The 57,671-nt window shown below is 53.1% G+C and carries 53 protein-coding genes (1 of these 53 running past the window's edge); 35 read left to right on the top strand and 18 right to left on the bottom strand.

Annotation, left to right across the window (positions count from 1 at the left end; all coding sequences use genetic code 11):
* The 10 genes from mraY to lpxC all read left to right on the top strand — a co-directional run.
* Nucleotides 1–54, top strand: partial view of a phospho-N-acetylmuramoyl-pentapeptide-transferase gene (gene mraY, locus EYY67_RS20535; RefSeq protein WP_095924647.1) — the end only. The gene continues 1,029 nt to the left of window position 1, outside the view; only the last 54 of its 1,083 coding nucleotides appear in the window; its start codon lies beyond the left edge, outside the window; the stop codon is at nt 52–54.
* 2 nt (nt 55–56) lie between these two features.
* Nucleotides 57–1,373: a UDP-N-acetylmuramoyl-L-alanine--D-glutamate ligase gene (gene murD / locus EYY67_RS20530; RefSeq protein ID WP_131694289.1), complete on the top strand. Its 1,317-nt coding sequence runs from the start codon at nt 57–59 to the stop codon at nt 1,371–1,373.
* A gap of 5 nt (nt 1,374–1,378) precedes the next feature.
* Nucleotides 1,379–2,581 carry a cell division protein FtsW gene (gene ftsW / locus EYY67_RS20525; protein ID WP_408637228.1) on the top strand — a complete coding sequence of 401 codons (1,203 nt, stop codon included), beginning with the start codon at nt 1,379–1,381 and terminating at the stop codon, nt 2,579–2,581.
* Complete coding sequence (murG, locus tag EYY67_RS20520) at nt 2,578–3,645, top strand: undecaprenyldiphospho-muramoylpentapeptide beta-N-acetylglucosaminyltransferase (protein ID WP_095924650.1); 1,068 nt, start codon at nt 2,578–2,580, stop codon at nt 3,643–3,645. The genes ftsW and murG overlap by 4 nt, the downstream gene beginning before the upstream one ends.
* Before the next feature lie 78 nt (nt 3,646–3,723).
* Nucleotides 3,724–5,199, top strand: coding sequence for a UDP-N-acetylmuramate--L-alanine ligase (gene murC / locus EYY67_RS20515; protein ID WP_095925276.1), 1,476 nt, complete (start codon nt 3,724–3,726; stop codon nt 5,197–5,199).
* A complete protein-coding gene (locus EYY67_RS20510; protein WP_119827082.1) occupies nt 5,192–6,112 on the top strand; it encodes a D-alanine--D-alanine ligase in 921 nt (306 codons plus the stop codon). The genes murC and EYY67_RS20510 overlap by 8 nt, the downstream gene beginning before the upstream one ends.
* 1 nt (nt 6,113) lies before the next feature.
* Complete coding sequence (gene ftsQ / locus EYY67_RS20505) at nt 6,114–6,950, top strand: cell division protein FtsQ (protein WP_131694288.1); 837 nt, start codon at nt 6,114–6,116, stop codon at nt 6,948–6,950.
* A complete protein-coding gene (ftsA, locus tag EYY67_RS20500; RefSeq protein WP_009634688.1) occupies nt 6,947–8,203 on the top strand; it encodes a cell division protein FtsA in 1,257 nt (418 codons plus the stop codon). Before ftsQ ends, ftsA begins: the two co-directional genes overlap by 4 nt.
* 71 nt (nt 8,204–8,274) lie before the next feature.
* On the top strand, nt 8,275–9,429 hold the full coding sequence (ftsZ, locus tag EYY67_RS20495; protein WP_013577005.1) for a cell division protein FtsZ: 1,155 nt from the start codon (nt 8,275–8,277) through the stop codon (nt 9,427–9,429).
* 98 nt (nt 9,430–9,527) lie between these two features.
* Complete coding sequence (gene lpxC, locus EYY67_RS20490; protein WP_131694287.1) at nt 9,528–10,445, top strand: UDP-3-O-acyl-N-acetylglucosamine deacetylase; 918 nt, start codon at nt 9,528–9,530, stop codon at nt 10,443–10,445.
* Nucleotides 10,446–10,457: 12 nt separating this feature from the next.
* Here the strand turns inward: lpxC and EYY67_RS20485 are convergent, their stop codons facing one another.
* Nucleotides 10,458–10,982: a DUF721 domain-containing protein gene (locus tag EYY67_RS20485; protein WP_095924654.1), complete on the bottom strand. Its 525-nt coding sequence runs from the start codon at nt 10,980–10,982 to the stop codon at nt 10,458–10,460.
* A gap of 26 nt (nt 10,983–11,008) precedes the next feature.
* On the opposite strand from EYY67_RS20485, the gene secM reads away from it, so the two are divergent.
* The 3 genes from secM to mutT all read left to right on the top strand — a co-directional run bounded on the left by secM (nt 11,009) and on the right by mutT (nt 14,849).
* Complete coding sequence (secM, locus tag EYY67_RS20480) at nt 11,009–11,536, top strand: secA translation cis-regulator SecM (RefSeq protein WP_131694286.1); 528 nt, start codon at nt 11,009–11,011, stop codon at nt 11,534–11,536.
* 80 nt (nt 11,537–11,616) lie between these two features.
* The gene (gene secA / locus EYY67_RS20475) at nt 11,617–14,334 is read left to right on the top strand and encodes a preprotein translocase subunit SecA (RefSeq protein ID WP_095924656.1); all 2,718 of its coding nucleotides are present in this window, start codon (nt 11,617–11,619) and stop codon (nt 14,332–14,334) included.
* Nucleotides 14,335–14,447: 113 nt separating this feature from the next.
* The gene (gene mutT / locus EYY67_RS20470; protein ID WP_131694285.1) at nt 14,448–14,849 is read left to right on the top strand and encodes an 8-oxo-dGTP diphosphatase MutT; all 402 of its coding nucleotides are present in this window, start codon (nt 14,448–14,450) and stop codon (nt 14,847–14,849) included.
* 67 nt (nt 14,850–14,916) lie between these two features.
* Here mutT and yacG read toward each other — a convergent pair whose 3' ends face one another.
* From yacG to coaE, 3 genes are read right to left on the bottom strand one after another with little or no spacing between them, the layout of a single operon-like run.
* Nucleotides 14,917–15,114: a DNA gyrase inhibitor YacG gene (gene yacG / locus EYY67_RS20465; protein ID WP_095924658.1), complete on the bottom strand. Its 198-nt coding sequence runs from the start codon at nt 15,112–15,114 to the stop codon at nt 14,917–14,919.
* 9 nt (nt 15,115–15,123) lie between these two features.
* Nucleotides 15,124–15,876, bottom strand: coding sequence for a cell division protein ZapD (zapD, locus tag EYY67_RS20460; protein ID WP_095924659.1), 753 nt, complete (start codon nt 15,874–15,876; stop codon nt 15,124–15,126).
* Nucleotides 15,877–15,901: 25 nt separating this feature from the next.
* The gene (gene coaE, locus EYY67_RS20455) at nt 15,902–16,498 is read right to left on the bottom strand and encodes a dephospho-CoA kinase (protein ID WP_131694284.1); all 597 of its coding nucleotides are present in this window, start codon (nt 16,496–16,498) and stop codon (nt 15,902–15,904) included.
* Between the two features lie 243 nt (nt 16,499–16,741).
* Between coaE and EYY67_RS20450 the strand changes: the two genes are divergently transcribed.
* Nucleotides 16,742–17,785: a GMP reductase gene (locus tag EYY67_RS20450; protein ID WP_131694283.1), complete on the top strand. Its 1,044-nt coding sequence runs from the start codon at nt 16,742–16,744 to the stop codon at nt 17,783–17,785.
* A gap of 66 nt (nt 17,786–17,851) precedes the next feature.
* Here the strand turns inward: EYY67_RS20450 and hofC are convergent, their stop codons facing one another.
* The 4 genes from hofC to nadC form a co-directional block, all read right to left on the bottom strand.
* Entirely contained in the window at nt 17,852–19,072 is a 1,221-nt protein-coding gene (gene hofC, locus EYY67_RS20445) for a protein transport protein HofC (RefSeq protein WP_131694282.1), read from the bottom strand.
* Nucleotides 19,069–20,565 carry a type II secretion system protein GspE gene (gene gspE / locus EYY67_RS20440; protein ID WP_131694281.1) on the bottom strand — a complete coding sequence of 499 codons (1,497 nt, stop codon included), beginning with the start codon at nt 20,563–20,565 and terminating at the stop codon, nt 19,069–19,071. The genes hofC and gspE overlap by 4 nt, the downstream gene beginning before the upstream one ends.
* Nucleotides 20,562–21,011, bottom strand: a complete 450-nt coding sequence (gene ppdD / locus EYY67_RS20435) for a prepilin peptidase-dependent pilin (protein ID WP_131694280.1) — start codon at nt 21,009–21,011, stop codon at nt 20,562–20,564. Before ppdD ends, gspE begins: the two co-directional genes overlap by 4 nt.
* 294 nt (nt 21,012–21,305) lie before the next feature.
* Nucleotides 21,306–22,199 carry a carboxylating nicotinate-nucleotide diphosphorylase gene (gene nadC / locus EYY67_RS20430; RefSeq protein WP_131694279.1) on the bottom strand — a complete coding sequence of 298 codons (894 nt, stop codon included), beginning with the start codon at nt 22,197–22,199 and terminating at the stop codon, nt 21,306–21,308.
* A 94-nt stretch (nt 22,200–22,293) separates the two neighbouring features.
* Between nadC and ampD the strand changes: the two genes are divergently transcribed.
* Nucleotides 22,294–22,866: a 1,6-anhydro-N-acetylmuramyl-L-alanine amidase AmpD gene (gene ampD, locus EYY67_RS20425; protein ID WP_131694278.1), complete on the top strand. Its 573-nt coding sequence runs from the start codon at nt 22,294–22,296 to the stop codon at nt 22,864–22,866.
* A 61-nt stretch (nt 22,867–22,927) separates the two neighbouring features.
* The gene (ampE, locus tag EYY67_RS20420; protein ID WP_095924667.1) at nt 22,928–23,782 is read left to right on the top strand and encodes a beta-lactamase regulator AmpE; all 855 of its coding nucleotides are present in this window, start codon (nt 22,928–22,930) and stop codon (nt 23,780–23,782) included.
* Between the two features lie 71 nt (nt 23,783–23,853).
* On the opposite strand, the gene EYY67_RS20415 is transcribed toward ampE, so the two are convergent.
* From EYY67_RS20415 to aroP, 3 genes are all read right to left on the bottom strand, one after another.
* The gene (locus EYY67_RS20415; RefSeq protein ID WP_131694277.1) at nt 23,854–24,828 is read right to left on the bottom strand and encodes a glycoside hydrolase family 43 protein; all 975 of its coding nucleotides are present in this window, start codon (nt 24,826–24,828) and stop codon (nt 23,854–23,856) included.
* Nucleotides 24,821–26,263: a glycoside-pentoside-hexuronide (GPH):cation symporter gene (locus tag EYY67_RS20410; protein ID WP_015698650.1), complete on the bottom strand. Its 1,443-nt coding sequence runs from the start codon at nt 26,261–26,263 to the stop codon at nt 24,821–24,823. Before EYY67_RS20410 ends, EYY67_RS20415 begins: the two co-directional genes overlap by 8 nt.
* 213 nt (nt 26,264–26,476) lie before the next feature.
* Nucleotides 26,477–27,847, bottom strand: a complete 1,371-nt coding sequence (gene aroP / locus EYY67_RS20405) for an aromatic amino acid transporter AroP (protein WP_095924669.1) — start codon at nt 27,845–27,847, stop codon at nt 26,477–26,479.
* A 428-nt stretch (nt 27,848–28,275) separates the two neighbouring features.
* Between aroP and pdhR the strand changes: the two genes are divergently transcribed.
* The 8 genes from pdhR to EYY67_RS20365 all read left to right on the top strand — a co-directional run bounded on the left by pdhR (nt 28,276) and on the right by EYY67_RS20365 (nt 40,549).
* On the top strand, nt 28,276–29,046 hold the full coding sequence (pdhR, locus tag EYY67_RS20400; protein ID WP_013576986.1) for a pyruvate dehydrogenase complex transcriptional repressor PdhR: 771 nt from the start codon (nt 28,276–28,278) through the stop codon (nt 29,044–29,046).
* 162 nt (nt 29,047–29,208) lie between these two features.
* Nucleotides 29,209–31,872: a pyruvate dehydrogenase (acetyl-transferring), homodimeric type gene (gene aceE, locus EYY67_RS20395; protein WP_095924670.1), complete on the top strand. Its 2,664-nt coding sequence runs from the start codon at nt 29,209–29,211 to the stop codon at nt 31,870–31,872.
* Nucleotides 31,873–31,885: 13 nt separating this feature from the next.
* Nucleotides 31,886–33,793, top strand: a complete 1,908-nt coding sequence (gene aceF, locus EYY67_RS20390) for a pyruvate dehydrogenase complex dihydrolipoyllysine-residue acetyltransferase (RefSeq protein ID WP_131694276.1) — start codon at nt 31,886–31,888, stop codon at nt 33,791–33,793.
* A gap of 212 nt (nt 33,794–34,005) precedes the next feature.
* On the top strand, nt 34,006–35,430 hold the full coding sequence (lpdA, locus tag EYY67_RS20385; protein ID WP_162928680.1) for a dihydrolipoyl dehydrogenase: 1,425 nt from the start codon (nt 34,006–34,008) through the stop codon (nt 35,428–35,430).
* A gap of 259 nt (nt 35,431–35,689) precedes the next feature.
* Complete coding sequence (locus EYY67_RS20380) at nt 35,690–36,214, top strand: fimbrial protein (RefSeq protein ID WP_131694275.1); 525 nt, start codon at nt 35,690–35,692, stop codon at nt 36,212–36,214.
* Between the two features lie 107 nt (nt 36,215–36,321).
* On the top strand, nt 36,322–37,035 hold the full coding sequence (locus tag EYY67_RS20375; RefSeq protein WP_131694274.1) for a fimbrial biogenesis chaperone: 714 nt from the start codon (nt 36,322–36,324) through the stop codon (nt 37,033–37,035).
* An 8-nt stretch (nt 37,036–37,043) separates the two neighbouring features.
* Nucleotides 37,044–39,557: a fimbria/pilus outer membrane usher protein gene (locus EYY67_RS20370; protein WP_131694273.1), complete on the top strand. Its 2,514-nt coding sequence runs from the start codon at nt 37,044–37,046 to the stop codon at nt 39,555–39,557.
* Nucleotides 39,558–39,565: 8 nt separating this feature from the next.
* Nucleotides 39,566–40,549, top strand: coding sequence for a fimbrial protein (locus EYY67_RS20365; protein ID WP_229920922.1), 984 nt, complete (start codon nt 39,566–39,568; stop codon nt 40,547–40,549).
* Between the two features lie 75 nt (nt 40,550–40,624).
* Here EYY67_RS20365 and EYY67_RS20360 read toward each other — a convergent pair whose 3' ends face one another.
* Both EYY67_RS20360 and EYY67_RS20355 read right to left on the bottom strand, forming a co-directional pair.
* On the bottom strand, nt 40,625–41,140 hold the full coding sequence (locus EYY67_RS20360; protein ID WP_131694272.1) for a hypothetical protein: 516 nt from the start codon (nt 41,138–41,140) through the stop codon (nt 40,625–40,627).
* Nucleotides 41,141–41,159: 19 nt separating this feature from the next.
* Nucleotides 41,160–41,483, bottom strand: coding sequence for a hypothetical protein (locus EYY67_RS20355; RefSeq protein WP_131694271.1), 324 nt, complete (start codon nt 41,481–41,483; stop codon nt 41,160–41,162).
* 695 nt (nt 41,484–42,178) lie between these two features.
* Between EYY67_RS20355 and acnB the strand changes: the two genes are divergently transcribed.
* Both acnB and yacL read left to right on the top strand, forming a co-directional pair.
* Nucleotides 42,179–44,776 (top strand): bifunctional aconitate hydratase 2/2-methylisocitrate dehydratase, encoded by a 2,598-nt coding sequence (gene acnB / locus EYY67_RS20350; RefSeq protein ID WP_119827069.1) that lies wholly within the window; start codon nt 42,179–42,181, stop codon nt 44,774–44,776.
* A 77-nt stretch (nt 44,777–44,853) separates the two neighbouring features.
* The gene (gene yacL / locus EYY67_RS20345; protein WP_095924677.1) at nt 44,854–45,219 is read left to right on the top strand and encodes a protein YacL; all 366 of its coding nucleotides are present in this window, start codon (nt 44,854–44,856) and stop codon (nt 45,217–45,219) included.
* A gap of 3 nt (nt 45,220–45,222) precedes the next feature.
* Here yacL and yddG read toward each other — a convergent pair whose 3' ends face one another.
* The 5 genes from yddG to EYY67_RS20320 form a co-directional block, all read right to left on the bottom strand.
* Nucleotides 45,223–46,101, bottom strand: coding sequence for an aromatic amino acid DMT transporter YddG (gene yddG, locus EYY67_RS20340; RefSeq protein WP_095924678.1), 879 nt, complete (start codon nt 46,099–46,101; stop codon nt 45,223–45,225).
* Between the two features lie 103 nt (nt 46,102–46,204).
* Entirely contained in the window at nt 46,205–47,074 is an 870-nt protein-coding gene (locus EYY67_RS20335; RefSeq protein WP_242675618.1) for a hypothetical protein, read from the bottom strand.
* 437 nt (nt 47,075–47,511) lie between these two features.
* Nucleotides 47,512–48,306: an adenosylmethionine decarboxylase gene (gene speD, locus EYY67_RS20330; protein WP_095924680.1), complete on the bottom strand. Its 795-nt coding sequence runs from the start codon at nt 48,304–48,306 to the stop codon at nt 47,512–47,514.
* 28 nt (nt 48,307–48,334) lie between these two features.
* Entirely contained in the window at nt 48,335–49,210 is an 876-nt protein-coding gene (gene speE / locus EYY67_RS20325) for a polyamine aminopropyltransferase (protein WP_095924681.1), read from the bottom strand.
* Between the two features lie 205 nt (nt 49,211–49,415).
* Nucleotides 49,416–49,763 (bottom strand): YacC family pilotin-like protein, encoded by a 348-nt coding sequence (locus EYY67_RS20320; RefSeq protein ID WP_095924682.1) that lies wholly within the window; start codon nt 49,761–49,763, stop codon nt 49,416–49,418.
* Nucleotides 49,764–49,976: 213 nt separating this feature from the next.
* Here EYY67_RS20320 and cueO point away from each other — a divergent pair, with 213 nt between their 5' ends.
* From cueO to hpt, 9 genes are all read left to right on the top strand, one after another.
* Nucleotides 49,977–51,581 carry a multicopper oxidase CueO gene (gene cueO, locus EYY67_RS20315; RefSeq protein ID WP_131694269.1) on the top strand — a complete coding sequence of 535 codons (1,605 nt, stop codon included), beginning with the start codon at nt 49,977–49,979 and terminating at the stop codon, nt 51,579–51,581.
* Nucleotides 51,582–51,834: 253 nt separating this feature from the next.
* The gene (srlA, locus tag EYY67_RS20310) at nt 51,835–52,383 is read left to right on the top strand and encodes a PTS glucitol/sorbitol transporter subunit IIC (RefSeq protein ID WP_095924684.1); all 549 of its coding nucleotides are present in this window, start codon (nt 51,835–51,837) and stop codon (nt 52,381–52,383) included.
* A gap of 31 nt (nt 52,384–52,414) precedes the next feature.
* The gene (gene srlE, locus EYY67_RS20305) at nt 52,415–53,398 is read left to right on the top strand and encodes a PTS glucitol/sorbitol transporter subunit IIB (RefSeq protein WP_095924685.1); all 984 of its coding nucleotides are present in this window, start codon (nt 52,415–52,417) and stop codon (nt 53,396–53,398) included.
* A 9-nt stretch (nt 53,399–53,407) separates the two neighbouring features.
* Nucleotides 53,408–53,770: a PTS glucitol/sorbitol transporter subunit IIA gene (gene srlB / locus EYY67_RS20300; RefSeq protein ID WP_131694268.1), complete on the top strand. Its 363-nt coding sequence runs from the start codon at nt 53,408–53,410 to the stop codon at nt 53,768–53,770.
* Between the two features lie 22 nt (nt 53,771–53,792).
* On the top strand, nt 53,793–54,572 hold the full coding sequence (gene srlD, locus EYY67_RS20295; protein ID WP_095924687.1) for a sorbitol-6-phosphate dehydrogenase: 780 nt from the start codon (nt 53,793–53,795) through the stop codon (nt 54,570–54,572).
* A gap of 69 nt (nt 54,573–54,641) precedes the next feature.
* A complete protein-coding gene (gutM, locus tag EYY67_RS20290) occupies nt 54,642–55,004 on the top strand; it encodes a transcriptional regulator GutM (RefSeq protein WP_095924688.1) in 363 nt (120 codons plus the stop codon).
* Between the two features lie 78 nt (nt 55,005–55,082).
* Nucleotides 55,083–55,856, top strand: coding sequence for a glucitol operon DNA-binding transcriptional repressor SrlR (gene srlR / locus EYY67_RS20285; protein ID WP_095924689.1), 774 nt, complete (start codon nt 55,083–55,085; stop codon nt 55,854–55,856).
* Nucleotides 55,849–56,814 carry an arabinose-5-phosphate isomerase GutQ gene (gene gutQ, locus EYY67_RS20280; RefSeq protein WP_131694267.1) on the top strand — a complete coding sequence of 322 codons (966 nt, stop codon included), beginning with the start codon at nt 55,849–55,851 and terminating at the stop codon, nt 56,812–56,814. Before srlR ends, gutQ begins: the two co-directional genes overlap by 8 nt.
* 111 nt (nt 56,815–56,925) lie before the next feature.
* Nucleotides 56,926–57,462, top strand: coding sequence for a hypoxanthine phosphoribosyltransferase (gene hpt, locus EYY67_RS20275; RefSeq protein WP_131694266.1), 537 nt, complete (start codon nt 56,926–56,928; stop codon nt 57,460–57,462).
* The last annotated feature ends 209 nt before the right edge of the window (nt 57,463–57,671 follow it).

Raw genomic sequence — 57,671 nt, 5'->3', positions numbered from 1 at the left:
ATTATTTCGCTGATGCTGGTGCTGATTGGCCTGGCGACGCTGAAGGTACGGTAATTATGGCTGACTATCAGGGTAAAAAAGTGGTCATCATCGGGTTGGGTCTCACCGGCCTGTCTTGTGTTGATTTCTTTGTTGCACGTGGCGTGACGCCGCGTGTCATTGATACCCGCGTCAGCCCGCCGGGACTGGATAAACTGGCGGAAAATATTGAGTGTCACCTCGGTTCGCTCAATGAAGACTGGCTGCTGGACGCTGATCTGATTATCGCCAGTCCGGGCGTTGCGCTGGCAACACCGGCACTGAGTGCGGCGGCTGATGCTGGCGTGGAAATTGTCGGCGATATCGAACTGTTTTGTCGTGAAACCCAGACGCCGGTGGTTGCGATCACCGGCTCGAACGGCAAAAGCACCGTGACCACGCTGGTCGGTGAAATGGCGAAAGCCGCTGGTTGGCGCGTGGGTGTCGGTGGCAATATTGGTTTGCCGGTGCTGACGATGCTGGATCACGAATACGATTTGTTTGTGCTGGAGCTTTCCAGCTTCCAGCTCGAAACCACGCTCAGTCTGCATGCGGCGGCGGCGACCATTCTCAACGTGACTGAAGATCATATGGATCGCTATCCGTTTGGTTTGCAGCAGTACCGTGCGGCAAAACTGAAAGTGTATGAAAACGCCGCGCTATGTGTCGTCAATGCCGATGACGCCCTTACCATGCCGGTGCGTGGCGCGGATAAACGCTGCGTAAGCTTTGGTGTCGATGTGGGGGATTATCATCTGACCCGCCAGCAGGACGATATCTGGCTGCGTGTTCGTGGCGAAAAAGTCCTGAATACCCGTGAGATGCCGCTGACCGGCCGTCACAACTACACCAATGCGCTGGCGGCACTGGCGCTGGCGGATGCTGTTGGTATTCCACATGCTTCCAGCCTGAAGGCTCTGACGACCTTTACCGGTCTGGCTCATCGTTTCCAGGTCGCCTGGCAGCATAACGGCGTGCGCTGGATAAACGATTCTAAAGCGACCAACGTCGGCAGCACCGAAGCGGCACTGAACGGGCTTCACGTCGATGGCACGCTGCATCTGTTACTAGGCGGCGACGGAAAATCTGCTGATTTCTCACCGCTGACGCGTTACCTGCAGGGCGATAACCTGCGTATTTACTGCTTCGGTCGTGACGGTGCAGAGCTGGCGGATTTGCGTCCTGAGGTGTCTTCTCTGTTTGAGACGATGGAACAGGCGATGCGGGATATCAGTACGCACGTGGCTTCCGGCGACATGGTTTTACTGTCGCCAGCCTGCGCGAGTCTGGATCAGTTCCGCAGTTTTGAACAACGTGGTGATGTCTTTACCGCACTGGCGAAGGAGCTGGGTTGATGCGGATCCGTATCCCGGGGCTGAGCCTGGTCGGCAAATTTAATGACTGGGTGATGGGTGCCAAAGAAAGCGACTCCGTCACGCTGGTGCTGTACGACCGAACATTGCTGTGGCTGACCTTTGGTCTGGCGATCGTCGGCTTTGTGATGGTGACCTCGGCGTCCATGCCGATTGGTCAGCGTCTGGCAGACGACCCGTTTTTGTTTGCGAAACGTGATGCTATCTATCTTGGACTGGCGTTTGGTTTATCGCTGGTGACACTGCGTGTGCCGATGGCTGTCTGGCAGAAATACAGCAACGTTTTGCTGCTGCTGTCAGTGATTATGTTGTTGGTGGTGCTGGTTGTGGGTAGCTCGGTAAACGGCGCATCGCGCTGGATTTCCCTCGGGCCACTGCGTATTCAGCCCGCCGAATTCTCGAAGTTGTCACTGTTCTGCTATCTCGCCAGTTATCTGGTGCGCAAAGTGGATGAAGTGCGCAGTAACTTCTGGGGCTTCTGTAAACCGATGGGCGTGATGGTCGTGCTGGCTGTGTTGCTGCTGGCTCAGCCTGACCTCGGTACCGTGGTTGTGCTGTTCATCACCACGCTGGCGATGCTGTTTCTGGCAGGGGCGAAAATGTGGCAGTTCCTGGCCATTATCGGCTCGGGCGTGTTCGCTGTTGTGCTGCTGGTGCTTGCTGAACCGTACCGTATGCGCCGCGTGACATCCTTCTGGAATCCGTGGGCAGATCCGTTCGGCAGCGGTTACCAGTTAACCCAGTCACTGATGGCGTTTGGCCGGGGTGAGTTCTGGGGACAAGGTTTAGGAAATTCAGTTCAGAAACTGGAATATTTACCGGAAGCGCATACCGACTTTATCTTCTCTATTTTGGGCGAAGAACTGGGGTATTTCGGTGTGGTTTTAGCCCTGTTGATGGTATTCTTCGTCGCTTTTCGTGCGATGTCTATCGGGCGTCGTGCATTAGAAATCGACCAGCGTTTTTCAGGCTTTTTAGCCTGTTCAATCGGCGTCTGGTTCAGTTTTCAGGCACTGGTCAACGTGGGCGCGGCGGCAGGTATGTTGCCAACCAAAGGTCTGACACTGCCGCTGATCAGTTACGGTGGTTCGAGCCTGATCATTATGTCGACGGCAATCGTGTTATTGCTGCGAGTGGATTTTGAAACGCGGCTGGCAAAAGCCCAGGCGTTTGTAAGGAGTGCCCGATGAGTGGCAATACCCGGCGTTTAATGGTGATGGCTGGCGGTACCGGCGGGCATGTTTTCCCCGGACTTGCCGTGGCACATCATCTTATCGCGCAAGGTTGGGAAGTTCGCTGGCTGGGTACAGCAGACCGGATGGAAGCGGATTTGGTGCCAAAACACGGCATCGAGATTGATTTCATTAAAATCGCCGGATTGCGTGGGAAAGGTCTGAAAGCGCAACTCACCGCCCCGGTTCGCATATATCATGCGTGGCGTCAGGCGAAGGCCATCATGAAAAAGTTTCAGCCCGATGTGGTGTTAGGCATGGGCGGTTATGTGTCAGGCCCTGGCGGTCTGGCGGCATGGTCACTGGGTATTCCGGTGGTTCTGCATGAACAAAACGGCATTGCGGGCATGACCAATAAAGGCTTGTCTCACATTGCGACCAAAGTGTTGCAGGCGTTTCCCGGTGCTTTTCCGAAGGCCGATGTGGTGGGGAATCCGGTACGTACCGACGTGCTGGCGCTGGAATTACCGCAAACCCGCCTTGCCGGACGCGAAGGCCCGATCCGAGTTTTAGTCATCGGCGGCAGTCAGGGCGCGCGGGTGCTGAATCAGAGCATGCCGGAAGTGGCGGCGCTGATGGGTGAAAAAATTACGTTGTGGCATCAGGTCGGAAAAGGTGCGCTGGCGTCAGTGAATCAGGCTTACGAAAAGGCCGGTCAGACGCAGCATAACGTTACCGAATTCATTGATGACATGGCAGAGGCGTATGCCTGGGCTGATGTGGTCGTTTGCCGCTCCGGCGCATTAACGGTCAGTGAAATTGCCGCTGCAGGATTACCGGCAATCTTTGTGCCTTTTCAGCACAAAGATCGCCAGCAGTACTGGAACGCACTGCCGCTGGAAAAAGCCGGTGCCGCGAAGATTATCGAACAGAAAGATTTTAGTGCCGCAGCCGTCGCTGACCTGATGGCCGGATGGGACAGAACCCATCTGATGGAAATGGCGATGGCCGCACGTGCCGCCGCCATTCCCGATGCGACAGAGCGTGTTGCCGCAGAAGTGGTTGCCGCAAGCAAAAAATGAAATTGAACGGGCCACGCAGTGTGTGGTCCCAGCCGTAAGAAACGGATTAATCAGTAACCTGAAATAGTGAATAAAAACGTGAATACACAACAATTGGCGAAACTGCGTACCTTCGTGCCCGAGATGCATCGTGTCCGGCACATTCACTTTGTTGGCATCGGTGGTGCCGGCATGGGTGGTATCGCCGAAGTGTTGGCCAATGAAGGCTATCAGATCAGCGGTTCTGATTTAGCACCGAACGCAGTGACACAGCAACTGACGGCTCTGGGCGCGACGATTTATTTTAATCACCGTCCTGAGAACGTGCTGGATGCCAGCGTGGTGGTGGTATCCACGGCGATCTCTTCCGATAACCCGGAAATCGTTGCCGCACGCGAAGCCCGTATTCCGGTGATCCGCCGCGCGGAAATGCTCGCTGAGCTGATGCGTTTTCGTCACGGCATCGCCGTGGCAGGTACGCACGGTAAAACGACGACCACCGCGATGGTCACCAGTATTTATGCTGAAGCCGGTCTGGATCCGACGTTCGTTAACGGCGGACTGGTGAAAGCGGCAGGCACCCATGCGCGTCTGGGCTCAAGCCGTTTTCTGATTGCAGAAGCAGATGAAAGTGATGCGTCGTTCCTGCATCTGCAACCGATGGTGGCGATTGTGACCAACATCGAAGCGGATCATATGGATACGTATCAGGGTGACTTTGAAATCCTGAAGCAAACGTTCATTAATTTCCTGCACAACCTGCCATTCTATGGACGTGCAGTGATGTGTATCGATGATCCGGTGATCCGTGAGCTGATCCCGCGCGTTGGTCGTCACATGACCACATACGGCTTCAGCGAAGATGCGGATGTGATCATTGAAAATTACCGTCAGGTTGGCGCACAGGGGCATTTTACCTTGCGTCGTCAGGACCTGCCGCTGATCAGTGTGACGCTGAATGCGCCGGGCCGTCATAACGCCTTAAACGCTGCGGCAGCGGTGGCGGTAGCCACCGATGAGAACATCAGCGATGACGCAATTTTGCGCGCGCTGGCAGGCTTCCAGGGTACCGGGCGTCGTTTCGATTTCCTCGGCGAATATGCGCTGGCGAATGTGAACGGCAAAAGCGGTAGTGCGATGCTGGTCGATGACTATGGTCACCATCCGACTGAAGTGGATGCAACCATCAAAGCTGCACGTGCGGGCTGGGCGAGCAAGCGTCTGGTGATGATTTTCCAGCCGCACCGTTATACCCGTACCCGTGATTTGTACGATGATTTCGCCAATGTGCTTTCGCAGGTGGATGTGCTGATCATGCTGGATGTCTATCCGGCGGGTGAAGCACCGATTCCGGGCGCAGACAGCCGTTCGTTGTGCCGCACTATCCGCGCACGCGGTAAACTGGATCCGATTTTGGTTTCTGATATTGAAGCCGTGCCGGAAAGTCTGGCGCAGATCCTCGAAGGTGACGATTTAGTTCTGGTTCAGGGCGCCGGTAATGTTGGCAGAGTGGCCCGCAAATTGGCTGATCAAAAGCTGCAGCCAGTGAAGAAAGGTGAAGAACATCATGTCTGAGAAAGTCGCAGTATTGTTGGGTGGTACTTCCGCAGAACGCGATGTGTCATTACAGTCAGGCGCCGCGGTGCTGGCCGGCTTGCGTGAATCCGGTGTGGATGCCCACGGCATTGATACCAAAACGTTTAATGTGGCGCTTCTCAAAGAAGAAGGGTTCAGCAAAGTCTTTATCGCACTGCATGGTCGCGGTGGTGAGGACGGCACGTTGCAGGGACTGCTGGAGCAAATCGGTTTGCCGTATACCGGCAGCGGCGTGATGGCCTCTGCGCTGACCATGGATAAGTTCCGCACCAAGCTGGTGTGGCAGGCTCTGGGATTACCGGTCGCCCCGTTTGTGGCACTGCATCGTTCGCAAATCGAAGCGGCAGGGCAGGGCGCGCTGGCAGCAAAAATCGCTGAATTAGGCCTGCCGGTGATCGTCAAACCAAGCCGCGAAGGTTCCAGCGTCGGGATGAGCAAAGTGACTACTGAAAAAGAGTTGCTGCCAGCCCTGCAGGAAGGCTTCCGACATGACGATAACGTACTGATCGAAAAATGGCTGAGCGGCCCGGAATACACAGTAGCCATCGTGGGCGATCAGGTGATGCCGTCGATCCGTATCCAGCCAGCCGGAACGTTTTACGACTATCAGGCAAAATATCTGTCTGATGAAACACAATATTTTTGCCCGAGCGGCTTAAGTGAAGCACAGGAGCAGCAGTTGTCTGCACTGGCCTTGCAGGCTTATCAGGCACTCGATTGCAGCGGCTGGGGACGGGTTGACGTCATGCAGGACAGTGACGGCAGCTTTAACCTGCTGGAAGCGAATACCTCGCCGGGCATGACCAGCCACAGTCTGGTGCCGATGGCGGCGAAACATTTCGGACTGAGTTTCCCGCAACTCGTATTCCGTATTCTGGAACTGGCTGACTGATATGTCTCAAGCCGCCCTGAATACCCGAGAGCGTGAGACGGCCGAGAACAATGGCCGTCGCAGTAACGGTGGCCAGCTGGCAGGGATCGTGTTTCTGTTGCTGGTAGTAGGAACGATTTTATGGAGTGCGTGGGCCGTTGTTGGCTGGATGCAGGATGCGAACCGCTTGCCGTTGTCCCAGTTAGTGGTGACCGGAGAACGGCATTACACGACCAACGATGATATTCGTCAGGCGATTCTGTCCTTAGGGGCACCGGGAACGTTCATGACGCAGGATGTAAACGTCATTCAGCAGCAGATAGAGCGTTTACCCTGGATAAAACAGGTCAGCGTACGCAAGCAATGGCCGAATGAACTGAAGATACATCTGGTGGAGTATGTGCCGGTCGCACACTGGAATGATTTGCACATGGTTGATGCCGGGGGCAAATCTTTCAGCATACCCGCCGAGCGTATGGTCAAACAGAAAATGCCGTTGCTTTACGGTCCGGAAGGCAGCGAACAGGATGTTTTGCAGGGTTTTCAAACGATGAGTCAGGCGCTGGCCGCCGGCAAGTTCACGTTGAAAGCAGTGGCAATGAGTGCTCGTCACTCGTGGCAGTTAACTCTGGATAATGACGTCCGGCTGGAATTGGGCAGAGATGACCGGATGGGGCGTTTACAACGTTTTATCGAACTCTACCCGCGATTCCAGCAACAGGCAGAAACCGATAAGAAGCGCATCACTTATGTCGATTTACGTTATGACAGCGGTGCGTCAGTAGGTTGGGCGCCAGAGTTTATTGACCAGCAAAACAGTAATCAGCAACAGAATCAGGCACAGGCTAAACAACAATGATCAAGTCGACGGACAGAAAACTGGTAGTTGGGCTGGAGATCGGTACGGCAAAGGTCGCCGCATTGGTGGGGGAAGTTCTGCCCGATGGCATGGTCAATATTATCGGCGTGGGCAGTTGCCCATCCCGTGGCATGGACAAGGGTGGCGTGAATGATCTGGAATCGGTGGTGAAGTGCGTACAGCGCGCCATCGATCAGGCTGAACTGATGGCAGATTGCCAGATTTCCTCTGTTTACCTTGCTTTGTCTGGTAAACATATCAGTTGTCAGAATGAAATAGGGATGGTTCCTATTTCAGAAGAGGAAGTCACGCAGGAAGATGTAGAGAACGTTGTGCATACCGCGAAATCGGTCCGCGTACGTGACGAACATCGGGTACTGCATGTGATCCCTCAGGAATATGCCATTGATTATCAGGAAGGGATTAAAAACCCGGTCGGACTTTCCGGCGTGCGTATGCAAGCCAAGGTTCACCTGATTACCTGCCATAACGATATGGCGAAGAACATTGTGAAGGCGGTTGAACGCTGTGGCTTAAAAGTTGACCAACTGATTTTTGCCGGTCTGGCGGCCAGTTATGCGGTTCTGACCGAAGATGAACGCGAATTAGGCGTCTGTGTTGTCGATATTGGTGGTGGAACCATGGATATCGCGGTTTATACCGGCGGCGCACTACGTCATACTAAGGTTATCCCTTATGCAGGGAATGTGGTCACCAGCGACATCGCTTATGCGTTTGGTACGCCACCGACTGATGCCGAAGCCATCAAAGTTCGCCACGGTTGTGCATTAGGGTCGATTGTCGGCAAAGACGAAAACGTCGAAGTGCCGAGCGTCGGTGGACGTCCACCACGCAGTCTGCAACGTCAGACACTGGCTGAAGTGATCGAGCCTCGTTACACAGAATTGCTGAATTTAGTGAACGACGAAATTTTGCAATTGCAGGAGCAGTTACGTCAGCAAGGCGTAAAACATCATCTGGCCGCCGGTATTGTTCTGACAGGCGGTGCAGCACAAATTGATGGTCTGGCAGCTTGTGCGCAGCGGGTATTCCATACCCAGGTGCGTATCGGGCAACCCCTGAACATCACCGGGCTGACAGATTATGCGCAGGAACCTTACTACTCAACGGCTGTAGGGCTGCTGCACTACGGGAAGGAGTCTCACCTGAGCGGTGAGGCCGAAGTGGAAAAACGCGCCTCAGTGGGCAACTGGTTCAAACGAATCAACAGCTGGCTGAGAAAAGAGTTTTAATGTTTTAACAACGGGATCATGCTGTTAAGGTTTTTGATCCCGACGCGACAGGCACAAAACGGAGAGAAACTATGTTTGAACCTATGGAACTGACCAATGACGCGGTGATTAAAGTCATCGGCGTCGGCGGTGGCGGTGGCAACGCTGTCGAACACATGGTGCGTGAGCGCATCGAAGGTGTTGAATTCTTCGCCGTTAACACAGACGCTCAGGCGTTGCGTAAAACGGCAGTAGGCCAGACGATTCAGATCGGTAGCGGTATTACCAAAGGTCTGGGTGCTGGTGCGAACCCGGAAGTGGGTCGCAATTCTGCTGAAGAAGACCGTGAAGCCCTGCGCGCTGCGCTTGAAGGTGCTGACATGGTCTTTATCGCAGCGGGCATGGGCGGTGGTACCGGGACCGGTGCAGCGCCAGTGGTTGCTGAAGTAGCTAAAGATTTAGGTATTCTGACCGTTGCTGTGGTGACTAAGCCTTTCAATTTTGAAGGCAAAAAGCGCATGGCATTCGCGGAGCAGGGTATCGCTGAACTGTCCAAACATGTGGACTCTCTGATCACCATCCCGAACGACAAGCTGTTAAAAGTTCTGGGTCGCGGTATCTCTCTGCTGGACGCCTTCGGTGCGGCCAACGACGTGCTGAAAGGTGCGGTGCAGGGTATCGCTGAACTGATCACCCGTCCGGGTCTGATGAACGTCGACTTCGCCGACGTGCGTACCGTGATGTCCGAAATGGGTTATGCCATGATGGGCTCCGGTGTGGCATGCGGTGAAGACCGTGCTGAAGAAGCCGCTGAAATGGCGATTTCCAGCCCGTTACTGGAAGATATCGATTTGTCCGGCGCGCGCGGCGTTCTGGTCAACATCACTGCGGGCTTCGACCTGCGTCTGGATGAATTCGAAACCGTGGGTAACACTATCCGTGCTTTCGCATCCGACAATGCGACCGTGGTGATCGGGACTTCCCTTGACCCGGAAATGAATGACGAATTGCGTGTTACCGTGGTGGCAACCGGCATCGGCATGGACAAACGTCCTGAGATCACACTGGTGACCAATAAGCCTGCCAGCCAGCCGGTTATGGACCATCGTTACCAGCAGCACGGGATGTCTCCGTTGCCGCAGGAAACGAAGCCAGCTGCCAAAGTGGTGAATGATCAAAGCGCGCAATCTAATAAAGAGCCCGACTATTTGGACATCCCGGCCTTCCTGCGTAAGCAGGCAGACTAGTCCGAATTGTAGGATCTCCGCTCTTTGTGCTAAACTGTCCCGCCGACCTTAAGGTATGCTTAGGTCGGTTGGATGGATAACATTGCGAGATAAATACGATGATCAAACAACGTACATTAAAACGTATCGTTCAGGCGACGGGCGTCGGTTTGCATACCGGCAAGAAAGTCACCCTGACTCTGCGTCCTGCACCGGCAAATACCGGGGTCATCTATCGTCGCACTGACTTGAATCCACCGGTTGATTTCCCGGCAGATGCAAAATCCGTGCGTGATACCATGCTCTGTACTTGCCTGGTTAATGAGCATGACGTACGCATTTCTACGGTAGAACACCTTAATGCGGCATTAGCGGGCCTGGGCATTGATAACATTGTTATCGAAGTCGATGCGCCTGAAGTGCCGATTATGGACGGTAGTGCTGCACCTTTCGTCTATCTGTTGATGGATGCAGGGATTGAAGAACTGAACAGCGCGAAGAAATTCCTGCGCATCAAAGACACTGTGCGTGTTGAAGACGGTGATAAGTGGGCTGAGTTCAAACCCTTCAATGGTTTCTCTCTCGACTTCACTATCGACTTCAATCACCCGGCGATTGATTCCAGTTCACAGCGCTACAAAATGAACTTCTCCGCTGAAGCATTTGTTCGCCAAATCAGCCGCGCACGTACTTTTGGTTTCATGCGTGATATCGAGTACCTGCAGTCACGTGGTTTGTGCCTGGGTGGCAGCTTTGATTGCGCGATTGTTGTGGATGATTACCGCGTGCTTAACGAAGATGGTCTGCGTTTTGAAGACGAATTCGTTCGTCACAAAATGCTGGATGCTATCGGTGACCTGTACATGTGTGGGCATAACATCATTGGTGCGTTTACCGCATTCAAGTCTGGCCACGCGTTGAACAACAAGTTATTGCAAGCGGTATTGGCTAAGCAGGAAGCCTGGGAATTAGTGACGTTCCAGGATGAGGCAGAAATGCCACTGGCTTTTAAAGCACCGTCTACAGTATTGGCGTAATCGGTACTGATATTACTTATTACGACTGGTTGGCTTGGCACTCTCTCCGGCCAATTCAGCCAGTCGTTCTAACGCTTTTCTGAGTTTCTCCGGGCTACGGCTCGCCAGTCCTCTTAATTCTTCCGCACTCTGCGCACTCAAGTGTCTCACTGGCATCGATTCAGACGCGATCGCTTTATTTTTAATCGCGATCTGCGAAGCATTTTCCATTTTCGCCATGAGCGAAGGATTAATCCTGATGTCGATTGATGACAATGATGGTAGAATTTGCGCTCGAAGTGCAGAGAGTAATGCGGGTTGTTCATAGCGTAATCGCATCATCCAGCTGGCATTAGCTATTTCAAGCACTAACACTCCCTGTCGATAATTACCGACGCGACACCATGGTTGCATGGGTGCCGGTAGCAGACCTTTCACTGCGCGGTTGAGTTTCAGTAACGCCGCAGCACGCTGTTGAACAATACGCAGCGGGCTTTGTTCAGTCGAAGAGGCATCATCGAACAGGATATCTAATAATTGTGGGCGACTATCGCGCATGATGGGCTCCGGCGGATTGTAAACTTGTGATTGGCATTCTAAATCGTTGGCGACAATTTGGCAGAAGGTATTTTTGGCCGCATCTCCTGTTGGGGATGGTCGCGGCTAGCCTTGGCGTGTCAACGAACCTGTCGCAAACGGAACTGCCTGCGGTTTCCAATACGTCCTCAAGTCTAAACCGTCTTAACATCAGCAGTACAGGGCTGAGTAATCTTGCGTTACTCCAGGCGAACCGCCGCCCGTCTTTTGGTGTGGATTACTGGCAACAGCATGCATTACGCACGGTCATCCGTCATCTTTCTTTTGCTCTGGCCCCGCAGGTGGTTTACACCGTTGCGCAGCCGGAAGCCAAAATTCAGCAGGCCGAACCGCTGCATGTGCAGCAGCTTGCCCTGCTGGTTACCCTAAATGCCTTACTGACTCATGAGTCTAAACCACCGGTTATCATTCGTCAGACGCAACAACCTTTCCTCCCTCTTGCTTCATCGCATCAAACCGGCCTGTGGTTAGCACAGGTGCAAGGCATTCGTGCCGGCCCGGCCACTCTGATTTAACAGACTGTCACTTTAAACTCTATTTATAAATCAACAAATTATTGGCTGCATCTGGTGGCCTCCAAGAGATATTAAGCATTATGTTAATCAAATTATTGACCAAAGTTTTTGGTAGTCGTAACGACCGTACATTGCGCCGCATGCGTAAAGTGGTTGAACTGATCAACCGCATGGAACCTGACATTCAAAAGCTGACTGATGAGCAGCTGCAGGCGAAAACCAATGAATTCCGCGAGCGTCTGGCTAAAGGTGAAGTGCTTGAAAACCTGATCCCGGAAGCCTTTGCGGTGGTGCGTGAATCCAGTAAACGTGTGTTTGGCATGCGTCACTTCGACGTGCAGCTGCTGGGCGGTATGGTACTGAACGAACGTTGCATCGCAGAAATGCGTACCGGTGAAGGTAAAACGCTGACTGCTACCCTGCCTGCTTATCTGAACGCATTAAGCGGCAAGGGCGTTCACGTTGTGACCGTCAACGACTACCTCGCACAGCGTGATGCCGAAAACAACCGTCCGTTGTTTGAGTTCCTTGGTCTGAGCATCGGTATCAACTTGCCGGGCATGCCTTCTCCGGCTAAACGCGCTGCTTACGCTGCGGATATTACTTACGGCACAAACAACGAATACGGCTTTGACTACCTGCGTGACAACATGGCGTTCAGCCCTGAAGAACGCGTACAACGCAAACTTCACTACGCGCTGGTGGATGAGGTCGACTCCATCCTGATCGATGAAGCCCGTACCCCGCTGATCATCTCCGGCCCGGCCGAAGACAGCTCAGAAATGTACACCCGTGTAGACAAACTGATCCCTAAACTGATCCGTCAGGAAAAAGAAGATTCCGACACCTTCCAGGGTGAAGGCCACTTCTCTGTTGATGAGAAAGCGCGTCAGGTTCACCTGACAGAACGCGGTCTGGTATTGATTGAAGAATTGCTGGTGGAAGCAGGCATCATGGAAGAGGGCGAATCACTGTATTCCCCGACCAACATTATGCTGATGCACCACGTGACCGCCGCACTGCGCGCGCACGTTCTGTTTACCCGCGATGTTGATTACATCGTGAAAGACGGCGAAGTGATCATCGTCGACGAACACACCGGCCGTACCATGCAGGGGCGTCGCTGGTCCGATGGCCTGCATCAGGCGGTGGAAGCGAAAGAAGGCGTTGATATTCAAAACGAAAACCAGACGCTGGCTTCTATCACTTTCCAGAACTATTTCCGTCTGTACGAAAAACTGGCCGGTATGACCGGTACTGCGGACACTGAAGCATTCGAATTCAGTTCTATCTACAAGCTGGATACCATTGTTGTGCCAACTAACCGCCCTATGGTGCGTAAAGACATGGCCGACCTGGTGTACATGACTGAAATGGAAAAGATTGGCGCGATCATCGAAGATATCCGCCAGTGTACTGCCAAAGGCCAGCCGGTTCTGGTGGGTACGATTTCCATTGAAAAATCCGAAGTGGTGTCTAACGAACTGACCAAAGCGGGCATCGCACACAGCGTTCTGAACGCCAAGTTCCACGCCAAAGAAGCGGATATCGTTGCTCAGGCAGGTCAGCCAAGTGCTGTTACCATCGCCACCAACATGGCCGGTCGTGGTACCGATATCGTGCTGGGCGGCAGCTGGCAGGTTGAAGTTGAAAACATGGGCGAAGACGTCACTGACGAGCAAATCGCTGAAATCAAAGCCGCGTGGCAGATCCGCCACGACGCGGTTCTGGCTTCAGGTGGTCTGCACATCATTGGTACCGAGCGTCATGAATCCCGCCGTATCGATAACCAGTTGCGCGGCCGTGCGGGTCGTCAGGGGGATGCCGGTTCATCCCGCTTCTACCTGTCTATGGAAGATGCCCTGATGCGTATCTTCGCCTCAGACCGCGTTTCCAGCATGATGCGCAAACTGGGTATGAAACCGGGCGAAGCAATTGAGCACCCATGGGTGACCAAAGCGATTGCCAATGCGCAACGCAAAGTAGAAAGCCGTAACTTCGATATCCGTAAGCAATTACTGGAATACGATGATGTGGCAAGCGATCAGCGTCGTGCTATCTACAGCCAGCGTAACGAACTGCTGGACGTGTCTGACGTGAGCGAAACCATTGCCAGCATCCGTGAAGATGTGTTCAAGGCAACCATCGACAGCTACATTCCGCCACAGTCTCTGGAAGAAATGTGGGATGTGCAGGGTCTGCAAGAGCGCCTGAAGAAAGACTTCGAGCTCGACATGCCGATTGCTGAATGGCTGGATAAAGAACCTGAATTGCACGAAGAAACCCTGCGCGAACGCATCATGGAAATCGCGAAAGAATCTTACGCACGCAAAGAAGAAGTGGTCGGCGCTGAAATGATGCGTAACTTCGAGAAAGGCGTGATGCTGCAAACACTGGATTCCCTGTGGAAAGAGCATCTGGCGGCAATGGATTACCTGCGTCAGGGCATCCACTTACGCGGCTATGCGCAGAAAGATCCTAAGCAGGAATACAAGCGTGAATCCTTCGCGATGTTTGCTGCCATGCTGGAATCCCTGAAATACGAAGTGATCAGCGTGCTGAGCAAAGTTCAGGTGCGTATGCCTGAAGAAGTGGAAGCGATGGAAATTCAGCGTCGTGAAGAAGCTGAGCGTCTGGCTCGCCAGCAGCAGCTTAGCCATCAGGATCAGCTGGAAATCGAAGTGGCTGAAGCGGCGCGTCTTGCCTCATCTGGCGACCGCAAAGTCGGTCGTAATGATCTCTGCCCATGCGGTTCCGGTAAAAAATACAAACAATGCCATGGCAGCCTGCAAAAGTAAGATCTCGGGCTAAGTCATCGTGTTAATCTTGAAGGCGGCGTAATTGCCGCCTTTATTTTTGTCTTAAAAGTCCCCATAAGAACAGTCATTGAGTCAGCGGAAAGGTGGAAACTGTGACGCTTAAACAACTGAATATCGCCGCAGGCATTATCCGTAATGCCGGCAATGAAATCTTTATCACTCAGCGTGATGCTTCGTCACATATGGCGGGTTTCTGGGAATTTCCGGGCGGTAAGATTGAAGCGGGCGAAACGCCGGAGCAGGCAGTTATTCGTGAATTGCAGGAAGAAGTCGGTATTGATGCGAAATCTCCTGTGCTGCTGAAAACACTGGAGCATCGCTTCCCGGATCGCATCATTACGCTCTATTTCTTTCTGGTGGAAGAGTGGCAGGGCGAGCCGTATGGTAAAGAAGGACAACCGAAGCGCTGGATTGCGCAGTCCGATTTGAAAGAGGAGGAATTTCCTCCTGCCAACGAAGCCATTGTGACTGCGCTCAAAAATAATCAGTACTGATGACGTCTGAAATATAAGAACATATTGAAAAGGGGCCAACGCCCCTTTTGCTTACCTCATACCTGCGTTAAATCTCTTCTTCGCTCCAGTCATCCAGATCGTTCACATCCCCTTTGCTTGGAATGCGTTTTTCTTCATCGGCCCATTCGCCGAGATCGATTAACTGGCAACGTTTGGAGCAGAAAGGGCGGAAAGGACTTTCTTCGCCCCACACCACGATTTTCTGACAGGTCGGGCAATTTACTTCAATGATTTCAGGGTCCATTTGCAACTCCTAGCAGCAGGCAAGTTCAAAATTCAGTCGCGCGGGAACCACGCCATGTTCGCTGTCGAGTGGTAAGAAGCGAATGGCATAACGGGTTTTATGCCCGGATACTTGCGGATAAAGTTGGTTTTCCATCGAGAGCTGCAATCGTAACAGATCTGCGCCTTCGGCGTTGTCCTGGAAAAAGCCATTCAGGCTGATTTGATTGCGGAATGCACCCGACTGGCGGATCAGACCTAACACCATGGTCAGTGAGTTATGCAGCGGTGCCAGCGTTTCCAGCCAGTTTTGCACTTCACGATCCCGTTGTGCCTGCGCCAGATGCAGCCAGATATGCAGCGTCGGTAAATCGAAACTGCAACAACCGCCGGGAATACTCAGACGCTGGCGAACCAGTGCAATCAGACGATCCTCTTTCAGTGCCTGGCCAATTCGCGGCGCTTTCATCAGCACGGACGCGCATTGCTTGAGTTCAGCGCGCAGCCCGTCAATCCGGGATAAATCCACGCCGGGGACGTCCTTCCATTGCGATAATTTTTGCTGCTGACGTTCCAGCTCTTTCAGTAAGTCAGTGCGCACTTCACCGCGTTCCAGTACATCGAGTAAATCCGATACCGTGCGGAAAAACAGCAGGGCAGAAGCCACGGCAGTGATCTGCGCATTGGAATGCATCTGTTGTAACAAAAATTCGATGCGCAACCAGGTACGCATTTTCTCATTCAGTGGATGTTCAAAGAGAACGGTTGCAGCTACATCAGTCATGCTTGGCAATATCCTGTCTGTTTACTCACGCCGAAAGTTGTAAATAGCGGCGATGTAATAGGGCAACACGCGGTTCGATCGTTTCAGGAGCGCCGCTGTTATCAATAATGTCATCTGCACAGGCCAGACGCTTTTCACGGCTGACCTGTGCAGCAAGAATACTTTCAGCCTGCTGGCGGCTGATGCCGTCGCGCGACATCGTGCGTGCAAGCTGTGTTTGCGGGTCAACGTCGACAACCAGCACGCGATTGGCCTGCGCCTGTAATCCGTTTTCAACCAGCAGCGGCACCACCCAGAGCACATAGGGCGATTCAGCCTGCGCAATCAGCTTCTGCGTTCTGGCGTGAATAATGGGGTGAAGCAATGCGTTAACCCACTCTTTCTCCAACGGGTACGTGAAAATACGTTCCCGTAACGCCGGACGGTTCAGCGAACCATCAGCGAGAAGAATACTTTCGCCAAATCGCGCAGCCAGAGCATCCAGAGCCGGTTCGCCGGGGGCGACAACCTGACGGGCAATGATATCAGCATCGACAATATTTACGCCGTGGCGGGCAAAGCTTTCGGCGACGGTACTTTTCCCGCTACCGATCCCCCCTGTCAATGCAACGATATAGCTCATACTGATGCTCAGAAAAAATTAGTTAGGTAAATGATAAAGAGATTATGAGTAAGTGCAAGCCGCTGTCGTCTTGGTTTTTTCATGCGAAAATTATTCAGCTGCACAATCAAAAGTCTGTGATGTGAGTTGTAAAAGCCATCTTGCCGTTGTCATTTTCCTGTGTATGATAAAACCACTGGAAAGGGTGTCTAAAAATGTGTTGTACACCCTAGCGACCCGTCGCCAAACCAGGACAAACCCGTCATGCGCATTGAAGAAGATTTGAAGTTAGGTTTCAAAGACGTACTTATCCGCCCTAAACGTTCTACCCTCAAAAGCCGTTCCGAAGTTGAACTGGAGCGCACATTCACATTCAAACACTCTGGTATCAGCTGGTCGGGCACGCCAATTATTGCCGCGAACATGGACACCGTCGGAACATTCCGCATGGCGACCGTGCTGTCATCTTTTGGCCTCCTCACCGCCGTACACAAGCACTACACCGTAGAGCAATGGCAGACTTTCGTCACCTCGTCGGATGAATCCGTCCTGCGCAATGTGATGGTGTCTACCGGTACGTCAGAAGCGGATTTCGTCAAAACACTGCAAATTCTTGCTCTCTCGCCGCTGCTGAAATTTGTTTGTCTGGATGTGGCTAACGGCTATTCCGAACATTTCGTGGAATTCCTGCAACGCGTACGCGAAGCCTGCCCGGATAAAGTTATTTGCGCAGGTAATGTTGTCACCGGTGAAATGGTGGAAGAGCTGATCCTTTCAGGCGCGGATATCGTAAAAGTCGGCATCGGTCCGGGTTCAGTGTGTACGACCCGTGTAAAAACCGGCGTGGGCTATCCGCAACTTTCCGCCGTTATCGAATGTGCTGATGCTGCACACGGTCTGGGCGGTCAGATTGTCAGTGATGGCGGTTGTGCCGTACCGGGTGACGTCGCGAAAGCCTTCGGTGGCGGTGCCGATTTCGTTATGCTTGGCGGTATGCTGGCCGCGCATGAAGAATGTGAAGGCACGGTTGTCGAAGAGAACGGCGAAAAATTCATGCTCTTCTATGGCATGAGTTCAGAATCGGCCATGAAACGTCACGTTGGCGGCGTTGCAGAATACCGTGCAGCAGAAGGTAAAACGGTCAAACTGCCTCTGCGTGGTCCGGTTGAAAACACCGTGCGTGACATTCTGGGTGGATTGCGTTCTGCCTGTACTTACGTCGGTGCTGAGCGTTTGAAAGAACTGACCAAACGCACAACCTTTATCCGCGTAGCAGAGCAGGAAAACCGCCTGTTCGGCAGCAAGTAAGCGATCCTCATCATGGCGGCGGAACTTGTTTTCGCCGCTTTGTCACCCGCTGATTTTGCACTGATTTTATCCCATCACCGATCCCAGCTGGAATATCGGCAAATACATGGCAATCACCAGCCCGCCAACAATAATCCCCATCACCGCCATCAACACCGGCTCAATAGTTTGTGCCAGGGTATCCGCCAGTGAGTTGGCTTTGTCGTGATGCAATTGCGCCAGCTTCAGTAACAGCTCGTCCAGAGAACCGGACTCCTCGCCGATCTTTATTAACTGATGGCAAAGTGTCGGGAACAGCGGCGACTGAATAAAGGCACGGTGTAAAGGCGTGCCCTGCATGATTTTCTCGCGTATCTCGCTGAGAGCTGCCTGAAAATGCAGATTAGACATCGACGCAGAGGCTGCCGCCAGCCCGGTAATTAAGGTCATTCCGGCATGTTGCGTCATTGCCAGCGTTTGAAATATCTGGCTGAGGCAACTGTCTGTTACCAGCCGTGACGTCAGAGGTAACCTGAGCAGTAACATTTGCTCCCGCCACTTCCAGTGTGTATGCGGATGCAGTTTTTGCCGATAGGTAATACAAGCTGCCAGCAGCAGGCCGGTGATCCATGGACCGGTGCGGATCAACGCATCAGAGGCACTGACCAGCATGCGCGTAAACCACGGCAGTTGGGCATCAAAAGAGGCATAGATTTTGGCAAATTCCGGCAGCACCAACGTCAGCATCAGCAGGGTCACAACCGTTGCGATAACACAGACGATCAGCGGATAGCGCAGCGCTTTTTTCACTTTGCTTCTTAATTCAGCCTGTTGTTCCTGCTGAGCGGCAAGTTGCAGACAGCATTTATCCAGTTGCCCTGTCAGTTCGCCGACAGAAATTATCTGCCGGTAAATATCAGGAAATACATCCGGATAAATGCCCAGCATGGCTGACAGGGGCTTTCCTTCCCGTACGCCTTTGGCAATATTCCCCATGACGCATTGCCAGGCCGGTTTGCTATGCTCATTTGCCAGCAGTGTCAGGCTGTTGACCAGAGGCAAACCCGCCTGAAGCAAAGTCGCAAGCTGCCGGACAAACGCAACGCGCTCCGGATTTTTCCAGAACCCTCTGCCAAGCCGCTGCCTCATGCGGATGTTTAGCGGCTGTAACCCGGCAGCAAAAAGCTGCTGGTAAATGTCGTCTTTGCCCGACTCAATGTTGTGGCCCTGCTGAATATTTCCCTGAGCGTCGATGGCCTGCCAGTGATATAACCGCCACGTTTGTGAAACATCAGCAGTGCTGTTCATGCGCCGGAACCTTCGCCGGTCACGCGATAAAGTTCCTCAAGAGAGGTGATCCCTTGTTCGACCAGTAACATACCGGCTTCCTGCAAGGTCTTCTGTCCCTGTTCACGGGCGATTTTACTCAGTTCATCCACACTCGCTTCGGCGACCAATGCCTGTTGCAGTCTGGGGGTGATATTCAGTACTTCATAAATGCCCGTCCGTCCGTAATAGCCTGAAAAGCATTGATGGCATCCGGCAGGCAGCCACAGCTGGACAGGGCCGCTTCGGCCATCCGGCCCTTTCTCCACCAACGAAATATGCGGTTTCCGGCAATGCGGGCACAGTTTTCGCACCAGCCGTTGTGCAATCACCAGACGTAAGCTGGCCGCAATATGGAAACCTTCAATCCCCATCTGGCGCAGGCGGGTTAATGTCTCGCAGGTGGAATTGGTATGGAGCGTAGAAAGCACCAGATGCCCGGTCTGAGCCGCCTTGACGGCGATCTCGGCCGTTTCTTTATCGCGGATCTCACCCACCATGATCACATCAGGATCCTGACGCAGCAACGCGCGCAGGACGCTGGAGAAGCTGAGATCCGTTTTGCTGTTGATCTGGGTCTGGTTGATGCCACTTACCGGGATCTCGACCGGATCTTCTACGCTGCAAATATTGTGGGTCATCGCGTTCAGATGACGCAGCCCGCTGTAGAGAGTCACCGTTTTTCCGCTGCCTGTCGGGCCGGTTACCAGAATCAGTCCCTGCGGATTTTTGAGCGCGGCTTTGAAATAATCCAGATCACGGGGCGTGAAACCCAGTTGCGGCATTGAGAGATCTTGCTGTGTCATATGCAGGATCCGCAGCACGATCTTCTCACCATGCAAGGTGGGCAGCGAGGAGATCCGCATCGAATAGCGTTTATTTTGCAGCATGACCGAAAGCTGGCCGTCCTGGGGTAAACGGCGTTCGGCGACGTTCAGTTGCCCCATGATCTTCAGCCGGGCACATACGCCCGCCGCCAGAGAAAATTCGGGGCCGGGAATTTCCTGCAACACACCGTCAATACGCACACGCACCCTGAAGCTGTGCTCATAGGGTTCAAAGTGGATATCCGATGCCCGGCGGGTAATGGCCTGCCTGAGTATCTGATTAAGCACATTGATCACCGGCGCATCACTTTCATCGTTCAGCTCATTGTGTTCATCTCTTGCGCTGGACGGGCGGTTTTCCTCTTCAGTCGCTGCTTTTCCGGCTGCTGCGCTTTCCGGTTGCATGACCTGTTCCAGACGAGCCTGAGGCCAGCGTTCGAGTTGCACTTTTAAGCCGCTGGCAAAGCGCAGTACGTTGCTCAATGTTTCGGTATCCGGCTCTGCTTCATGGCAGGCCACATGAATCATCTGATGGTCACGATGCAATATCACCGCTTTATAACGCTGGCAAAGTGCATCCAGCGAGGCTTCGCTTTGCTGGCGATCGTTGTCGACCGGCGAAACCGGGCGCAGAGGCATATCACTCATTTTGATGCTCCTGTGGTATCAAAGCGGAATACGCTTTCGCAGGCTTCAACCATTGTGGCGCTGCTGGCATGGGAACAGGTTCTGCTCCAGACAATGCCGCCTGCCTGATTATCCAGAACCGGCGTCATCACTACGCTTAGGCCATTCAGCGCCTGCTGACCGGTGAGTGAGATGATCCCTGCGCTGACCTGTATCTGACTGACGTAGCGGCTGGTTGTCGCTGCAGGAATGCCCTGAGAGCCTGCATTGCAACCGGTCAGGGTGCCGGAGTCGATCACACATAATTCGACGCCTGTTTTGTAGGGCACCATGGTTTGCAGCATGTCGGTCAGGGCGGCTTTCTGGATATAGCTTTGATAAGCCGGTATGCCGATGGCGCTGAGGATCGCAATAATCGCGATCACCACCATCAGTTCAATGAGGGTAAATCCTTGTTGCCGGTACATGGCGTTCTCCGTTTTGTAAGACTGCGTTGTTGTTTCTCAGGCAGCAAACTAAACGCAGATAAAACCGGCTTCCAGCACCATCGTCGGTTTTTCCACGATGTCTTCCAGCAAAAAAATGGTGATAAGTCAACGCGACAACGGTTTTGCGTGATGTCTCGCAACAATGAAGATGAGATGAAAAATACGGTGGCGGTCAGAAAGGGAGAGTGCGAAGGTAAGTCTGCAAGATGAAATATCCCGAAGCAGTCGTGTTGCCCCCGGAATGGAATTCAGGGGCAACAGCGAAGAGCAGGATCAGCTAAAACGCATAGAGAGATCCATGGCACGGACATGCTTGGTCAGCGCACCGACCGAAATATAGTCCACGCCGGTTTCCGCGAATTCACGCAGCGTTTTTTCAGTCACGTTGCCTGACACTTCCAGTAGCGCGCGGCCAGCTGTCAGGGCCACGCCTTCACGCATCATTGGCACGGTGAAGTTATCCAGCATGATAATGTCCGCGCCTGCATCCAGTGCCTGTTGCAGTTCATCGATGGATTCAACTTCCACTTCTACAGGCACTTCAGCATGGATCCACAGTGCACGTTCCACGGCGGCCTTGATCGAGCCACAGGCGATGATGTGATTTTCTTTGATCAGAAACGCATCGGCCAGACCCAGACGGTGATTGCTGCCGCCACCGCATAACACGGCGTATTTCAGCGCAGTGCGCAGGCCCGGCAGGGTTTTACGCGTATCCAGTAACTGGGTTTTTGTGCCTTCGAGGATCGCCACATAGTGATTCACTTCCGTGGCGACGCCAGAGAGGGTCTGCACGAAATTCAGCGCGGTACGCTCGCCAGTCAGCAGCATGCGTGCAGAGCCTGAAAGTTCACATAAGGTCTGGTTTTCAGAAACGCGATCGCCGTCTTTGACATGCCATTTGACGGTGATTTTATCGCCCGCCAGTTGGGTGAACACCTCGTCCAGCCATTGCTGTCCGCAGAAAATACCGGCTTCGCGGGTAATGATTGTGGCGTTGGCGTTTTTATCTTGTGGCAACAATTGTGCGGTTAAGTCGTTGTTGGCATTGGCTTCACCCCCAAGGTCTTCACCCAGCGCATGGGTCACAAGAGAAGGAATATCATTCTGGATACGTTCGAGTAACTGTGCGCGGCGACTTTCAGGGCTGTAGCTGCGGGTAGACATACAAATACTCCGAAATGGCGGATAAGAAGGACAAAAAAACATGCTACCCTGTTGCTGTGATAAGTACCACCCGAGCACATCATTGAGGTCTTTGATGCACTTAAAACAAGGCTGGATCACCGAAGCCCGGCAAGTTGTTTCCCCTCATTTTGATCTCCGCCCTGAAGATGAAACGCCTTCATTGCTGGTGATCCATAACATCAGTTTACCGCCCGGTAAATTCGGCGGTCCTTATATTGATCAACTGTTTACCGGCACGCTCAATCCGCAGGATGACCCGTATTTTGAAGGGATCAGTCATTTGCGGGTGGCTGCGCATTGTCTGATTCGCCGCGACGGTGAGATTGTGCAATATGTCCCTTTCGATAAACGAGCATGGCATGCCGGAGTATCCAGCTGGCAGGGGCGCGAGCGTTGCAATGATTTCTCGATTGGTATTGAGCTGGAAGGTACGGATGACGAGCCTTTCACGCCGGCGCAATATCGGAGTCTGGCGGCGGTTACTGAGTTGTTAATTAAGCACTATCCCATTAGTCTGGATGCCATTACCGGACACAGTGATATCGCGCCAGGGCGTAAAACCGATCCCGGCCCTGAATTTGACTGGGCATTTTATCGCAAGCTGTTAACGTTGCCGGTAGGGCAAAATAATCCTTCTGACCAGTGAATTAACCTGTTCTCCGGTTTCTGTTTTAAGCGTGTGATGTGTTGAGAGAGAGTGACAATCGATGACGTTATTTACTTTACTCCTGGTGCTGGCTTGGGAACGGTTGTTCAAACTGGGTGAACACTGGCAGCTGGATCATCGGTTTGAGGTGATTTTCCGCCGTGGCCGTCAGACTTCGATGGTGAAAACACTGGCCATTATCGTTGTCTGGATGGCGATTATCTGGGGGGTATTGCGCGCTGTACAAGGTTTGTTCTTTGGCGTACCCAGCCTGATTTTATGGGTGATTTTATGCCTGTTGTGCATCGGTGCCGGGATTAAACGTAAGCATTACCGCGCTTACCTGAAGTCTGCCCGTCAGGGCGATGCCGATGCCTGTCAGGAAATGGCAGAGGAACTGGCCTTGATCCACGGCCTGCCGACCGATTGCAGCGATGAAGCGCGTCTGCGGGAACTGCAAAATGCCCTGCTGTGGATTAACTTCCGTTATTATCTCGGGCCGTTGTTCTGGTTCGTGGTATGCGGGCCTTACGGGCCTGTTGCACTCGGCGGATATGCGGCGTTGCGTGGTTATCAGACCTGGCTGGCGCGGCATATGACGCCGCTGAAACGCTCACAGTCCGGTGTTGATGCCTTGCTGCATATTCTCGACTGGATCCCGGTGCGTCTGGCGGGTGTCGCTTATGCCCTGCTCGGACATGGTGAGAAAGCCTTGCCAGCCTGGTTTGCCTCGCTGGGGGATATCCACTCTTCGCAATATCAGGTGTTAACGCGGCTGGCGCAATTCTCTCTGGCGCGTGATCCGCATACCGATCCGGTACAGACGCCTCGTGCGGCTGTCGGCCTGGCACGTAAAGTGACGATGATTATTCTGGTGGTTGTGGCGCTGCTGACGATTTACGGCACCCTGATTTAATCTGTGTTTCTGCTCAAATATCGCAATAAAAAAGCCCGGTACATTTCTGTGTCCGGGCTTTTTGCTTTCTGTCAGTGCTGTTTTTGCAAGGTCAGCGGACGGTTATCAGCAGCGGGTTCTCCGAAATCGGGCATCCCGTTTTCATCCCAGCGGAAGGTCTTGATACGTGTGTGCCGGTTCGGGTCATACAACGGGTCGCCCTCAATTTCCGTGTAATTTCGGGCATGATAAACCAGCACGTCTTCGCCCTGTTCATTACGGGTAAAGCTGTTATGTCCCGGTCCGAACTGCCGGTTTTGCGTCTGAGTGGTGAAGACCGGTTTTTGGGATTTGTGCCAGCTCGCAGGATCCAGCAGGTTGCTGTTGATGTCTGCGCTGAGCAGGCCGATGCAGTAATTTTCATCGGTGGCGCTGGCGGAATAGGTAATGAAAATCTTATCGCCGTGTGTAATTACCGCAGGGCCTTCGTTGACCCAGAAACCGATGATCTCCCAGTCCAGTTCAGGTTTGCTGAGCATGACGGGCGGTGATTTGAGCGTCCACGGGTTTTCCATTTCGGCCAGATACAGGTTCGAGTTTCCGCGAATTGTCGGGTCTTTCTGCGCCCACAAATAGTAGCTTTTGCCCTGATGCGCAAAGTGCGTGGCATCCAGAGAAAAACTGTCGATCGGGGTCTGGATCCGGCCTTTCTCCTGCCATTTGCCGCTCAGCGGATCGGTATCTTCACACACCAGCGCATACATTCTGTGCTGGAATAACCCGTCGACAATCTCCTGCGACGGGGCGGCTGCGTAATAGATAACCCATTGCCCGTCGATAAAATGCAGCTCCGGTGCCCAGATCAGTGCGCTCATCGGGCCGGTATCCGGTTTGTGCCAGACGACGGTCGCTGGCGCTTCAGCAAGCCCGGTCAGCGTCGGTGAACGGCGGATCTCCAGCCGGTCATATTCCGGCACCGACGCGATAAAGTAATAGTGCCCGTCGCTGTGCAGCCAGATATGCGGATCTGCGCGCTGCTCAATCAGCGGGTTTGGATAATTACTCATGTTTCAGCTCCTTGCTGGTCAGTGGGACGCTCAGTGTGTCCGCGTCCACGGCATTTTTCGCATCGTGATATTCATTCAGCTCGCGGTAATTACGGCGGCGGATTTCCAGATCGGCCTGAATGGTGCGCATGGTTTCGCGATCCACTTTCAGTAAACGTACAACACCGGCAGTAATCAGATAACCCACGCCCGGAATGATGGTGAACAGCAGCATAATCCCGTTGATCGCATGATCGCTCTGCTGCGCTGCACCGGCGTTGTAACCGTAAGCGGAAAGCAGGAAGCCGACCATCGCGCCCGCGACCGCCAGTCCGCATTTCAGGAAGAACAGGTTGCCGGAGAAACTGATGCCGGTCACGCGTTTACCGGTTTTCCATTCGCCGTAATCGTCAACGTCAGCCATCAGTGACCAGTGCAGCGGGGAAGGGAGCTGGTGCATGATGTTGAGGATGAAGTACGCCACCAGAATAAGCGTTGTGGCATGTGGGTCGAGGAAATAGAAGCCGCAGGAGAAAATGGTCAGGATGATGTTGGCCCAGAAGAACACTTTCAGTTTGCAGTATTTATCGGTGAGCGGTTTTGCCAGCGCGCTGCCGATCATCATGCCGACCACGCCGAGGCTGATAAACATACTGGCGAAGGAGGTGGATTTTTCCATCACCCACGTCACGTAATACATGGTAGCCGCCATGCGGATAAAACCGGGGCAGACGTTGCAGAATGTCAGCAGCAGGATGCGTACCCACTGGTCGTTTTTCCACACGTCTTTCAGGTCGGATTTTAATGCGTGTTTTGACGGCACCGCAGGCTGAATGCGCTCTTTCACTGAGCTGAAACAGAACAGGAACATAAACAGCGCGATGATCGCCATCACGCCCATCGACATCTGATAGCCCTTGGCTTTATCCGCGCCACCGAAGAAGTCGGCCATTGGCAGCAGGGTGGAAGAGAGGATCAGTGTCGCGATACCCACCATAAAGAAGCGGTAAGACTGACAGGCGACACGTTCGTGCGGATCGGCAGTAATCACGCCACCGAGCGAGCAGTAAGGGATGTTGATGGCCGTGTAAGTCAGGGACATCAGGAAGTACGTCACAAACGCATAGATAACTTTGCTGTTGTAGCTCCATTCCGGCGTGGTGAACATCAGCACGCTGAACAGAACATAAGGCACCGAAACCCATAACAAATACGGTCGGAAACGCCCCCAGCGGGTGGTGGTGCGGTCGGCAATGGCGCCCATAATCGGGTCGGTGACCGCATCGATAACACGCACGGAGAGCAGCAATACACCGACCAGCGCCGGGGCTAAACCGAAAACGTCTGTATAAAAATAATTAAGAAACAGCATGATGGCGCCGCCAATCATATTGCAGCCCGCATCCCCCATTCCGTACGCTACTTTCTCTTTGAACGACAGCGCGCCTTCCTTCATGGATGTTCTCTCCGGCTATTGGGTAAAAAGGATTTTGTTAAAAAACTGTTTGTTAGCCCAGAGTATTGGCCGGAGAAGGGAATAAGAGTCAGGAGGTAAGAGTCATGAAGATGGACGATTTGGTCATCTCAGAAAAAGTGTGACCTGTATAACAAGACGCCCCGGCAAATGACTTAACCGGGGCGTCTGAGGATTTTAAATTATGACTCTTGCTTAAGCGTTAACGGATTTCCCACTTTGCTGATTTTTGATCCAGTAACCAATACCCAGAATCACCAGCCAGACAGGGATCAGCCATACGGAGATCGCCATGCCAGGAGTGATCGCCATGATCACCAGAATCGCGGCCATAAACAGCAGGCAGATGTAGTTACCCACCGGATACAGCAACGCTTTGAACTTAGGTTCTACGCCTTCGCGACGCTTCGCCTGACGGAATTTCATGTGTGCCAGGCTGATCATCGCCCAGTTGATCACCAGGGCAGACACCACCAGCGCCATCAGCAAGCCAAACGCTTCGCCCGGCATCAGGTAGTTGATCAGAACGCACAGTGCGGTGGTGGCAGCAGAAACGAGGATGGAAGCCACCGGCACGCCACGTTTATCGACTTTCAGCAGGGCTTTTGGCGCATTTCCCTGACGGGCAAGGCCAAACAGCATGCGGCTGTTGCAGTAAACACAGCTGTTATAGACCGACAGCGCGGCTGTCAGAATGACGACGTTCAGGGCATTCGCCACCAGCGCATCACCCAGTTCATGGAAGATCAGCACGAACGGGCTGGTATCCGGTCCGACGCGGGTCCATGGCATCAGGGAAAGCAGGACAGCCAGTGAGCCCACATAGAAAATCAGGATGCGGTAGATAACCTGATTGGTCGCTTTCGGAATGCTGACTTCCGGATTATCCGCTTCAGCCGCCGTGATACCGACCAGCTCCAGACCACCGAAGGAGAACATGATGATCGCCATCATCATCACCAGCCCGGTCATGCCATGCGGCAGGAAACCGCCTTGCTCCCACAGGTTGCGCACTGTGGCTTGCGGACCTGCGGTGTCGCTGAACAGCAGCCAGCCGCCGAACAGAATCATCGCCACAACGGCGACCACTTTGATGATGGCAAACCAGAACTCCATCTCACCAAAGACTTTAACGTTAGTGAGGTTGATGGCGTTGATCAGCACAAAGAACGCGGCAGCAGAAACCCATGTCGGGATTTCCGGCCACCAGAATTGAATATATTTACCGACGGCGGTCAGCTCGGCCATGGCGACCAGAACGTACAATACCCAGTAGTTCCAGCCGGAAGCAAACCCGGCAAACCCGCCCCAGTATTTATAGGCGAAATGACTGAACGAACCGGCAACCGGCTCCTCAACGACCATTTCCCCTAACTGACGCATAATTAAAAAGGCAATAAAACCTGCGATCGCGTAACCGAGAATAATCCCCGGCCCCGCGGACTGAATGACGGAAGCGCTGCCCAGAAACAGCCCTGTACCGACGGCCCCACCTAGTGCAATCAACTGAATGTGACGGTTTTTGAGGCCGCGCTTCAGTTCATCGCCTTGTTGTTGATCAACCATTTACCTGTCCTCTGTCATTGGGGCAAAACCCCTAGCATTCTGCGTGTTAAAAAGAATGTAAGGCGATAATTACACTTTTTGTATTTATTTATTTACGGCTGGATTGTGCCTAAAAATCAGCATCATCTACCGTTGGGGGAAGAATAATGTTATGCGGAAAAGTTTGCACGGGGTTTATGCGTCATCTGCATAACAAATAATCAAATTGTCTGGAAATATGTTCTGGATCTTTAAAATGTGATCTCACGCAGCGCAAAAAATCTAAATGATAAAAATTTGTTAAATTGTGCGGGGTCGACGCATTTACTGGGTAGCCATATGGACACAAGGTGAATACTTTGTTACTTTACGGCCACGTTTTTTAAATTGGTATTACCAATTGACTCCGGCAACTTACAGAGTCGCTACTCGCAGAGAACCGCACATATATGGCTTACAGCAAAATCCGCCAGCCTAAGTTATCCGATGTGATCGAGCAGCAACTTGAGTTCCTGATCCTCGAAGGCACCTTGAGACCCGGGGAAAAGCTTCCGCCAGAGCGCGAACTGGCCAAACAGTTTGATGTATCGCGACCTTCTCTCAGAGAGGCAATCCAAAGCCTGGAAGGGAAGGGGCTACTCCTGCGCCGTCAGGGTGGTGGCACTTTCGTACAAAGTAACCTGTGGCAAAGCGTGAGTGACCCGCTGGCCGAGTTACTAGCCGACCATCCCGAATCACAATTCGATCTCCTTGAAACACGTCATGCCCTTGAAGGGATCGCTGCCTATTACGCAGCGCTTCGTGGCACAGAGGAAGATTTGCAGCGCATTCGCGATTGTCATGTGGTCATTCAGACCGCACAAGACAGCGGAGATCTGGACGCAGAAGCCGATGCGGTTATGCAGTATCAGGTCGCTGTAACAGAAGCAGCCCATAATGTGGTGCTGCTGCATCTGGTTCGCTGTATGGGGCCGATGCTCGAGAAGAACGTTCGACAGAACTTTGAATTGCTTTACTCACGCCGGGAAATGCTGGCAACGGTAAGCAACCACCGCGCCAGTATTTTCGAGGCGATTGTTGCACGGGAACCAGAAATAGCGCGTGCCGCATCACACCGTCACCTGGCGTTCATTGAAGAAGTTTTGCTGGATCTCAGCAGGGAACACACCCGGCGGGATCGGTCTTTACGACGGCTCCAGCAACGAAAAGATGAAAGTTAACCTTCAGGGTTAATTTTTAGAGCCTTCATTTGAGGGCTCGCGGCAACTACATGACGGGCCTGTCTTCGTGCGTTTTGTGACAACGAAGATCGTCTGAGAAAGAACGCAGGAAGACAGGCTCCAGTTAAACCAACGTATTAGAGACAGATAAGGAAAAGCACCATGTCAGAACGTGTAAATAATGACGTGGATCCGATCGAAACTCGCGACTGGCTACAAGCGATCGAATCGGTCATCCGTGAAGAAGGTGTTGAGCGTGCACAGTTCCTGATCGATCAGGTTCTCAGTGAAGCGCGTAAGGGCGGCGTGAGCGTCGCTGCTGGTGCAGCCAGCCGTAACTACGTCAATACCATCGCTGTTGAAGACGAACCTGAATACCCGGGTAACCTGGAGCTGGAACGTAACATTCGTACTGCTATCCGCTGGAACGCCATCATGACCGTTCTGCGTGCGTCCAAGAAAGACCTGGAACTCGGCGGCCACATGGCGTCCTTCCAGTCTTCTGCGACCGTGTACGAAGTGTGCTTCAACCACTTCTTCCGTGCGCGCAACGAGAAAGACGGCGGCGATCTGGTGTACTTCCAGGGCCACATCTCTCCGGGCGTGTACGCGCGTGCTTTCCTTGAAGGCCGCCTGACTGAAGACCAGATGAACAATTTCCGTCAGGAAGTTCACGGTCAGGGTCTGTCGTCTTATCCGCACCCTAAACTGATGCCTGAATTCTGGCAGTTCCCGACCGTATCCATGGGTCTGGGTCCGATCGGTGCCATCTATCAGGCGAAGTTCCTGAAATATCTGGAACACCGTGGTCTGAAAGACACCTCCGCGCAGCGCGTTTACGCGTTCCTGGGCGACGGTGAAATGGATGAGCCAGAATCCAAAGGGGCGATCACTATCGCGACCCGTGAGAAACTGGACAACCTGTGCTTCATCATCAACTGTAACTTACAGCGTCTTGATGGCCCGGTAACCGGTAACGGCAAAATCATCAACGAACTCGACGGCATCTTCTCAGGCGCTGGCTGGAACGTGATCAAAGTGATTTGGGGCAACCGTTGGGATGAACTGCTGCGTAAAGATACCAGCGGTAAACTGATCCAGCTGATGAACGAAACCGTGGACGGCGACTACCAGACCTTCAAGTCCCGCGACGGTAAATACGTTCGTGACCACTTCTTCGGCAAATACCCTGAAACCGCTGCGCTGGTCAAAGACATGACCGACGACGAAATCTGGGCGCTGAACCGTGGCGGCCATGATCCGAAGAAAGTCTTCGCTGCACTGAACAAAGCACAGAACACCAAAGGTCAGCCGACCGTTATCCTTGCGCATACCATTAAAGGTTATGGCATGGGCGACGCTGCCGAAGGTAAAAACATTGCTCACCAGGTGAAGAAAATGAACATGGATGGCGTGCGCTATATCCGTGATCGTTTCAGCGTGCCAGTGACCGATGAAAATCTGGAAAAACTGCCGTACATCACTCTGGATAAAGACTCTGCAGAATCCAAATACCTGCACGAACGTCGCGCTGCGCTGAAAGGCTACCTGCCGACCCGTCTGCCAAACTTCACGCAGAAGCTGGAAATGCCGAAACTGGAAGACTTCTCACAACTGCTGGAAGAGCAGAAGAAAGAGATCTCTACCACTATCGCGTTCGTCCGTGCCCTGAACGTGATGCTGAAAAACGACTCCATTAAAGACCGTCTGGTCCCGATTATCGCCGATGAAGCGCGTACTTTCGGTATGGAAGGTCTGTTCCGTCAGATTGGTATTTACAGCCCGAACGGCCAGCAATACACCCCGCAGGACCGTGAGCAGGTTGCTTACTATAAAGAAGACGAGAAAGGTCAGATCCTGCAGGAAGGTATCAACGAACTGGGTGCCGCGTCTTCATGGCTGGCCGCAGCGACGTCGTACAGCACCAACGATCTGCCAATGATCCCGTTCTACATCTACTACTCCATGTTCGGTTTCCAGCGTATCGGCGACCTGTGCTGGGCAGCGGGTGACCAGCAGGCGCGTGGCTTCCTGATCGGCGGTACTTCAGGTCGTACTACCCTGAACGGCGAAGGTCTGCAGCACGAAGATGGTCACAGCCATATTCAGTCTCTGACTATCCCTAACTGTATTTCTTACGACCCGTCTTATGCGTACGAAGTGGCTGTCATCATGCATGACGGTCTGGTGCGTATGTACGGTGAAGCGCAGGAAAACATTTATTACTACATCACCACGCTGAACGAAAACTACCACATGCCAGCCATGCCGGAAGGCGCGGAAGAAGGCATCCGTAAGGGTATCTACAAGCTGGATACGCTGGAAGGCAGCAAAGGTAAAGTGCAGCTTCTGGGCTCCGGTTCTATCCTGCGTCACGTACGTGAAGCGGCTGAGATCCTGTCCAAAGACTACGGCGTCGGTTCTGACGTTTACAGCGTAACGTCCTTCACTGAACTGGCCCGTGACGGTCAGGACTGTGAGCGCTGGAACATGCTGCACCCGACTGAAACCCCACGCGTTCCGTACATCGCCCAGGTGATGAGCGACGCGCCAGCGGTGGCGTCTACTGACTACATGAAACTGTTTGCTGAACAGGTTCGTACTTACGTTCCGGCCAGCGATTATCGCGTACTGGGTACGGATGGCTTCGGTCGTTCAGACAGCCGCGAAAACCTGCGTCACCACTTCGAAGTGGATGCATCTTACGTTGTGGTTGCTGCGCTGGGTGAATTGGCTAAACGCGGCGAAATCGAAACGTCTGTAGTGGCTGAAGCCATTAAGAAATTCGATATCAACCCGGAAAAAGTTAACCCGCGTCTGGCATAAGAGGTAAAGACAGATGGCTATTGAAATTAACGTACCGGACATCGGTGCAGATGCAGTGGAAGTCACCGAAATTATGGTGAAGGTGGGCGATAAGGTTGAAGCTGAACAATCGCTGATCACCGTTGAAGGCGACAAAGCTTCTATGGAAGTGCCTTCTCCACAAGCCGGCGTGGTCAAAGAAATTAAAGTTGCGGTCGGCGATACCGTCGAAACCGGCAAACTGATCATGATCTTTGACGCCGCTGACGGTGCTGCTGATGCAGCACCTGCGAAACAGGAAGCCAAAGCAGAAGCTAATGTTCAAGAGAACGCCGCCGCCGCCCCTGCTTCCAGCGAAAGCAAAGAAGTGAACGTACCAGACATCGGTGGCGACGAAGTTGAAGTCACTGAAATCATGGTCAAAGTAGGCGACACCGTTGAAGCAGAACAATCGCTGATCACCGTAGAAGGCGATAAAGCCTCTATGGAAGTCCCTGCGCCGTTCGCGGGTAAAGTGAAAGAAATCAAAATCGCTGCGGGCGACAAAGTCAGCACCGGTTCCCTGATCATGGTCTTCGAAGTGGCAGGTTCGGGTGCAGCCGCACCGGCCGCCGCTGCGGAAACTCAATCAGACGCGGCACCTGCGGCTCCGGCTCAGTCCGGCAGCAAAGAAGTGAACGTGCCTGATATCGGTGGCGACGAAGTTGAAGTTACTGAAATCATGGTAAAAGTTGGCGACAAAATCAGTGCAGAACAGTCACTGATCACCGTTGAAGGCGACAAAGCCTCAATGGAAGTCCCGGCACCGTTCGCGGGTACCGTGAAAGAAATCAAAATCGCTGCGGGCGACAAAGTCAGCACCGGCTCTCTGATCATGGTCTTCGAAGTAGAAGGCGCTGCGCCTGCTGCTCCGGCGGCTAAGAAAGAAGACGCGGCGGCTCCTGCGAAACAGGAACAAAAAGCGGCGGCTCCGGCAGCTGCTAAAGCTGAAAGCAAAGGCGAATTCGCTGAGAACGACGCTTACGTTCACGCCACGCCGGTTATCCGTCGTCTGGCCCGTGAATTCGGCGTTAACCTGGCGAAAGTGAAAGGGACGGGCCGTAAAGGTCGTATCCTGCGCGAAGACGTTCAGACTTACGTGAAAGACGCGGTCAAACGTGCAGAAGCCGCACCGGCTGCTGCCACGGGCGGCGGTCTGCCAGGCATGCTGCCTTGGCCGAAAGTGGACTTCAGCAAGTTTGGTGAGATTGAAGAAGTCGAACTGGGCCGTATCCAGAAAATCTCTGGTGCGAACCTGAGCCGTAACTGGGTAATGATCCCGCATGTTACGCACTTCGACAAAACCGATATCACTGAGCTGGAAGCGTTCCGTAAACAGCAGAACGATGAAGCCGCGAAACGTAAACTGGATGTGAAATTCACGCCAGTGGTCTTCATCATGAAAGCCGTTGCCGCTGCCCTTGAGCAGATGCCGCGCTTCAACAGTTCCCTGTCCGAAGACGGTCAGAAACTGACGCTGAAAAAATACATCAACATCGGTGTGGCGGTAGATACGCCAAACGGTCTGGTTGTTCCGGTCTTCAAAGACGTGAACAAGAAAGGCATCGCCGAGTTGTCCCGTGAGCTGATGGCGATCTCCAAAAAAGCCCGTGACGGTAAGCTGACTGCTGGCGAAATGCAGGGCGGTTGCTTCACTATCTCCAGCCTCGGTGGTATCGGGACGACCCACTTCGCGCCAATCGTTAATGCGCCGGAAGTGGCCATCCTCGGTGTTTCCAAGTCTGCCATTGAGCCAGTCTGGAATGGTAAAGAGTTCACACCGCGTCTGATGATGCCAATGTCGCTCTCCTTCGACCACCGTGTTATCGACGGTGCCGATGGTGCGCGCTTCATCACCATCATCAACAACGTGTTGTCTGACATTCGCCGTCTGGTGATGTAAGCGAAAAGCCGGCCAATCGGCCGGCTTTTTTCTGATAATCTCTTCATGCTGTTTGGGATTTTCGGGCGCTAAGCACAAATCGTATGCCGTTTGTTGTTTCAAATTTGTTAACAATTTTGTAAACTGCGGGCGGATAGAACGACCCGGTGGATGATGGGCGTTACGACATAAAAATGACGTCAGACCCGCCGGACATAAATTAAGAGGTCATGATGAGTACTGAAATTAAAACTCAGGTCGTGGTACTTGGGGCGGGCCCTGCGGGCTATTCTGCTGCTTTCCGTTGCGCTGATTTAGGTCTTGAAACCGTTCTGGTTGAGCGTTATTCCACGCTCGGTGGCGTGTGCCTGAACGTTGGCTGTATCCCTTCAAAAGCTCTGCTGCATGTCGCGAAAGTGATCTCTGAAGCAAAAGCACTGGCAGAACACGGTATTGTTTTCGGCGAGCCGAAAACTGACATCGATAAAGTGCGTGTCTGGAAAGAAAAAGTCATTAACCAGCTGACCGGTGGTCTGGCAGGGATGGCGAAAGGCCGTAAAGTCAAAGTCGTGAACGGCCTGGGCAAATTTACTGGCGCGAATACTCTGGTTGTTGAAGGCGAAAATGGTCCGACGACCATCACTTTCGACAATGCCATCATTGCGGCGGGTTCCCGTCCAATCAAACTGCCATTTATTCCACATGATGACCCGCGTGTCTGGGACTCCACCGATGCACTGGAGCTGAAAAGCGTTCCTGAGCGTCTGCTGGTAATGGGTGGCGGTATCATCGGTCTGGAAATGGGCACCGTTTATCACGCGCTGGGTTCTCAGATTGACGTGGTAGAAATGTTCGATCAGGTGATCCCTGCGGCTGATAAAGACGTGGTGAAAGTGTTCACCAAGAAAATCAGCAAGCAATTCAACCTGATGCTGGAAACCAAAGTGACCGCGGTAGAAGCCAAAGAAGATGGTATCTACGTCACAATGGAAGGCAAGAAAGCCCCAGCTGAACCACAGCGTTACGACGCCGTGCTGGTGGCTATCGGCCGTGTTCCTAACGGTAAACTGCTGGAAGCAGGCGCGGCAGGCATTGAAGTGGACGACCGTGGTTTCATCCACGTCGACAAACAAATGCGTACCAACGTGCCACACATCTTTGCCATCGGCGATATCGTTGGTCAGCCAATGCTGGCGCACAAAGGTGTTCACGAAGGCCATGTGGCTGCCGAAGTTATCTCCGGCAAGAAACACTACTTCGATCCGAAAGTCATTCCATCCATTGCCTACACTGAGCCAGAAGTTGCCTGGGTTGGCCTGACTGAGAAAGAAGCGAAAGAAAAAGGCATCAGCTACGAAACCGCCACCTTCCCGTGGGCAGCTTCCGGCCGTGCTATCGCTTCCGACTGCGCAGACGGCATGACCAAACTGATCTTCGACAAAGAGTCTCACCGTGTTATCGGTGGTGCGATTGTCGGCACCAACGGCGGCGAGCTGCTGGGTGAAATCGGTCTGGCAATCGAAATGGGTTGTGATGCAGAAGATATCGCGCTGACCATCCATGCTCACCCGACTCTGCACGAGTCCGTGGGTCTGGCAGCAGAAATCTACGAAGGCAGCATTACCGACCTGCCGAACCCGAAAGCGAAGAAAAAGTAATTTTCTCCTTTGCTGATAAACGCCTCTCCGGAGGCGTTTATTTTGCCTTTTTTCCTCTGTGGCACACTCCATACCCGTTCTCATTTATCTCATTACATCCTCATTCATTTATTTTCTTCCGCTTAATATTATCGATAAAATAATGTGAGGGGATGTGATTACCTCAAATATACCTGCTTGTTTAAAGTGAATGTATATCGCCAGCTTTGATAAATAAATCTGGTGGAGTTTATTCAATTTTAATCTCAGGTATTATTTCATGAAGAAGCGTAATTCTTTTATTTTACTTCTCGGCACTGTGTTGTGTTTTACCCATCCAGTGGCACATGCTGAGGATGGGACCATTAATTTCACCGGACAAATCGTTGCGGCGACATGCGATGTGAATGGCGGAAGTGGCGCAATCCTCAATGTTGATTTAGGCAACGTTGCCGCGACTTCGTTTACCGCCGCCGGAGATACCTCATCTCCGACAGCATTTACGATTGCACTCACCAAATGCCCAACCACCTTTACAGCTGCTGCGGTGAAATTCGGTGGCACCGCCGATGCAGTGGATAACCAGCTACTGGAAGTCACCGGTGGCGCGACCGGCGTCGGTATTGAAATTGCCGATAATCAGGGAGTCTCGATCCCGGTTTACACCGCCTCGCGTTTTTATCCCATTGATGCCACCGCCGAGGGCGTGGAGATGAACTTTATCGCCCGTTACAAAAGTACGGCGGCGACGGTAGGGGAAGGGGCGGCAAATGCGGTCTCTCAGTTCACCATCAATTACCAATAATAAGAACCAGAAATAACCTCCGCGTAATCTCATTAAACTGGCAAGGATGCCAGACCTTCAGACGCGGATGTCTTTTATTTTTATTGACGGAAAGATGAGGGGAAAATATGCGACTTCTTTTTATGATGTTATCAGGGATGTTATTTATTATTTTTTCTGCGCTCCCGGTTTATGCCGGTGTGATTACCGAAGCGACGCGGGTGATATATCCGGGTAACAAAAAAGAAGCCTCTCTGACTGTCAGTAATCAGGGTAAACAGGCCGAACCTTATCTGATCCAGTCCTGGGTTGATAATAACGGGCCTGACGGGCTGCAAAAATCCTCTGTTACGCCCCCCTTTGTAGTGACGCCGCCTTTATTTCGTCTGAATGCCGGAGAGGATAACAGTCTGCGCATTATCCGCACCGGCGGCATATTACCCGAGGATCGTGAATCCCTGTTCTGGCTGAATATCAAAGCCATTCCCCGTCTGCCTGAAAACGCCCCTGCCGGTTTATTGCAAATCGTAGTGAAGACCCGTCTCAAACTTTTTTACCGGCCAGCGGCGTTGCTCACCCCCGCAGGGCAAAGCGCCTGGCGGCAGCTGCAATTCAGCCGTCAGGCGGGGCAACTGCGGGTGACCAATCCCACGCCCTTCTACTTCACCTTTTTTAAACTGAAAACCGGCAGCAGCGCCGTGGCAACGGGTAACACTATGGTGCCGCCCTTTGGGCAAGCCACTTATCCCTGGCCGGCAGGCGCGGCAGGGAATGACGTCAGCTGGCAGGTGGTGAATGATTATGGCGGTGCCAGTTCAGTGGAAAAAACCCGGCTGCGCTGAGGCATGTTATGAAGAAAAATCATGTCGTTACGCCCCGGTCCTATTTTGCATTGCGGTCATGGCTGCTGGTGGGTTGTGCGCTGGGTATCGCAGAAGCCTGCGCGGATGATCGCTTCAATGTGCAGGCGCTGGAAATAGAACATCCCGGCGGGCCGGTGGATGTGTCGCAATTCTCCCGCGCAGGCGGGCAGACGCCGGGTGTCTATCGGGTGGATGTGCTGGTCAACAATGTGCTGAAAGGAAGGCAGGATGTGACGTTTATCGCCATGAAGGATAAGACGCTTTCCCCGCTTTTTACCCCGCAAGAATGGCAGACTCTGGGGCTGAGAACCGGCAGCATTCCGGCATTACGCGACTGGCCTGCACAGAAACCGGTGGAGGATTTCGCCACCCTGATGCCTGGCGTGGTCGGCCATTTTGATTTTTCCCATCAGAAATTACTGATCACCATCCCTCAGGAATTACTCGACACGCTGGCAAGAGGGGCGGTCAGTCCGGAATTATGGGATGAAGGCGCACCGGCTTTGCTGCTCAACTACAACCTCAGCGGCGCCCGTACCTGGCAAAACGCGGGCGGCAGTGACCAGAACCAGTTTCTGAGCCTGAGAAGTGGCGCTAACTGGGGCGGCTGGCGGCTGCGCAACTACAGCACATGGCGTTACAGCCGCAACATTGACGGACAATCACAGCAGGACTGGGACTCGGCATACAGTTTCCTCCAGCGAGACGTGCCGGTGATCAAAGGGCAGTTTATCGCCGGGGAGAGCACCACCCCGGCGGATATCTTTGACAGCTTTACCTTTCGCGGCGTGCAGGTATTTTCCGATGACAATATGTTGCCGGACAGCCTGCGCGGTTATGCGCCGGTGATCCGTGGCATTGCCAGAAGCAATGCGCAGGTGACGATTAAACAAAGCGGTATAGTGATCTACCAGACGTATGTGCCGCCGGGCGCCTTCAGCATTAATGATTTGTACCCGACGTCAGCGTCCGGCGATCTGGATATCACGGTCAGGGAAAGCAATGGGGAGGAGCGTCATTTCATACAAGCTTTTTCTGCCATTCCGATCATGCAACGTGAGGGCCGGTTGAAATACGCCCTGACGTTGGGGAAATACCGGGCGTATCAGTACGGTGGCGATGAACCGGGTTTTGTACAGGGATCACTGATTTACGGTCTGGGCTATGGCGTCACGCTGTTTGGCGGCAGTCAGGTGGCGGAAAACTACCACGCCGCGAATGCCGGTATGGGCAGCATGATCGGGGATCTCGGTTCTGTGTCGCTGGATACCACCTTTGCTGACAGCGAACTGACCGGCAATCACACCGCGCGCGGGCAGGCGTTCCGGCTGCAATATGCCAAAAGTGTGGCGGCTACCGGCTCGACGCTGTCGCTGGCGGGGATCCGCTATCGCGGTGATTTTTATCATTTCGGCGAGGCCGGTAACAGGCTGCAGGATGACAGTAATAACCTGTATTACGGTGCGCCGCAGGAACAGTATCGTCTGAATCTGACGCAGTCGCTGAACGGCGGAATGTGGGGATCATTGTCACTTTCTTACTATCAGCAAAAATACCGCCAGTCGCAGTTCAACCAGCGCAGTCTGGGCCTCAGTTATAACGTCAATATTGCCAGTATTGATTACGCCCTGTCAGTGACGGATAACCGAAGCTATGGCATGGAAAGCGATAAACAGATCGCCTTCAATGTCAGTATCCCTCTCGGCCGCTGGCTGCCGAATGCCCGTGCCACTTTCAATGTAAACAGTGCCGATCATGGCCGGACGCTTTATCAGGCGGGCGTCAATGGCATGCTTCTTGAGGATAACAATCTCTCTTACGCGGTCAGTGAAGGCTATGGCACCGATGGGCAGGGAAACAGCGGCGGTGCCAGCCTGAATTATCTGGGCAGCGCCGCCCAGCTCAGCGGAGGTTACAACTATAACCAGGACACCCAGCAGCTCAATTACGGCTGGCAGGGCGCCATTGTCGCCCATCCGTTCGGCGTCACGTTCTCGCAACCGCTGGTGAGTGATGTCTCGGCGATTGCGATTGTCCGTGCACCGGGCGCGGCGGGGGTAAAACTGCAAAATAATACCGGGGTTTATACCGACTGGCGCGGTTATGCGGTAGTGAATTATCTCAGCCCTTACAAGCGCACCCGCGTGGCGCTGGATACCACCTCGCTGGATGAAAATATCGATATCGATGACAACGTGTTGTCAGTGGTGCCGACGTCCGGTGCCGTGGTGATGGCCTCGTTTACCACGCGCGCTGGCAACCGGTTATTACTCACCCTGACCTATAACGGACAACCCGTACCTTTCGGCGCAGAAGCTTTTGCCGTGGGCGATGAACGCAACCGCGTCATTGTGGGCGAAAAGGGACAGGTGTATCTCAGTGGTTTGCCGGAGCAGGGGCGTATCCGGGTGATATGGGGCGGAGGGCAATGCGACGCGCCGTTTGCCTTCTCCGGTGCCGAAAAGGCGGCGGTCTCTCAGGCCAGCAGCGTATGTCGATGAGGCGTTTTATGAAAATAATGATACTGCTTGTCTGTCTTATCCTTTTTCCCAGCAAATTATGGGCGGCCTGCTCGACTTCTCCGGCCATGCCGCAGTCCTGGGATTTAAGTTCACTGGCGGTAACATCCTCTCTGCCTGTTGGGGCTGATATTCCCGGAAGTCAGCATACTTTCAATGTGAGCGGTACTTGCGGTACCAACGGGAGCAACGAACTCTCCGGCGACCCGGTCATCGCCTGTTACTACGGAACGGGTACAGAAATTTCGGGTTTCCCCGGTGTTTACTCCACCGGCGTTGAAGGGATCGGTATTGCCCTGACTAACTCCAGCGGACAACGTGTGGTAGGCGGCGGGGTAAGCTGCGATACGCGTAATACATCATTGGGTAGCCTTGACGGCAGTCTCAGCTATCAGATAGCGGTGACGTTATCATTAGTTAAAACCGCCAATGACATTGCGGATACGGCACTGGAGCAAAGCCAGACCCGTTTCGGACTGGGGGTGTATGGCAAATCAGGCATCGGGGGCGGGGGTGCCAACACACTCTCTTACACAGGCAATATCAATATCAGAACCGAAAGCTGTGATGTGCTGAATAACACCATTAATGTGTCTCTGGGTACGGTCTGGCCCGGGTTGTTTTCCAGTGCCTCCGCGGGCGGCGTCACGCCGGAAGTGCCCTTTAGCGTTGAACTCAATTGCGATGCCGGGGCGAATGTGAATATCCGTATCGACGGCACCGCCGATAATTCACAGGCTGCGGGAGTGATCGAAATCAGCAGCGGCGCAGAAGGGCAGGCAACCGGCGTCGGGATCCAGATACTCAAAGGCGATACGTCGCCGGTGATCCTCGGACAACAATGGGCAGTGACACCTTCTGCCAGCGAAGGAAGCCTGAGTATTCCCTTTTTCGCCCGCTACTATCTCAACGGACAAACACTCAGCAGCGGTGCAGCGAACGGCACGGCGACATTTACCATGATTTATTACTGAAAAAGGTCGCCTTTGCCGGCGACCTGAAGTGAGGTGAGTTCTGATAAAAAGTCCGATATGTACGATGGCGTCGGGCTATTTATCATCAAAATCATACTGCGGGCTGCTTTGGAATGAGGGGTAGGATCGGAGGTTTTTATTTTTTAAGCGTGCTTCAAGCTCCGTTCTGATTTTTAAAGGAAAGCTTTCATATTCTCTTTCCAGCCTTATATTTCCGGCAGGTAAAAAAGCAAAAATGTCATTATGAAGTGTTTTCATTTGTTGGCTGTAGACGCTGACTTCTGTGAGTGCAGCGTAGTAGTCAAATGCCCTGATCATAAACTGATGATGTTCATCCCCGGCGCATTGATCGATTTGAGCTGTGCCAAGGTATAAAACGGCTATGCTTACCGTTCGTTTATCAAAACCCCCGATATCCGCAGAAGTAATAAAGGGCCGGGATTTCATTTCAGTCAAACATTTCTCTAGTTTAGTGTTGAGGTTCTTGTAGGCTAAAAGGTACTTATCACGGCTATATTCGATATCTTCATTGATATGCGCAAGGCAAGGGAATGTCAGCGCGGGGATAAGTACCAGGAGGATTTTCTTCATACGGAACGTTCCTTGTTATTTAAACGCTTTTTTCCATGCACTTCCAGAACTCATGTTCTGTACCATGCGTGGCCGAAAATATCAGTAGCCTGTTTATTGAAAGGTAAATTTGGTTTTTGGCGTACTGGTCAAATGCTTCAGCTGAATGAAAGAAAATGCTAAAGTCTGTCTGGTTTATATAATAGCTGCTGGCTAATGCGCCGTTCTTAACAAAAATAGAATACATAACGCCTGATGTTAGCAAATATCTTCCTAAGTTGTAGAGTTCAAATTGCTTCCTGATAACCTGTATGGTTTTCCGGCTTTCATTTCCAAATGCCTCATTGCCATTGCATCCCATCATTTCATTTCTCCTTAAATTTCATATTAAATATCAATAGTTAAATTTCCATTATAAATTTTGTGCATTAAATAAACCTGTTACTTTCTTTCTACGTGGTCATTAAATAGTGAGGTGTGAAAAATATAACGAAGTTGTTTTTCTGAGCAATGGGTATTTCGGTCAATGAGGTGTTTTGCGATCCTGCGATAACTTCGCCGGTGATAAGATTGCTTTTCACTCACTTTCTGTTCAAGATGCATTCACCTGGTAGCGCTTTATTGTTTCAAATGCACTCTCTTCCTGGTGACTGCTGGCACCACGAAGATACAAATCGACCGTCCTTTTGGGCGGTTTTTTTGTGTCTTTTTTCTGCGTTTCCCGTCATTTATTCCCTTGTGCGGGCAGGGTTGTTGTGATGATCTAGAGGGCGAATTGGGATGAACAGCCGATCCGTCTGTGCTCAACGATTCAGCAAAGATTTAATGTTGCTTTTATGTGAACGAATTAACAAGCGGGCAAAATCCTGCTATGCTGCCCGGGCGCTAAAGGGCACTGTGCTCAGGTTCAGGACGTATCGTTTCAGACCAAGAAACCCCCATACCCGCAGTGTCCCCGATTCATCAGACCGGTTGAATTCCCCTGTCCCTACAGGCATGACGCGAGGCTGATGATGGAAGCCAGGCATAATAAATGACAATGAGAGCGAGGAGAAAGTCGTGCTAGAAGAATACCGTAAGCACGTAGCCGAGCGTGCTGCAGAGGGCATCGTCCCTAAGCCACTTGATGCTTCACAGATGGCAGCGTTGGTTGAGTCCCTGAAGAATCCGCCGCAAGGCGAAGAAGACACTCTGTTAGACCTGCTGATTAACCGTGTTCCACCGGGCGTCGACGAAGCCGCCTATGTTAAAGCCGGGTTCCTGGCCGCAGTCGCCAAAGGCGAAACTACCTCCCCGTTGGTCACTCCTGAAAAAGCCGTTGAACTGCTGGGCACCATGCAGGGCGGTTACAACATTCACCCGCTGATCGACGCACTGGATAGCGACACGCTGGCGCCTATCGCGGCGAAAGCGCTGTCTCATACGCTGCTGATGTTTGATAACTTCTACGATGTGGAAGAAAAAGCGCATGCGGGCAACGAACACGCGAAAAAAATCCTGCAATCGTGGGCCGATGCCGAATGGTATCTGTCACGTCCGCAACTGGCTGAGAAAATCACCGTCACTGTGTTTAAAGTGACCGGCGAAACCAATACCGATGATTTGTCACCGGCTCCGGATGCCTGGTCCCGTCCAGATATTCCGCTGCACGCGCTGGCTATGCTGAAAAATGAACGCGAAGGCATTCATCCGGATCAACCGGGCAGCGTCGGTCCGATCAAACAGATCGAAGAACTGAACAAAAAAGGCTTCCCGCTGGCCTATGTCGGTGACGTTGTCGGTACCGGTTCATCCCGTAAATCGGCCACCAACTCCGTGCTGTGGTTCATGGGCGATGACATTCCTCATGTGCCGAACAAACGCGGCGGCGGTGTGGTGCTCGGCGGTAAAATCGCGCCAATCTTCTTCAATACCATGGAAGATGCCGGTGCGTTGCCGATCGAAGTGGATGTGTCTGACCTGAATATGGGCGATGTTATCGACATCTATCCGTACAAAGGCGAAGTGCGTAACCACGAAACCAATGACGTGATCGCCACCTTCGAACTGAAAACTGACGTGCTGCTCGATGAAGTGCGCGCAGGCGGTCGTATTCCGCTGATCATCGGCCGTGGTTTAACCACCAAAGCCCGTGAGTCGCTGAAACTGCCACAGAGCGAAGTGTTCCGCATTGCGAAACCTGTCGCGGCAAGCACCAAAGGTTTCTCGCTGGCGCAGAAAATGGTGGGCCGCGCCTGTGGCGTTGCCGGTATTCGTCCGAACGAATATTGCGAACCAAAAATGACGTCTGTCGGTTCTCAGGACACCACCGGTCCGATGACCCGTGATGAACTGAAAGACCTGGCGTGTCTGGGCTTCTCTGCCGATCTGGTGATGCAGTCATTCTGTCATACCGCCGCGTATCCTAAGCCGGTTGACGTGACCACGCACCACACGCTGCCTGATTTCATCATGAACCGTGGCGGTGTTTCACTGCGTCCGGGCGATGGCATCATTCACTCATGGCTGAACCGTATGCTGCTGCCGGACACTGTCGGCACTGGCGGTGACTCCCATACCCGTTTCCCGATCGGGATTTCCTTCCCTGCGGGTTCCGGTCTGGTGGCGTTTGCTGCGGCGACCGGCGTGATGCCGCTTGATATGCCGGAATCCGTTCTGGTGCGTTTCAAAGGCAAAATGCAACCGGGCATCACCCTGCGTGATCTGGTGCATGCGATCCCTTACTACGCGATCAAAGAAGGCCATCTGACCGTTGAGAAAAAAGGTAAGAAAAACCTGTTCTCCGGCCGGATTCTGGAAATCGAAGGCTTGCCGGAACTGAAAGTCGAACAGGCATTTGAACTGGCGGATGCGTCCGCAGAACGTTCAGCGGCAGGTTGTACGATCAAACTGGATCAGGCGCCGATCAAAGAATACCTCAACTCTAACATCGTGCTGCTGAAGTGGATGATCTCTGAAGGTTACGGCGATCGTCGTACCATCGAGCGTCGTATCAAAGGTATGGAAGAGTGGCTGGCGAACCCGAACCTGCTGGAAGCCGATGCCGATGCCGAATATGCGGCGATCATCGAAATCGATCTGGCGGACATCAAAGAGCCAATTCTTTGTGCGCCGAACGATCCGGATGATGCGCGTCTGCTGTCTTCCGTGCAGAACAGCAAAATTGACGAAGTGTTCATCGGTTCGTGCATGACCAACATCGGTCACTTCCGCGCAGCCGGTAAACTGCTCGACAGCCATAAAGGCGCGTTGCCAACCCGTTTATGGGTTGCGCCACCGACCAAAATGGATGCGGCTCAGCTGACCGAAGAGGGCTATTACAGCGTCTTTGGTAAGAGCGGTGCGCGTGTCGAAATTCCGGGCTGTTCACTGTGCATGGGTAACCAGGCGCGTGTGGCCGACGGTTCTACCGTGGTTTCCACGTCAACGCGTAACTTCCCGAACCGCCTGGGTAACGGTGCCAATGTCTATCTGGCCTCCGCAGAACTGGCAGCGGTCGCGTCACTGCTGGGTCGCCTGCCAACGCCGGAAGAATATCTCGGCTATATGGCTGAAGTGGACAAGACTGCGGCGGATACTTACCGTTATCTGAACTTCGACAAGCTGAGTGAATATACCGATAAAGCTGACGGCGTGATCTTCCAAACCGCAGTCTAAATCGTTATATTTGCGCCAGTGTTGAAAAGGGAGCTTCGGCTCCCTTTTTTATTGTGATTTTTCCAGAGGACTGCACCATGGATTACGATTTTTTGCGCGACATCACCGGTGAGGTCAAAGTGCGTTTCTCGATGGGCCATGAAGTGCTTGGTCACTGGCTGAATGAAGAGGTGAAGGGCGATCTGAGCGTACTCGATAATGTCGAAGCCGCGCTGAGCGAACTGAAAGGCAGCGAGCGCCAGACGCAAATGGTCGGCCATGAATACACGCTGTTGTTAGCCGACGATGAAGTGATGATCCGCGCCAATCAGCTGGATTTCGACGGTGATGAGATTGAAGAAGGCATGAGTTATTACGATGAAGAGAGTCTGGCGTTTTGCGGCGTCGAGGACTTTCTGCAAGTCCTCGCCAAATACCGTGCTTTCGTGACGACCTATCGCTAAAATTTATTTACCCCGCGAGGCGGTCCAGCACAGCAGCGAACCGCCGACCACCATCAGCACGCCCGGCCAGAAACTCGCGCCCGGCAGCGTGTGCAGCCATAACCCGGCAATCAGAATCGATGACAGCGGCGTGAAGTACGACAACGCGGCCACCAGCGTCGCATTGCCTTTTTTCATCGCGATATCCCAGCACTGATACGAAATGGCCGTCACCGCGCCCATTGCCAGCAGTTCAAGAATCGCCGGTAATCTCAGGCTGATGCGGTTCGATGAATAGGTAAAGTACAGCACCCACAGCACGGCACCGGTCGCCAGCAGAAACAACGGCAGCACGCCTTTGCCTTTACACAATACCCGCACCAGATTGGAATACAGCGCCCATGAAACGGCCGCGCCCAGCGCCAGACTGTAGGCCACCGGATTACCCCGTACATTGCGCAGCAGCTGATGCATATCCAGCCCGTGACCGCCGCTGATCGCCCACAACACACCGGCAAACGCCAGCACCACGCCCGGCCAGATCCACCAGCGTACGCGCAATTTCAGCAGCGGTACCGCAAACAGCAGCGTCAGACTCGGCCACAAATAATTAATCAACCCGAGTTCCAGCGTTTGCTGCCGGGTATGCGCCAGACCAATCGCCAGCGAAAACGCCACCATATAAAAGATAAATAACAGGCCGCAGATGATCAGATAGGCCGCAGATTCGCCGCGCAACGTTGGCTTGCCGCCGACCATCCACACCATAATTCCGCTGACAGTATAAATAGACGCGGCCGCACCAAAAGGCCCCAGAGATTCGGACAAACTGCGGGTGAGCGCCACGCTCATGCTCCACAATAAAATGGCGAGAACGCCAGACAGCGTTGCAAAACGATCCATATGAAAGGTAAGCCTCTGGAAAAGGAGGCTTTTAAGATAAGCGATTGTTCCGGTTATTTACACCGGAACAATCCGCTTGAGGGGGACTTATTCGCTGAAATCATCAGAAGTAGAAACCGACTTCCAGACCCACGGTTGAAGTGGTGGTCGCAGGCTGATAATAGCCGACGGTGCGTCCGTTCAGATCACCCTGTTTCTCGTCCGACTTACCGTATTTCTGATGCACATAACTGGCTTTCACAAAGACATCTTTGTTGATGTTCCAGGTCAGGCTGGTGAAAGGCGAAAGCGTAGATTTCGGCTCAAGCCAGACCGCGCCCTGATTGCTGTGCGTCCAGGTTTTAATCGGATACAGCGCACCGCCTTCCAGACTCAGTCGTGAATCAGCGGTCATTTGCCAGTTCGCCCCCAGTGCCGCTTTGGCATAAGGTTGCAGCGTGACTTCCACCGCGTTGTAATTGCGGGTGGTATTCTCCGACGCAATATACACATCATCAGAGCGGATGTTACGCAACCATGCCTGACCGCCGAGTGTGCCTTTCATATCGAAAGAAACACGGTCGGATGCCCGGTAACGGTAGCCGCGTGTGATGTCCGCGCTGTAGCCGGTGTAGTAGGTTTTTCCTTTTAGCGTGCCGTTTGGCACGTTGGCCTGATCGTCGAGGGTGCTGCCTTTATAACTGACGATCCCGAACATCACGCTCATGTCCCAGGCTTTTAATAATCCGCCGGGGGCATCAAGGTAATTATTGGATCCGAAATTAACACGCAGGCGCGGGCCATGTTCAGCAACATATTTACCGTCCATATTATCAACGGTTTCGTCCCACTTATAATATTCAGCACCATAACTGACATAGTGCCGCATCCCTTCAGTATTGCTGCTTAACAAATTTTCCCCGGCCCGGGAAACCCCGGAAACCAATAAAGAACTCGTGACCAGCAGGCTGGATACGGTCTTTAATTTACTCATTTTCATTTTTTATTTCTGCTTGCAGGTGGATGGAGCTGGTTGCTTAGTAAGCAATAGGAGGATGCTAATGGTCGGAGGGGGAGATATAAAGGGTTTTATCTCTTTTTAAGAAAAAAGCGATCTTTTGATCTGCCATAAGCTAAATTATTGGTTATACGTGAATTTTATTTGATTTATAGCCTGTGTATTATTTCTGGAATTTGGCTTAATACTGAGATCGATCGTTCAATAATTTGAGTTAAATAAGGATTTAATGACTGATTTAACATTAATTTGTCTTAAGGAGTATAGCGGGTTTTCAGATGTGCCAGGATATTTTACTTAAGTAATGCTTATTGAGTTTCGCACGGGGAGAATATTTATTATCAGAATTTGTCTATACAAAAAAAGGCCGGACATTTAACGCTGCCCGGCCTTTTCTTATTGTTTAACGCAGATCAGACTGACGGCAGATTGCGGCCGTAATAAATCTCCTGCATTTCTTTGTACAGCAAATCGGTAATATCCTTGCGCTCCTGCGCGCTCAGTTCTTCCGGTTTGGCATTGAAAAGATAATGCTTAAGATCGAATTCCTTCAGCAACATCTTGGTGTGGAAGATGTTTTCCTGATACACGTTGACGTCCATCATGTCGTACAGCGCTTTCATATCCTGCGACATGAAGTTCTGAATCGAATTGATCGAGTGGTCGATATAATGTTTCACCCCGTTCACGTCGCGGGTAAAACCGCGCACACGGTAATCGATGGTGACGATATCGGATTCCAGCTGGTGGATCAGATAGTTCAGCGCTTTCAGCGGTGAAATCACGCCACAGGTCGAGACTTCAATGTCGGCGCGGAAGGTACAGAGTCCGCCTTCCGGATGGCTTTCCGGATAGGTGTGCACGCAGATATGGCTTTTATCCAGGTGCGCGACCACGGAATTCGGTAACGGCCCCGGATGCTCAGTGGTGTCCACATCACGCGGATCCACCGGCTCTTCGCTCACTAAAATCGTGACGCTGGCACCCTGTGGCTCGTAATCCTGACGCGCAACGTTAAGCACGTTTGCCCCGATGATGGAGCAGGTTTCGGTGAGAATTTCCGTTAACCGGTTGGCGTTATATTCTTTGTCAATGTAGGCAATGTAGCCCTTACGATCTTCTGCGGTCTTGGCGTAGCAGATATCGTAGATACAAAAACTCAGGCTTTTGGTCAGGTTGTTGAAGCCATGCAGTTTCAGCTTTTGCAATTTAGTTCACCCCCTTATGGATGTCGTATCAGCGCGCGGCTGACAGGGCATTCAGTAAATATTGCGGCAGGGCAAAGCTGCCGTTGTGGATCGCCGGATTGTAGTAACGACAGGTGATCCCTGCGGCGTCGAAACGCGCCTGCAAAGTCGGGTTGTCGATCTGGCGATATTCCGGGCTGTTGGTCGCCCAGGCAAAGGTCATGATGCCGCCGTAATAGGTCGGGATCGCGGCCTGATAGAAACTGACATCACTGAAATAGTGGCTCAGTTTGGTGTGGCTGTTGACCGCTTCATCCTGCTGAAGGAAGCAGACGCCATTTTGTGCCACAAAAATGCCACCCGGATTGAGGCAGCGGGCACAACCTTCGTAGAACGCCGAGGTGAACAGGCTTTCTCCGGGACCGATCGGATCGGTGCAGTCGGAGATGATCACATCAAAGGTTTCGCTGGTCTGATTAACGAAGTTCACACCGTCGTCGATCACCAGTTTGAAACGGGGATCATCATAGGCTCCGGCATTATGGTTCGGCAGATACTGGCGGCAAAACGACACCACACCGGCATCGATTTCCACCATGGTGATCGCTTCCACGCCTTTATGACGGCACACTTCGCGCAGCATGGCGCCGTCACCGCCGCCAATGATCAACACCTTTTTGGCGTGGCCGTGGGCGAACAGCGGTACGTGGGTCATCATTTCGTGGTAGATGAATTCATCACGTTCGGTGGTTTGCACAACGCCGTCGAGTGCCATCACGCGACCCAGCGCCGCGTTCTCGAAAATCACCAGATCCTGATGATCGGTTTTCTCACGGTATAACTCTTTTTCGACGCTAAAATACTGGCCAAAATGGGCGTGCAGCGTCTCATACCATATTTCTTTGGATGACGAGTTCCGGGACATGTCGTTGTTTCTCCTGATCAATCGCAGCCATAAAAATGGGCGCACATGATAGCTAACTCTGCCCGTCCATGCACGGTTGAATTTCAGACAGGTCAATTTAGCTTAAGTGTAGACGAGGCAGGCGTGGCGCGGAAAGTCGGGGGAAGAAGACAGGCTCCGGCAGCAGAATGACGGAGCACAAGACCGGTAAACCGGCTGACAGGGTTTAGTTGGTGTAGGCCAGCAAACTCAGCGAGTCACGCGCCAGAGATTTGCATTTGGTCGGTTTGGGTACGGCGATGCCGCTCAGATCGCGGTAGCTGTCTTCGCCCATCGACTGCATATTAAAGCTGTTGTAATTGCTCAGATCCCAGCGGTTTTGCTGGGCGAAAAACACGATCGCGCGTTTGATTTGCGTATTCGGCAGTTGCTCGTAGCCGCAGTTATTTTTCAGATACACAAAGACCGCCGTCAGATCCGCAAGATCTTCCGCTTCTGATTCACTCAGTGCCTGACTGGCGGAGGAAAAGCCGAGCAGCGACAGTAACAGCAAACACAATGTTGTTTTTTTCATGGACGTGTTCTTGTTCTTTTAGAGAGAAAGTGGGGAAAGCGCTGGCGCGCAAATCATTAAAATGACGTTACCATATTTGCATTGTGTGGCACCAAATTTCTTTTCCCCGCGTCAGCCGCTTGACCTTCCCCTAAGGAGAGGGTTTAGGCTGTTGTACTATTATGGCACGCTTACGCCATCCGTCTGGCAATTGCCCCTCATAAGGACTGAAAAATGAACCGTCGCGATTTCGTAAAGTGGACGACCCTGATGGGCGCCGCCAGTACGCTGCCCGGCTGGAGCCGTTTCGCGCTCGCCGCTGACCGTCCGGCTTTGCCGATCCCCGCGTTACTCGAACCCGATATCCGCAATGCCTTCACGCTCACCTTGCAGCGCGGTCAGAGCCAGTTTCTGCCCGGCGTGAACACCGGCACCTGGGGGGTAAACGGTAATCTCCTCGGCCCCGCGCTGCGTATCCGCCGTGGCAAGCCGGTCAGCGTGACCGTCAATAACCGGCTGAATGTCGCCAGTACCGTGCACTGGCACGGGCTGGAAATTCCGGGTGACGTCGATGGCGGACCACAGGGACTCATCGAACCCGGCCAGAACCGTAAAGTGACGTTACAGCTCGATCAGCCTGCGGCGACCTGCTGGTTCCACCCGCATCCGCATCAGACCAGCGGCCATCAGGTGGCGATGGGGCTGGCGGGCATGGTGCTGATTGAAGATGAAAGCAGCGATATTTTGCAGATCCCGAAACGCTGGGGCGTGGATGATATTCCCATTATTTTGCAGGATAAACGCCTGAACGACGCCGGACAGATCGATTATCAGATGGATGTCATGACCGCCGCCGTCGGCTGGTTCGGGCAGCACATGCTGACCAACGGCGCGGTGTATCCGCAGCACGGGATTTCCCGTGGCTGGCTGCGTCTGCGGCTGCTCAACGGCTGTAACGCACGTTCGCTGCATATCGCCACCAGCGATAATCGTCCGATGTATGTCATCGCCAGCGACGGCGGTTTCCTGCCGGAACCGGTGAAAGTCAGCGATTTGCCGATGCTGATGGGCGAACGTTTTGAAGTGCTGATTGAGTGTACCGACGGCAAAGCCTTTGATCTGGTCACGCTGCCGGTGAAACAAATGGGCATGACGCTGGCACCGTTCGATAAGCCGTTGCCGGTGCTGCGCATTCAGCCGACGCTCACCCAAAGCGGCGGGGCATTGCCGGATACGCTGGTGCCGCTTCCGGCGCTGGTGTCTGTCGACAATCTGCCGACCCGCTGGCTGCAACTGATGATGGATCCGCAACTCGATCAGCAGGGCATGGCCGCATTAATGAAACGTTATGGTCATAACGCCATGGCAGGCATGAGCATGGATCACGGTGACGGCGGGATGGCGGCGATGCCGGGGATGTCCGGGTCCGGCCACGACGGTCATGGCAACATGGCAGGAATGGACATGAGTAAGCCCGCTGGCGGCTACGATTTCATGCAGGGCAACAAAATCAACGGCAAAGCCTACGACATGAATGTTCCTGCTTTCGATGTGAAACAAGGTCAGTACGAGAAATGGACGATCTCGGGCGAAGGCGACATGATGCTGCATCCTTTCCATATTCACGGCACGCAGTTCCGTATTCTTTCTGAAAACGGTCAGCCGGTGGCAGCGCACCGTCAGGGCTGGAAAGATATCGTTCGGGTAGAAGGGGCACGCAGTGAAGTGCTGGTGCGCTTTAACCATCTGGCCGACAAACAACATGCTTATATGGCGCACTGTCATCTGCTGGAACATGAAGACACCGGCATGATGCTGGGTTTCACCGTATCAAAGTGATCTGATTTTCTTTCCTTCCTCTCTTAAAAATCCACAGGCCGGAGACGATCCTCCGGCCAGCTTCCGCTCCCTTTCCGCCCGTTCATTTCCTTCTCTGTGATACCCCTTGCTTAGTAATCTTTCATTTTGAAAGATTAAACTTTCAAAGTGTGATCAATATATAATTAATATAAATTCATAATGATTATATTTTTAGCGTGGAGTGACAAAACATGAAAGCGTAAACCCACATGTATCCCTACAGGAGAAGATGATGATCGACGTAATAACGCACGGAGCCGAGTGGTTTATCGGCCTGTTTCAAAAGGGCGGGGAGGTGTTTGTCGGGATGGTCACCGGCATTCTGCCTCTCTTAATCAGCTTACTGGTGGTCATGAACGCGCTGATCGTGTTTGTCGGACAGCGGCGGATCGAACGACTGGCGCAACGCTGCGCGGGCAATCCGGTTTCACGTTATCTGCTGCTGCCGGTGATCGGCACCTTTGTTTTCTGCAACCCGATGACCCTCAGCCTCGGGCGCTTTATGCCTGAAATCTACAAACCCAGCTATTACGCCGCAGGCTCTTACAGCTGCCATTCCATGAACGGCCTGTTCCCGCACATCAATCCCGGTGAACTGTTTGTCTATCTCGGCGTGGCGAGCGGGCTGACCACACTGGGTTTACCGCTCGGGCCGCTGGCCGTCAGTTATTTCCTGGTGGGCATGGTGACCAACTTCTTCCGTGGCTGGGTAACGGATCTCACCACCCGCATCTTCGAACGCAAGATGGGCATCCAGCTTGATCGTCAGGTTCAGCTGTAAACAGATCCAATTCTAAAAATCGGAGCAGAAAATGAGCGTTAAGATCCGCATTAACCGGGGCGAAGGTGGCTGGGGTGGTCCGTTGTTGATTGACGCGGTACCCGGCAAAAAAGTGGTGTATATCACGGCGGGCACGCGCCCGGCGATTGTCGACAAACTGGCGGCACTGACCGGCTGGGAAACGGTGGATGGCTTCAAAGAAGGTGAGCCGCCGGCGGAAGAAATCGGCGTGGCGGTGATCGACTGCGGTGGCACGCTGCGTTGCGGCATCTACCCCAAGCGCCGCATTCCTACCGTAAATATTCATTCGACCGGCAAGTCCGGCCCGCTGGCACAGTTCATTACTGAAGACATTTATGTGTCCGGCGTGCGTGAGGATGACATTGTGATCGACCTGGCAGACGGCGCTGAACCGGCTGCGACGAAGCCCGCACCCGCTGCGGCAGGGCGTGATTACGACACCACCAAAAAAATTACCGAACAGAGCGACGGCCTGCTGGCGAAAGTCGGCATGGGGATGGGATCCGGCGTGGCGGTGTTATTCCAGGCCGGGCGCGACACCATCGATACCGTACTCAAAACTATCCTGCCGTTTATGGCCTTCGTGGCGGCGCTGATCGGCATCATCATGGCGTCCGGGCTGGGCGATCTGGTGGCGCACGGGTTGACGCCGCTGGCAAAAAGCCCCGTCGGGCTGGTGATGCTGGCGCTGATCTGCTCCTTCCCGCTGCTTTCGCCCTTCCTCGGCCCCGGCGCGGTCATCGCGCAGGTGATCGGCGTGCTGGTGGGGGTACAGATCGGACTCGGCAATATCCCGCCACATCTGGCACTGCCTGCACTTTTCGCCATCAACGCTCAGGCGGCGTGCGATTTCATTCCTGTCGGACTCTCGCTCGCCGAAGCCAAACAGGACACCGTGCGCGTCGGCGTGCCTTCGGTGCTGGTCAGCCGTTTTCTGACCGGCGCACCGACGGTGCTTATCGCCTGGGCCGCTTCCGCTTTCATCTATCAGTAAGGAGTCACCGTGCAAACCATTTATCAAACCACCATTACGCACATCGGCGACTTCGCCCGTGAGGCGCTGACCGACCAGATGCTGATCACCTTCCGCGAAGGCGCACCGGCAGATATTCAGGATTATTGCTTCATTCATCAGCACGGCAAAACCGAAGGGGAATTGCACCGTGGCGCATACATGGAGCTGGCGGATGTGCGTTATCCGGTGACCGCCGTGGGCGACGTGGCGATGCAGAATCTGCGCGAACTGGGGCATATCACCCTGCGGTTTGACGGCAGTGCCGACGCTGAATTTCCCGGCAGCGTCCATGTAAAAGGCACCACGCCCGACGATATCCCGCTGGGCAGCATATTGAAATTTATCGATTAACTATCAGAATCAGGAGTCAGTTATGGAACAGGTTGCAGTCGTGATCGGCGGGGGACAGACGCTGGGCGCATTTCTCTGTCAGGGGCTGGCTGAATCCGGCTATCGCGTGGCGGTGGCGGATCTGAATGAGAAGAATGCCGCGTCGGTGGCAGAACAAATCAACCAGCAGTTTGGTGAGGAACGGGCGTTTGGTTTTGCCGTCGATGCCACCAACGAAGCCAGCGTAGAACAACTGGCGAAAGCGGTGGATCAGACGTTTGGCAGGGTCAGTTTGCTGGTGTACAGCGCGGGAATGGCGAAGGCATCGCCGATCACCGACTTCGCCCTCAACGATTTTGACCTCTCCCTGCAGGTCAATCTGGTGGGCTATTTCCTCTGCGCCCGCGAGTTTTCCCGTCTGATGATCCGCGACCGCGTGCCGGGGCGGATTATTCAGATCAACTCCAAATCCGGCAAAGTGGGCAGCAAACACAACGCCGGTTACAGCGCGGCTAAATTCGGCGGCGTGGGGCTGACACAGTCTCTGGCGCTGGATCTGGCGGAGTACGGCATTACCGTGCATTCGCTGATGCTGGGTAATTTGCTCAAATCGCCGATGTTCCAGTCGTTATTGCCGCAGTACGCCAAAAAACTCGGCCTTAAGGCCGATGAAGTCGAGCAGTATTACATCGATAAAGTGCCGCTGAAACGCGGGTGCGACTATCAGGATGTGCTGGATATGCTGCTGTTTTACGCCAGCGACAAAGCCTCTTATTGCACCGGTCAGTCGATTAACATCACCGGCGGTCAGGTGATGTTCTGATGTCCTCCGCCCCTGTTTTGCAGGGGCGGGTAACGATGTAACGCAGAAAGTCATGGTAAGGAGAAAATGATGACCCCGACTTCGGCATTAATCCTCTGTGCAGTGCTGGCCTGGATGGCGCAAATCGCGCTCGGCTGGTGGCAGTTACAGCGCTTTAACCGGGCATTCGACAGATTGTGTCTACAGGGAAACGTCGGCGTCGGGCGTTCCGGAGGACGTTTCAAACCGAGAGTGGTGCTGGCGCTGGCATTTGATAAACAGGAGAAAGTTTGTGACGGATTCCTGCTGCGCGGCCTGACGATTTTCGCGCGTCCGCAGCCGGTTTCCTCGCTTAATGGCATGAGCCGGGAAGAATTGATGACAGGTGTGATCTTCCCGAAAGATCCGAATATTCAAACTGCACTATCATTAGCGATTGAACCGAAATCATGATATTTTCATTTTAAAAGCTATTATCTTTCAAAAAGAATGATGGCGTGAATATATCTTAAAATTTGAGCGAAAATCGTGATGAAACCTAAGCAACGGCAGGCGGCGATACTGGCGCATTTGCAGCAATTTGGAAAGACAGCGGTGGACGATCTCGCCGCGCATTTCGCCACCACCGGCACCACTATTCGTAAAGATCTGACCCTGCTGGAAGAAGAGGGCGCGGTGATCCGCACCTACGGCGGCGTAGTGCTGAGCCGTGAAGAAGGCGATCAGCCTATCGACCGTAAAACCCACATCAATACCGGCAAAAAACTGCGCATCGCCCGCGCGGCCATTCAGGAAATTCAGGACGGCGACTCGCTGATTTTTGACGCGGGCAGCACCGTGATGCAGATGGTGCCTTTCCTCAGCCAGTTCAATAACATCACCGTCATGACCAACAGCCTGCATATCGTCAACGCGCTGGTGGAACTGGACAACGACCAGACGATCCTGATGCCCGGCGGCACCTACCGCAAAAAATCCTCCTCCTTTCACGGCAGCCTGGCCGAAAGCGCCTTTGATAAATTCAACTTCGATAAGCTGTTTATCGGCGCTGATGGCGTCGATCTCGATGGCGGCGTCACCACTTTCAACGAAGTTCACGGCGTCAGTCAGGCGATGTGTAAAGCGGCTGAGCGTATTTTCCTGCTGGTGGATTCATCCAAATTCGGCCGTAAAAGCCCGAACGTGGTGTGTCATTTAGGCAAGGTCGATACGCTGATCACGGACAGCGGGCTGAGCGCTCAATATCGTGATGCCATCGAAAAACTGGGGATCCGCATAATTTTAGTCGGGGAAGACGATGAGTGACGCATTACTGAATTACGCACGTGAAACGCTGGAAATCGAAATAGAAGAAGCCCGCCGGTTACTGACGCGGCTGGATGATAATTTCCTCTGCGCCTGCCGCTTATTGCTGAACTGCACCGGCAAAGCGGTGGTGTCCGGCATGGGAAAATCCGGTCATATCGGCAAGAAGATCGCCGCCTCACTGGCCAGCACCGGCACACCGGCGTTTTTCGTGCATCCCGCTGAGGCGCTGCACGGCGATCTGGGGATGATCGGCAGTGAAGACGTGCTGATTTTTATTTCCTATTCCGGCCGGGCAAAAGAATTAGATCTGATCCTGCCGCTGCTGAAAGAAAACCAAACCCGTCTGATTGCTATCACCGGCGGCAAAGATTCCCCGCTGGCGCTGGCAGCCGATTGTGTGCTGGATATCAGCGTCGAGCGTGAAGCCTGCCCGATGGGGCTGGCACCGACCTCGAGCGCGGTGAATACCTTAATGTTGGGCGATGCACTGGCGATGGCACTGATGCGGCACCGGGGTTTTGGCGCGGAAGACTTCGCCCGTTCACACCCCGGCGGCAGTCTCGGCGCGCGTCTGCTGAACCGCGTGCATCATCTGATGCGCACCGGCGATCGTCTGCCGGTGGTCGACAGCCAGAAAAATGTCATGGACGCGATGCTGGAACTGAGCCGCACCGGTCTGGGACTGATTGCCGTCTGCGACGCCAGCCTGCGCGTGGTCGGCGTATTCACCGACGGCGATTTGCGTCGCTGGCTGGTAAAAGGCCACAGCCTGAACGATCCGCTGGTGGACGCCATGAGCCGTCCTGGGTATCAGCTTCCTGCCCAATGGCGGGCGGGCGAGGCGCTCGAAGCCCTGCATCAGCAGCACATCAGTGCCGCGCCGGTGGTCGACAGCGAAGGCGTACTGGTCGGCGCGATCAACCTGCATGACCTGCATCAGGCCGGTATTGGCTGACGCCAGCGTTACTCATCGGCGGGTTCTTTGTTATAATCCTTTCCACTATATGGTCGCTGCTTTTCTGAAAAGCAGCGATAAATATTCTTAAATCAGGTGGTTAGTCTTTATATGAAACATCGCGTTGACGTCATGATTTCCGAAGAGGAAGTCAAAACCCGAATTGCCGAGTTGGGCCGTGAAATCACCGAACACTACCGCCACAGCGGCAGCGAAATGGTGCTGGTGGGATTGCTGCGCGGTTCCTTCATGTTTATGGCTGACCTGTGTCGCGCCGTGGATGTGCCGCACGAAGTGGACTTCATGACCGCCTCCAGCTACGGCAACGGCATGTCCACCACCCGCGACGTGAAGATCCTCAAAGATCTCGACGAAGACATTCGCGGTAAAGATGTGCTGATCGTCGAAGACATCATCGATTCCGGTAACACGCTGAGCAAAGTGCGTGAAATCCTGCAACTGCGCGGCCCGAAATCCCTCGCCATCTGCACCCTGCTGGATAAACCCGAACGCCGCGAAGTTGACGTTAAAGTTGAATACGTCGGCTTCCCGATCCCCGACGAATTCGTTGTCGGTTACGGTATCGACTACGCCCAGCGTTACCGCCATCTGCCGTATGTCGGCAAAGTTGTGATGCTGGACGAGTAGTGAACAGCGACCCGATTTAGCCACTTCCGGCGCGGGTCACAGTGAATTTAAATGAAAACGGCCTTCAGATTTGGAGGCCGTTTTTTTATAATTTCTTAAAAAAACAAATAATATATTTAGCTAATCTATTTTTCATTGCATAAAAATAAAATTGAAATCCATAGGATTTAAGTATAAGTTATTTTTAATGATCACATACATCATTATAG

Source organism: Rahnella victoriana, from assembly GCF_004330295.1.
Taxonomy (GTDB): domain Bacteria; phylum Pseudomonadota; class Gammaproteobacteria; order Enterobacterales; family Enterobacteriaceae; genus Rahnella; species Rahnella victoriana.
This window is presented reverse-complemented; position numbering and strand designations above follow the sequence as displayed.

Bases quoted from the DNA above. Each gene is read 5' to 3' on its own strand.
- murD (WP_131694289.1), top strand. From the start codon at position 57: ATGGCTGACTATCAGGGTAAAAAAGTGGTCATCATCGGGTTGGGTCTC.
- murG (WP_095924650.1), top strand. From the start codon at position 2,578: ATGAGTGGCAATACCCGGCGTTTAATGGTGATGGCTGGCGGTACCGGC.
- EYY67_RS20510 (WP_119827082.1), top strand. From the start codon at position 5,192: ATGTCTGAGAAAGTCGCAGTATTGTTGGGTGGTACTTCCGCAGAACGC.
- ftsQ (WP_131694288.1), top strand. From the start codon at position 6,114: ATGTCTCAAGCCGCCCTGAATACCCGAGAGCGTGAGACGGCCGAGAAC.
- ftsA (WP_009634688.1), top strand. From the start codon at position 6,947: ATGATCAAGTCGACGGACAGAAAACTGGTAGTTGGGCTGGAGATCGGT.
- ftsZ (WP_013577005.1), top strand. From the start codon at position 8,275: ATGTTTGAACCTATGGAACTGACCAATGACGCGGTGATTAAAGTCATC.
- lpxC (WP_131694287.1), top strand. From the start codon at position 9,528: ATGATCAAACAACGTACATTAAAACGTATCGTTCAGGCGACGGGCGTC.
- EYY67_RS20485 (WP_095924654.1), bottom strand. From the start codon at position 10,982: ATGCGCGATAGTCGCCCACAATTATTAGATATCCTGTTCGATGATGCC.
- secA (WP_095924656.1), top strand. From the start codon at position 11,617: ATGTTAATCAAATTATTGACCAAAGTTTTTGGTAGTCGTAACGACCGT.
- yacG (WP_095924658.1), bottom strand. From the start codon at position 15,114: ATGGACCCTGAAATCATTGAAGTAAATTGCCCGACCTGTCAGAAAATC.
- zapD (WP_095924659.1), bottom strand. From the start codon at position 15,876: ATGACTGATGTAGCTGCAACCGTTCTCTTTGAACATCCACTGAATGAG.
- coaE (WP_131694284.1), bottom strand. From the start codon at position 16,498: ATGAGCTATATCGTTGCATTGACAGGGGGGATCGGTAGCGGGAAAAGT.
- EYY67_RS20450 (WP_131694283.1), top strand. From the start codon at position 16,742: ATGCGCATTGAAGAAGATTTGAAGTTAGGTTTCAAAGACGTACTTATC.
- hofC (WP_131694282.1), bottom strand. From the start codon at position 19,072: ATGAACAGCACTGCTGATGTTTCACAAACGTGGCGGTTATATCACTGG.
- gspE (WP_131694281.1), bottom strand. From the start codon at position 20,565: ATGAGTGATATGCCTCTGCGCCCGGTTTCGCCGGTCGACAACGATCGC.
- ppdD (WP_131694280.1), bottom strand. From the start codon at position 21,011: ATGTACCGGCAACAAGGATTTACCCTCATTGAACTGATGGTGGTGATC.
- nadC (WP_131694279.1), bottom strand. From the start codon at position 22,199: ATGTCTACCCGCAGCTACAGCCCTGAAAGTCGCCGCGCACAGTTACTC.
- ampD (WP_131694278.1), top strand. From the start codon at position 22,294: ATGCACTTAAAACAAGGCTGGATCACCGAAGCCCGGCAAGTTGTTTCC.
- ampE (WP_095924667.1), top strand. From the start codon at position 22,928: ATGACGTTATTTACTTTACTCCTGGTGCTGGCTTGGGAACGGTTGTTC.
- EYY67_RS20415 (WP_131694277.1), bottom strand. From the start codon at position 24,828: ATGAGTAATTATCCAAACCCGCTGATTGAGCAGCGCGCAGATCCGCAT.
- EYY67_RS20410 (WP_015698650.1), bottom strand. From the start codon at position 26,263: ATGAAGGAAGGCGCGCTGTCGTTCAAAGAGAAAGTAGCGTACGGAATG.
- aroP (WP_095924669.1), bottom strand. From the start codon at position 27,847: ATGGTTGATCAACAACAAGGCGATGAACTGAAGCGCGGCCTCAAAAAC.
- pdhR (WP_013576986.1), top strand. From the start codon at position 28,276: ATGGCTTACAGCAAAATCCGCCAGCCTAAGTTATCCGATGTGATCGAG.
- aceE (WP_095924670.1), top strand. From the start codon at position 29,209: ATGTCAGAACGTGTAAATAATGACGTGGATCCGATCGAAACTCGCGAC.
- aceF (WP_131694276.1), top strand. From the start codon at position 31,886: ATGGCTATTGAAATTAACGTACCGGACATCGGTGCAGATGCAGTGGAA.
- lpdA (WP_162928680.1), top strand. From the start codon at position 34,006: ATGAGTACTGAAATTAAAACTCAGGTCGTGGTACTTGGGGCGGGCCCT.
- EYY67_RS20380 (WP_131694275.1), top strand. From the start codon at position 35,690: ATGAAGAAGCGTAATTCTTTTATTTTACTTCTCGGCACTGTGTTGTGT.
- EYY67_RS20375 (WP_131694274.1), top strand. From the start codon at position 36,322: ATGCGACTTCTTTTTATGATGTTATCAGGGATGTTATTTATTATTTTT.
- EYY67_RS20370 (WP_131694273.1), top strand. From the start codon at position 37,044: ATGAAGAAAAATCATGTCGTTACGCCCCGGTCCTATTTTGCATTGCGG.
- EYY67_RS20365 (WP_229920922.1), top strand. From the start codon at position 39,566: ATGAAAATAATGATACTGCTTGTCTGTCTTATCCTTTTTCCCAGCAAA.
- EYY67_RS20360 (WP_131694272.1), bottom strand. From the start codon at position 41,140: ATGAAGAAAATCCTCCTGGTACTTATCCCCGCGCTGACATTCCCTTGC.
- EYY67_RS20355 (WP_131694271.1), bottom strand. From the start codon at position 41,483: ATGATGGGATGCAATGGCAATGAGGCATTTGGAAATGAAAGCCGGAAA.
- yacL (WP_095924677.1), top strand. From the start codon at position 44,854: ATGGATTACGATTTTTTGCGCGACATCACCGGTGAGGTCAAAGTGCGT.
- yddG (WP_095924678.1), bottom strand. From the start codon at position 46,101: ATGGATCGTTTTGCAACGCTGTCTGGCGTTCTCGCCATTTTATTGTGG.
- EYY67_RS20335 (WP_242675618.1), bottom strand. From the start codon at position 47,074: ATGAGTAAATTAAAGACCGTATCCAGCCTGCTGGTCACGAGTTCTTTA.
- speE (WP_095924681.1), bottom strand. From the start codon at position 49,210: ATGTCCCGGAACTCGTCATCCAAAGAAATATGGTATGAGACGCTGCAC.
- EYY67_RS20320 (WP_095924682.1), bottom strand. From the start codon at position 49,763: ATGAAAAAAACAACATTGTGTTTGCTGTTACTGTCGCTGCTCGGCTTT.
- cueO (WP_131694269.1), top strand. From the start codon at position 49,977: ATGAACCGTCGCGATTTCGTAAAGTGGACGACCCTGATGGGCGCCGCC.
- srlA (WP_095924684.1), top strand. From the start codon at position 51,835: ATGATCGACGTAATAACGCACGGAGCCGAGTGGTTTATCGGCCTGTTT.
- srlE (WP_095924685.1), top strand. From the start codon at position 52,415: ATGAGCGTTAAGATCCGCATTAACCGGGGCGAAGGTGGCTGGGGTGGT.
- srlD (WP_095924687.1), top strand. From the start codon at position 53,793: ATGGAACAGGTTGCAGTCGTGATCGGCGGGGGACAGACGCTGGGCGCA.
- gutM (WP_095924688.1), top strand. From the start codon at position 54,642: ATGACCCCGACTTCGGCATTAATCCTCTGTGCAGTGCTGGCCTGGATG.
- srlR (WP_095924689.1), top strand. From the start codon at position 55,083: ATGAAACCTAAGCAACGGCAGGCGGCGATACTGGCGCATTTGCAGCAA.
- gutQ (WP_131694267.1), top strand. From the start codon at position 55,849: ATGAGTGACGCATTACTGAATTACGCACGTGAAACGCTGGAAATCGAA.
- hpt (WP_131694266.1), top strand. From the start codon at position 56,926: ATGAAACATCGCGTTGACGTCATGATTTCCGAAGAGGAAGTCAAAACC.